A 57,671-nucleotide genomic window follows, 5' to 3' on the forward strand; every position below is an offset into this window, starting at 1 on the left:
CCTTCATCGGGTTTGGTGACGCCATAGACGATCTTCATGAGCGTGCTTTTGCCGGCGCCGTTCTCGCCCAGCAAGGCATGAATCTCGCCGGGCCGGACACTCAAGCTGATACCGTCATTGGCGACCACGCTCGGATAGCGCTTGCTGATGCCGGTCAGGACCAGGCGTGGCGGCAGGTCTGAAGAAGCTGGCAGGAGATCCATGGTAGAGCCCGTTGAAAGAGAATAAAAGAGAGCAAGTCAGAGGAAAGTGCAATTGTTGTGCCAGAGCCGAAATTACATGGGAGATCGCCAACAGAAATCGCTATCTGGTCTCACGCGAGGCAAATACGCGCCTCACCGATTTGCGGCTCGCAGCCGTTCATTTGCGGCGGAGATCGATTTGTTTTGTCGACAAAAAATAATAAATTGCGATAAATAATTTTCTCTGAAAGCCTGAATATTTCTAAAAAGCTGATCGCAATATTTCCGAAATCCGCACCAAAACTTCGCATTGCGATCCGACTTGATGCAAGCAAGCACCGATTTACGCCATTTCTGCATCAATCCAAATTGGGCGCCATGTTTTTCCCCTGGCATAACAATTGCTGACACGTGTATTCGTGATTGTTGACAATATTTTCTAAGATTTCAAAAAATAGATTGGCAAAACACCGCAAGCCGACCGTAAGCCGGAGAAACGGGTTTCTTGATTTTTGTATTCACTCTTTTGGAGAAAAGCATCATGGCAAAGCAAGTAGCAATGAAAATGACCAAGATCGCAGTTGGCGTGCTGACGGTGGCAGCCGCGCTGACTGCCGTTCAGCAGGCCGCTGCGGCGGAATGGAGCGACACCTCGATCGGCTATCGCTATGGCACTCAGTTTGCAGAGCCATACGTCGGCAAGGGCATCACCAAGAACATCTTCAACCTGACCCACGCCAGCGGCTACAAATATGGCAGCAACTATTTCAACGTCGACCTGCTGCAATCCGACAACAAGGACAGCAACGCCCAGGAAGCCTATATCGTTTATCGCAACACACTCGATCTTGGCAAGGTATCCGGGAAAGATCTGTCTTTCGGTCCGGTGCGCGGGCTCGGCGTGACCGCCGGCTTCGACTGGAACACCAAGAACGATACCGGCTATGCCTCGAAAAAACGCATGCTGGTGCTAGGGCCGACCTTGATGATGGATGTGCCTGGTTTTCTGAACATCAGCCTGCTGCTGCTGCAGGAAAGTAACCAGCCGATTGGCGTCACCAGCCGTTACACCTACGATCTGCACCCTATGCTCAATGCGGCATGGGGCATCCCTATCAGCTCCACCGGCCTGGCTTTCGAAGGCTACATGAACTACATCGCCGCCAAGGGAAAGAACGAATTCGGCGGCGGCACCGCGCCGGAATTGAATATCGACGCCCAGGTAATGTACGACCTTGGCACCCCTCTGAATCTCGGCAAGAACACGTTGCGCGTCGGCCTTGAGTATCAATACTGGCGTAACAAGTTCGGCAATCCATCCAACGTGCCCGGCTCCCTCGCCAAAACACCGATGGTCAGAGTCGAATACCACTTCTGAAGCATCGGTTTTATTGAAAAGTATCTTCACCCGGTTTCCCGCATGTCTACAGGCGGGAAATTTCTGCCCCGTATTTTTGCCACATAAAGGAGTTCTTCATGTTTCGAGTGCGATCTACAGTAGCGGCCATGGCGGCCGGCGCCAGCCTGATGCTAGGCATTCTCCCCACAACGCAGGCGGCCGAACCGCTGAAGGTGGCCTTTGTTTATCTGGGACCGATCGGCGACGGCGGCTGGACCTACCAGCACGATCAGGGCCGGCTAGCCATCGAGAAGGAATTCGGCAGCAAGATCAAAACCACTTACGTTGAAAACGTGCCGGAAACAGCTGACGCCGAACGCGTGATCCGGCAACTGGCCGCCGACGGCAACCAGTTGATTTTCACTACCTCGTTCGGCTATATGGATCCGACCATCAAGGTGGCAAAATCCTTCCCCAAAGTCCACTTCGTGCATGCGACCGGCTACAAGACTGCAGCGAATGCAGGTACCTACCAGACCCGCTTCTATGAAGGCGCCTACTTACTGGGCATCGTTGCCGGCAAAATGACCAAGACCGATACGCTGGGCTTCGTCGGTTCCTTCCCGGTGCCGGAAGTTGTGCGCAACATCAACGCTTACACGCTAGGCGCACAAAGCGTCAATCCTAAAATCAAGACCAAGGTGGTCTGGGTCAACACTTGGTACGATCCGGGCAAGGAACGCCAGGCTGCCGAAACGCTGGTAGCGCAAGGGGCTGACATGCTGGCGCAAAATACCGACTCGCCGGCGGTGGTGCAAGTCGCTCAGGAAAAAGGCGTGCACGCATTCGGCTGGGATACCGACATGGCCAAATATGGCCCCAAGGCGCATCTGACCGCCAATACTGAAAACTGGGGCGTGTACTACAGCCAGGAAGTCAAACGCGAGCTGGCCGGCACCTGGAAGCCGGAACAAACGTTATGGGGCATTAAAGAAAACCTGGTGGTTCTGTCAGCATTGAACCCGGCGGTGCCGGCTGACGTGGCCAAACTTTTCAACGAAAAGAAACAGGCCATCGTCGACGGTAAGCTGATCCCTTTTGCCGGTCCGCTCAAGGACAATACCGGCGCAACCAAGGTCGCCGCAGGCGCAGTATTGCCGATGGGAGAGCTGCTCGGGATCAACTGGCTGGTCGCCGGCGTGGAGGGCTCGCTGCCTAAATAAGCATCCGGCAGATCGGCTATCAATCGTAGCAATCGATGTCGACAGCATGTTCTTTGCCCGTACTAGGGTTAACAGGCCCTACGGGTGAAGAACATGCGCCTGACAATTGAGGACGCGCAGATGTAAATCATTTCTTATGGCGGTCGATACCTATCTGCAAATAGGCATATGATGCATTGATCAGTGAAATATTTTTCATGGAATTGTCGACAATTTTTATCGATCTTAAGATGCCGTTCGATGCCTCACAATGAATAAATCGACCAAGACCCCTCATTTGTCTCTCGCACCGCAGACTGCAGCACGCGATCACTCGGTGACGCTGGAAGACCGCATTTATCAGGACATTTACGACGCCATCATGGAGCATCGGCTGCCGCCGCGGACCAAGCTCACAGAGCAGGTCTTATGCCAGATCTACGACACTGCCCGCCATACGGTACGCAAGGTTTTGTCGCGCCTGGCGGCAGAAGGCCTGGTAGATCTGGAAGCGAATCGCGGTGCCTTCATTGCCAGCCCCTCAACTACCGAAGTCAGAGACATGTTTGAGTTGCGCAATATTCTCGAACGCGCAGTGCTTGATAAAGTCGGGCGGGTGGCCAAGTCGCGTCAGCTGGCGAGCCTGCGCAAGATGGTTGCAGAAGAACGCCAGTCCTATCTGACTGGCGACCGGCCGCGCTGGATCCGGTTGTCGGCGCAATTTCATCTCGCCTTGGCGGAGCTCGCCGGCAATCTCCTGCTGGTTGAAAGCTTGCGCAAACTGGTCTCGCGCACCACGCTCATGATCGCCAAAACCGAAACCCAGGGGCACAACATTTGTTCATTCGATGAACATGACACGGTATTAGAGGCGCTGGAAAACGGCGACATCGCGGAAGCGCAAGAGCGCATGGCGCAGCACTTGCATCAGTGCGAGGACCGCGTGCTTCCCGACGCCCCCGGCAGTTTCGATTTACGCGAGGTGCTGGGTAAAAACGGCTAGTCGAACGGATACACGGAAGCCATCGACCAGCCGTGGTTCGGCCGAACCGAGTGGCTTCAGTCAGGAACAGTCACGACGTTATTGGCGAATGTAATCCGATCGCCGCCGGCTGGCGTTGCCAGAATAGGCGGAACATTTGCGGCACTGATCGGATTGGCTATGCCGTTGGCGTCAACACCGCGCGGCGTCGTGCGTACAAGCTGGCTTGGCGGCAGCGCGCTACCGTTCTTCAGGTTGGCGTACATCATGTTCATCGCCTGTATGTAGTACACATGCAGCGGGATGAAACGAGAATCAAATCCGGCAAGAGGCAAAAAGCTGTCGAAATGCTGGCCGTTGGTGACTTCAATATACGACAACTTGCTGTTGCCGCCCTCAACCATATGATTGACGCCATAGTATGGACGCGATGAAAATCCGACCGGGATTAATGTATCCGAGCGGCCGTGCACGATCACGGCAGGTTTGCCTTGTAAATTACCGCTACGAAAAGCTTCGCGAATTCCCTGCTGCACGCGGATTGCATTGGCGCTGCCGCCCATTGCCAATTCACGCTGGCATAGTGCCCCATCAATGTTGTAATCCATGACACCGGTGCTGAGGGAAATGGATACCGCGTCAGTTACCGGACCGCCGACACTGTTATTGTTGAAAATGCTGATACCAACAGTTGGTGGAACGCCGTTACCCTTGGCAAACGAGGTGGCCAATTGCGCTGTTGTACCGGAAAAGCTAAATCCGCACAGATTGTCCAAGACGCTGAAACGGCCGTAAGCATTGCTGTAGGTCATGGCAATCGACGACGTGGCAAATGCATACATCGCCGCATGCAAATCACGGCTTTCAGGTTGCCAGCCTAGAGTGAGCAAGGCGTTCATCGCGCTCGTCGCCAATTCATCGGTGGTGTTTCCACCAACTAATCCATGTGTCTTGAGCGCGGCGCAACGGTTACTCGCTGTTGCTTTTACGATACTGGAAAGAAAGGGAGCGTTGGCCGCTGAGGGCGCCAATGCCGCGCACGGCTGCAACAAATTCGCCAAAGTAAAGTAGTCGTACAACGGTCTGCCGGCGCCGCTGGCAATGGTTGCGCCGCGGATGACGGTCAAGCTGCTGTCGGGCGCCATTTGTACGTTCGGTTCGCTCACGGCAACGCCGCTGATCAATCCTTTGGTGTCCTGCTCTGCTGCGGCCAAGGCTGCTCCAGCCCCGTTGGAGATGCTGGAGGCGATCACAATCGTGTTGGCCGGGGATAATTTGATCAGATGCGACTGGCCATCTTTCGCGACGTCGCCGTATTTTTGGTTCAATACATAATAGGCAAATTCGATGGACTGCAAGGTAAATTTACCCCAGTCCTTTTCTGGATTCTGTTGAGAATGGGCGTGCTTGACCGCAAATCGGTTAGGCGTGACCGCATTGAATGCGATGCGTTGAGCATCCGTCACATTTGCCGTGAAATTCGAATTCATACCCGCCGCGGTGGCAGAACTGCGCACGCCATTCTGCAGGTTGACCGTGTTGTTTTGCAAATCGTCGATGCCATTCCCGGTTCCCTTGTCGTTGTAGGCAACCGCACATCCGTGTTTCAAGCCCCATTCGCCTGAAGTGCCGACTGCACCGTACACGCCGCGTGAACCGCTTGATGTTCCAGTGACGATGCAAGGGCTGGCCGGATTGAAGGAATCGGGTATTTGCACCATCATCGTCACGTTTTGCCTGCCGCTACCGTCGTCCGAATAAGCGATATATTCGGTACCCGCGATCTTCCCCTCGCCTAATGTGTCTTTGCCGGAGACGCCGATATTCGGCCCATACAGAACGCCGAATCCGCCACTGGGTGTCGCATCGAGAACCGCACGGTAATTCGTGTAAATCGCGATTTTGCGTAATTCGGCGGCCGTAGGAGCCGTTGCATCAATCGGATTAGGGGCCGTGGCAGAAATCAGACCGGTTTTGCCGAGACCGCCGGTGAGTAGATCATCGGTGCTTCCATCATAGGTCATCGCGGAAATCGCACCAATATAGGCAGGCTTGCTGTTGATATTTTCAAAACCGCTGCCACCGCCGCAGGCGCTCAAGGGGCAAACAATCGCTGCCAACGCTACATAATGAAGTTTATAGAACGCGTCCTGTTTCATTTTGTCTCCTTTATTGCTGGTGATTTTGTGACCGGATAATGCTGCGCTAGCGAGTCTGAGCGCAGGGCAATCGATCGTTTCAGTCCGAAAATTAGCCTCCTTTATCTCTCTTGTGGAACATAGCGAAATTCAGGAACAGGTCACGGTTGCAGCGGCTTGAGATCACCCAATAGCGTCGGCACCAGCTCGGAGACAGTTGGATGAATGTGCATCGCGCGTTGAATCGCGGTGTATGGCGCACCGGTATACATGACGTCAAGAATAGCGTGAATCACTTCATCGCCTTCGATGCCGAGCAACATCGCGCCAAGAATTCTCTTGGTTTCCGCGTCCACCAGCACACTCATATAGCCTTGAGTTTCGCTACGCTCACGCGCGCGCCCTACTCTCGTCATCAGCATCGTGCCGACCAGCGCCTTGCGGCCGGTAGCGCGTACTTCCCGCTCAGTCATGCCGATCCGGCCCAGCGGCGGATCGATGAACAGCGCATACGCCTGAATCCGGTCGGCTACGCTGCGTGCATCATGGTCGAGCAGATTGGCTGCCACAATTTCATAGTCGTTGTAGGAGGTATGGGTAAATGCGCCGCGGCCATTGACGTCGCCCAGTGCCCAGATTCCCGCTACGTTGGTGCAAAGCTTGTTGTCCACCACGATATACCCGCGTTGATCGGTCTTGACGCCCGCCTTGTCGAGACCGAGGTCATCGGTGTTCGGGATGCGTCCGACCGCAAGCAGCAAATGTGAGCCTGAGATTTCGTGCAATGCATCGTTCTCATTCACGGCAAGCACGACCGCATCGCCGCGTTTTTCGACACGCTGAATGTTGGCGGCAAGCCTGATTTGAATGCCTTCGCGTTCCAGTATGTCCCGAATGGCGGCGGACACTTGCTCGTCTTCCCGTCCGATCAGGCGCGGCCCGCCTTCTATCACCGTGACATCGCTGCCGAAACGGCGATACATTTGTGCGAACTCCAGGCCGATGTAGCTGCCGCCGACAATCACCAGATGCCGCGGCAGGAAATCCACTTCCATCATGCTGGAGTTGGTGAAGAAACCGACATCTTTCAGTCCGGGTATGTCAGGCAGCGCGGCGCGTCCGCCAACATTGATAAAAATTTCATCTGCTTCCAACAGCGCGCCGTTGACCCGTATGGTGTGCGGACTCTCAAAGCTGGCATGCCCTTCGATAACCGTGAGATTCGGCGTGCTCTTCAGCCAATCGGCTACGCCTTCATTGGATTGTCTGACGATCAAATCCTTGCGCGCCTTGACACGCGCCATGTCGACCTTGACCGAAGCGTCGATCATGACGCCGAATTCGGCAGCGCGACGCGCCATGTGCGCCACCCGCGCACTTGCAATCAGGGTCTTGGTAGGTATGCAGCCGGTATTGACACAGGTGCCGCCGAAACGTTTGCGTTCGATGATGGCGGTCTTGCGGCCGGCGTTCGCCAGCCTTACTGCCAAGGAAGGACCGGATTGCCCTGTGCCGACGACAATGGCATCGAATCGCTGGTTCATTGTTTCCTCCGTCTGAGCGCTGATCATTGATCGTTGTCGATCGTTGCGGGATGTTCGCAATGATCGAATATCCCTCCAAGCGATTGCATAGCCGGACACGGGATTCAACATATTGGCATATTTCCGCCATGTTCTGCCAAACGCCTGTCGCGCTCGATCAACGGTGGCTGCAACGATGGCTGAAGTGAGTAACCGCGAAAAAGTCGGAAGTGGCTTGCATTACGATAGTTACGCGTGTAAAGTTACTTTCATTATGAAAGTAAGTGGTTTTACAGATAGTCCCACGTTGCACAGGTGCAATCTCATTCCGCAATATTTCGGCGGACCATAGTTACCCGGTCTGCACTGCAACGATTCTTTTCAACCGGTCCTGCCCAGTGGACATCAACAGGGAGCAATAACCATGACGAACGCGGCAAGTGAAGCGGGCGCGCCAGCCATGACGGCAAAACGAAAAAAGCTGAGCGGCAGGCTGCGGATCGTTACCGGCGTCGCCATCGCCGTCGGCATCGGCGCCGCCGCTTACGGCTGGCACTGGTGGAATAACGGGCGCTTCATGGAAAACACGGATGACGCTTATGTCGGCGGCGACATCACCGTCATCAGTCCCAAGGTACCGGGCTATATCGTCTCGGCGGCAGTGACCGACAACCAGGTCGTGCATGCGGGTGATCTGCTGGTGAAACTTGATGATCGCGATTACAAGGCGGCGCTGGAAAAAGCCGAAGGCGCAGTGGCCGCACAACAGGCTCTGCTCGCCAACCTGGATGCGACCCGTAACTTGCAACAGGCGGTGATTGCACAAACCAGGGCCGGCGTCGCCGCCAGTGCGGCCGAGACATTACGCTCCTACGAGGATGAACAGCGCTACCAGAACCTGTCGGCCAAGGCCGCAGTCTCAGTGCAGAGCGCGCAACGGGCCAATGCTGACTACAAACAGGCGCTCGCCAATGGCCAGAAAGCACAGGCCGTGCAAGTAGCGGCGGAGCGCGAACTGGAAGTGATCGCCACGCGCCGCCAGCAAGCCGTAGCCGCACTCGCACAAGCCAGCGCCGAGCGCGATATCGCCAAACTCAACCTCGGCTACACCGAATTGCGAGCGCCGATCGACGGCACCATCGGCAACCGTTATGCCCGCAATGGCGCCTACGCAGCGGCTGGCGCCCATATGATGGCTATCGTCCCGGCACGCGGCTTGTGGGTCGACGCCAATTTCAAGGAAAGCCAGCTGGCCAAGGTCCGCCCTGGCCTGCCGGCCACGGTTGAGGCTGATGTATTGCCGGGGCGCCGCTTCCACGGCCACGTCGCCGGCATGGCGCCAGCCACCGGCGCCCAGTTCAGCGTATTGCCGCCGGAGAACGCCACCGGCAATTTCACCAAGATCGTGCAGCGGGTGCCGGTGCGTATCGTGCTTGACGATGCCGACGGCGTGCTGGGCATGCTGCGCCCCGGCTTGTCGGTAGTCGCCGAAGTCGATGCCCGCAGCACCAGGAATCAACAATAATGCGTGCTGCAGCCACATTGCGGGCGCCGCTGCAGCTGATCCAGCCGGCCGACATGACGACCGCGGCCAAGGTGTTCGCCTTCGCCGCCATGTGCGTCGGCATGTTCATTGCGCTGATTGATATCCAGATTGTGTCGGCGTCCTTGCGCGAGATCGGCGGCGGTTTATCGGCCGGCGCCGACGAAACAGTCTGGGTCCAGACCAGCTACCTGATCGCCGAGATCATCGTGATCCCGCTATCCGGCTGGATGTCGCGCTTGATGTCGACCCGCTGGCTGTTCGCCGTCTCGGCCGCCGGCTTCACGCTCACCAGCCTGCTCTGCGGCATGGCATGGAATATCCAGAGCATGATCCTGTTCCGGGCGCTGCAAGGCTTCCTCGGCGGCTCGATGATTCCCTTGGTGTTCACCACCGCGTTCGCCTTCTTCGCCGGCCCGCAGCGCGTGATTGCAGCCGCCACCATCGGCGCTATCGCCTCGCTGGCGCCAACGCTCGGCCCGTCCGTCGGCGGCTGGATTACCGACCATTATTCCTGGCACTGGCTGTTCTTCATCAACCTGGCGCCGGGCATCTTCGTTACCGTCGCCGTGCCGATCCTGATCAAGATCGATCGCGCCGACTGGTCGCTGTTGCGCAACGCCGACTATCCGGGCATAGCGCTGATGGCCTTGTTTCTCGGCTGCCTGGAATACACGCTGGAAGAAGGCCCGCGCCTGGATTGGATGGGCGATCCGGTGATCGTCGCCACGGCCTGGATTTCCGGCGTCGCCAGCGTGCTGTTCGTGTGGCGCAGCCTCAGTTACAAATTCCCGGTGGTCGACCTGCGCGCGCTCAAGGATCCTAACTTCGCACTCGGCTGCTTTTTCTCTTTCATTACCGGCGTCGGCATCTTTGCCACCATCTATCTGACGCCGGTGTTCCTGGGCCGGGTGCGTGGCTACAGCGCCTTGCAGATCGGCATGGCGGTGTTTTCCACCGGCCTGTTCCAGATCCTCTCGATCCCGGTCTATTCTTTCTTCGCCAACCGGGTCGACCTGCGCTGGCTGATGATGTTCGGGCTGGCCTGCTTCGCTCTGTCGATGTGGCAATTTTCGCCAATCACCCACGACTGGAGCGGCGCCGAACTGATGCTGCCGCAGGCGCTGCGCGGCATGGGGCAGCAGTTTGCGGTGCCGCCGATCGTCACGCTGACGCTGGGCGGACTGGCCATGGAGCGGCTGCGGCTGGCGTCCGGCCTGTTCAACCTGATGCGCAATCTGGGCGGCGCCATCGGCATCGCGGTCTGCGCCACCATCCTCAACGATCGCACCAATCTGCATTTCTTTCGCCTGGCCGAGCATCTGACCCGCAGCAACGACGCCACCAACGCGCTATTGCAAGGTGCGGGCGCCAGCCTGGCGACCTCGGGTAACGGCCAGCTGCTGGGCGAGACCGGCGCGCTGCGGCAGCTCTGGAACCTGACCTACCGTGAGGCGCTGACGCTGACCTTTGCCGACACCTTCCTCGCCATCATGGCCTGCTTCGTCATCGCCACCGCGATGGTGCCGCTGATGCGCAAGGTCGCGCCGCCCAAGGCGCCGTCGGCCGATGCCCATTGATACCGCTATTACTTGCTGTCCCCACCCGTTGTCCCCACCCGTTGTCCCCACCCGTTGTCCCCACCCTCAGCCGAAACAAAGGAAACTCATCATGAAAATCAAAGACTCAGTCGCTTTCGTTACCGGCGCCAATCGCGGCCTCGGACTGGCCCTCGTGCATGAATTGCTGGCGCGCGGCGCCAGCAAGGTCTACGCCGGCGTGCGCGATCCAGCCAGCATCAAGCTGCCGGGCGTGGTTGCCGTCAAGCTGGACGTCACCAATGCCGAGCAAGTTGCCGCGGCTGCCGCGCAATGCAAGGATGTGACGCTGCTGATCAATAACGCCGGCATCGCCAAGGTCGTCAGCTACCTCGATCCGGCCGCCATCGATACCGCACGCGACATTTTGGATGCCAACTTCCTCGGGCCGATCCGTATGAGCCAGGCCTTTACCCCTATCCTGGCGCGCAACGGCGGCGGCGCCATCGTCAATGTGCTGTCGGTGGGAAGCTGGGTCAACTCGCCGGAACTATCGCTCTACGCGGCGTCGAAGTCTGCCGCCTGGGGCTTCACCAACGGCTTGCGCACTTCCCTGCGCGCACAAGGCACCCAGGTGGTCGGCCTGCACGTCGGTTTCATGGATACCGACATGACCCACGGCTTCGACCTGCCCAAAGTGAGCCCGCAGGAAGTCGCAGTGCAGACCGTGGCCGGACTCGAAGCCGGTCTCGAAGAAGTGCTGGCGGACGACATTACGCGCACCGTCAAGCAAGGCCTGTCGAGCGGCATCTACCTGGCGCCGCTGCAACGCTGAAGCCGATAGCAGGCGTCTTGCCTCAAGCGCGGCAGCAAGTCGGCGGCGCTTGAGGATTTATCCCTGGGCCGGATCATAGTTGCTATCATATTGAAAGTCTTCAGAACGTTGAAAGGATGTTCATCATGCAACGCAAGAGTTTCGGCAACATGCAGTGCCCCATCGCCCGCAGCCTGGAACGGGTCGGCGAATGGTGGAGCATCCTGATCCTGCGCGACGCTTTCTATGGCTTGAGCCGTTTCGACGAATTCCAGAAAAGCCTGGACATCGCCCCCAACATGCTGACGCGCCGGCTTAACGCGCTAGTCGAAGAAGGTCTGCTGGAGCGCCATCTTTATTGCGAAAAACCGCCGCGCTCCGAATACCGCCTGACGCAGCGCGGCCGTGATTTCCGGCCGGTGCTGCTGGCGCTGCTAGCCTGGGGCAACAAGCATTTCGCCCCTGAAGGGCCAAGCGTCGTACTGCTCGACGCCAGCACCGGAAAAAATGTCGATCCGGTGCTGGTCGACGCCGCCAGCGGCAAGCCGATCAGCGAAAAGGAACATGTCATGGGCGCCGGGCCGGCCGCTGCCGAGCCTATTCTGCAGCGCATCGCACGCAGCAGCGAGATGAGACGTGCGAGATGACGCCAATGCGCCCTACATCAATGGCCTGGGGATGAGTTCCGCATCTATCGCGGCGCCAAGGTGAAGGTCAGCGTGCCGTAGCCCAATTGATCGAAGCCGCCGCTGTTCGGACCATAGTTGCCGCCGCCTCCTTCGGGACGCACTTTTTCCGCGGACATCTTCGTATACGGCGCATCCTGTCCCTTGAGAATCGCGTAGTGGTTGTAAAACAATTCCCAGACCGGGCGGGTGTCGCCGCGGCTGGCGCTGGAAATCACTTCCTGGGTCACATCGCTGTTGCGGTACGGCGTGTAGGGTACGTCCATGCCGAGGTTGTATCTGGCGATGTATTCGATACCGCGCAGCACCAGATTATCCTTGTAGCCGAACAAGTCGTCATGCTGGTTCCACGCCATCTGGCAGAACTCGCCCAACAGGGCTACATCGAGCATGCTGTGGCCTTGGTCGCGTCCGCTCTCCTGCGTTTGTCCCAGTCCATCCGGATAGAGCTTCCACACGAAATGCTCGATAGCGCCGTTACCCGCGCCGTGTTTGAAGTAGTTGACCGCCTCGCTGTAGATGTCGCGGCGGTCGGTCAGAATGCCGATGGCGATCATGGAGTCCATGTTGGCCAAATCCCAGTTGGCCCAGTAGTGGTCTATTTTCGCGCCGTTATGCCTGACCAGGAAATCGTGGTTCATCGGGTAGAAAACGTTGAGCATCATCGTTTTGAAACGGTTGAAATTACTCTCGGGCCATTTCTTGTATGTGCGCATGATTTCGGCCGCGTTGGCAAACTGGTAGCCGTAAATCCCGGACGCCAGGAATTTGTCCGAGTTGCCGTCTATCCCGGTCAATTTCTCAGACCATGCGTCCAGGATGGCGGTGGCCTTGTCGGCGTAAGCGGCGTCGCCGCTTATCTTCCAGCGTAAGGCGAGCGCATAGGCTGCGGCGGTATCGTTAAATAAAGCAGCATAATTCTCATGATGGCCGGCGCTGTCTTTGCCCCGGTAAACCACGTCAACTGGACGAGGTGTCCAGTTCAGCGACGCATGCGGATTTTTGATAAGCACATTCCATCCATCGAGCCAAGGCTGCGCGCCCTGCTCGACTTTGGTTTTCATGCGCTCCAAATCAGCTTGGGTATGCAAGGCGCCGGGATGCTGGAAGGAATCCGCTCGTGCGGACGCCGCACCCAACGTGATTACAGCAGCTAGGCCAATAAGACTACTTATGTGTTTGAATGACAAAATCAATTTGTTAACTCCGCGACGGTTAATTCAAGTGTGCCCCGCTCCAGAAACGCATGAGCATCGCGGTAAGTTGACTGTGCTGACGGAGATTATCAAGCGGCCAGCTGTTGCGGCGCAGTCGTTAGCCGAAACTCAGTTGCACCTTCATCATCTTCGATCGGTCTCCGGCAATCTCGAAAGCTTCCACCGATTTCTCGAACGGATAGGTAGCCGAGATCAGCGGCTTCACATCAACCAGGCCTTGATTCATCAATTCCACCGCCAGCGCGAACTCTTCGTGGAAGCGGAATGCCCCGCGCCATTCCAATTCCTTGCCGACCAGCAGATTGGCGGGAAAGTTGATGTCGCCGCCGAGACCGACCTGCACGATGACCGCACCTGGACGCAAGGTGTCGAGTGCGCCGCGCAAGGCTTGCTGATTGCCGCTGACTTCGAACAAGACATCGAAACTGCCTTTGTCCTTGGTGAAAGCGGCCAGCGCATCCGGCTGTTGTTCAACGTTGATGGCTTGATCGGCGCCGATCTTAAGTGCGGTCTCCAGCGGCATCCTGGCGACATCGGTTACCACGATCTGCAAAGCGCCGGCGCGCCGTGCGGCAATCACGGTCAAGGCGCCGATCGGGCCGCAACCGGTAACCAGCACCCGCTTGCCCAACAGCGGGCCGGCCCGGCGCACGGCATGCAAGGCCACCGCCAATGGCTCGGCCATCGCCGCTTCGCCGTCGCTGACGCTGGCGGCGACAATGTGCGCCTGCGAGCGTTCGATCACGATCTCTTGACGGAAGGCGCCTTGCACATGCGGCATGCGCATCGCGCTGCCGTAAAAACGCATGTCCAGGCAGTGGTTTTGCTTGCCTTCCTGGCAGTATTTGCACAGGCCGCAAGGACGGCTGGGGCTGATGGAGATACGTGTGCCCGCTGCAATGTCGCTGACGGCCGAGCCGGTTTCGGCGACGACGCCAGCCACCTCATGTCCCAGCACCATCGGCTCCTTGATGCGCACGGCGCCGAAACCGCCGTGATGATAATAGTGCAGATCGGAGCCGCAAATGCCGCCGGCCTTGACCTTGACTCTCAGTTGATGCGGCTGCAATGCGCCGGTTTCCAGTTCTTGTATGCGCAAATCGTGCGGTGCATGAATCACAATGCCTTGTTGCATGATGGTTTCCTCTTTATAAAGTTGCCGTAACGCCGCCGTCGACGTACAAGATATGACCGTTGACAAACTTCGATGCATCGCTGGACAGGAACACTGCGGCCCCCACCAGATCCTCGACATCGCCCCAGCAGCGCGACGGCGTGCGTCCGATCAGCCATTCGGTGAATTTCTGATCGGCCACCAGCGCCGCGTTCATTTCCGTTTTGAAATAACCTGGCCCCAGGCCGTTCACCTGCAAGCCGTATTTGCCCCAGTCGATCGCCATCCCTTTGGTGAACATCTTGACGGCGCCTTTGGTGGCGGTATAAGGGGCGATGTTGGGACGCCCCAGCTCGCTTTGCACCGAACAGATATTGACGATCTTGCCGCGGCCGCGTGGAATCATGTGCTGGGCGACCGCCTTGGCGGTATAGAACACACTATTGAGATTGGTCTGGATCAGCGCGTGCCAGTCGGCATCCTTGAACTCCTCCAACGGCCCGCGCCGTTGGATGCCGGCATTGTTGAACAGAATGTCGATGGCGCCGATCTCGCTTTCTATCTTTGCTACCGCCGCCTCCACCGAGGCCGACGAGGTGACGTCGAAACTCGATTCGTGGATCGTATAGCCTTCGCTGCGTAATTGCGCAGCCACGCGCGCCAGCTTGCCGGCATCGCGGCCGTTGAGCACAATCGCGGCGCCGGCTGCTGCCAGGCCGCGCGCCAGCGCCAAGCCGATGCCGCCGCTGGAACCGGTGATCAGCGCCAGCCTGCCGGCCAGCGAAAAACTCTGCAAACCTGATGGTAATGCGGTTGTCATTTTGTCTCCTTTGCTGTGGTCGTGCTTATAGATCGATGAGAAGGATGGCCGCCATCAATGTGACGATCGCAACGATTGCAACGGCTGCGACGGCTGCACCAATGCAGACTGACGCTGGAATTCGGATAGCGCCTGGTATTCCTGCTGCAATTTGCCGGGCAAGGACATGAAGATCGGGCGCAGACGGTCGTAAATGGCGGCGTTGGCGGCAATCGGCAGATGACGGTTGGTCGATCCCACCATGTCTGAAATCACATCCAGCGACGGCGCCATGTCCAACGCGTACAAGCCCAATACCGCCGCTCCCAGGCAAGACGATTCGACGCTTTCAGGCACCACGACTTCACGCTGGAAGATATCGGCCATCATTTGCCGCCATAGCGCCGAACGGGCGAAGCCGCCGGTTGCCATCATCCGTTTGGTGGGGCCGATCAGATCCTCGATCGCCGGCAAGATGCTGTACAGATTGAAAATCACGCCTTCCAGCGCGGCGCGGATCATGTGTTGCTTGCCATGATGCAGCGCCAGGCCAAAGAAGGAACCGCGCAAATCGGCGTTCCAAAGCGGTGCGCGTTCGCCCGCCATGAAGGGATGGAACAGCAAGCCGGCCGCTCCCGGCGGCACGCGTTCGGCGATACGGGTCAGTGCGTCATAGGGATCGACGCCGGCGCACCGCGCCGCGGCCGATTCGGCGGTGGCCAGTTCATCGCGCACCCAGCGGAAAATATTGCCGCCGTTGTTGACCGGACCGCCGACCACCCAATGCCCTTCGATCAGCGCATAGCAAAAAGTACGGCCGGACGGATCGGTGAGCGGCTTGTCGATTACCGTACGCATCGCGCCGGAGGTGCCGATGGTAACCGCGACCTGCCCCGGACGAATCGCGTTGACGCCGAGGTTGGAGAGCACGCCGTCGTTGGCGCCGATCACGAACGGCGTATCGGGATTCAGCCCGAGTTGGGCGGCGATAGCGGCGTCCAGTCCTTTCATGTGGTGCGTGGCCGGCACCGGCTCGGATAATTGGGCAGCACTGATGCCCAATAAAGCCAGCGCATCTTTATCCCAGTTCAGTTCTTGCAGATTGAACAGGCCGGTGGCCGAGGCGATGGAATGATCGACCTGCCAGCTGCCGAACAAACGGAAAAAGACATATTCCTTGATGCCGGCAAAACGCGCGGCGCGGGCAAACACATCCGGTTGATCGTGACGCAGCCACATCAACTTGCACAAGGGCGACATCGGATGGATGGGTGTGCCGGTGCGCCGATAGATTTCATTGCCGTTGAATTCATCGCGGATGCGGCTGGACCATTCGCTGGCGCGATTGTCGGCCCAAGTGATGCTATTGGTCAGTAAATTATTATTGCCATCGAGCGCAATCACGCTATGCATCGCAGCGCTGAAGGACACCAAGACTACCCGCCGAGCGCCGGTGCATGTGGCGTTAGCTGCCTTGACCGCCTCTGCGATCGAAGTCAGCACTGCGCGGTAGATCAGTTGCGGATCCTGCTCCGCCATGCCGGGAGTCGAGCACAGCAAGGGATATTCGACGACATGCTGGGCAAGCACCTGCCCCTCAAGCGTGAACGCGACAGTTTTGGTGCTGGTGGTGCCGATATCGACGCCGAGCATGATGTTTGACATGGTGTGTGCCTAGTGTGTGTCATATACCGTCATCTCGCAGAAGCAGCTTGCCCTGCGCCGGAGCCGCATGTTGACGGCTGCGCGCAGTGCTTCAAGCCGGGCTCCTCAGACGACCAGGTTGAGCAACATGATGAGGATGATGGCGACAATCGAAATGATGGTCTCCATCACGGTCCAGGTCTTGAAAGTTTCGCCGACGCTCATGTTGAAATATTCCTTGACCAGCCAGAATCCAGCATCGTTCACGTGCGACAAGATCAGCGATCCGGCGCCGGTGGCCAGCACCAGCAGTTCACGATTGGTGCCGGGGATCAAGGCCGCCAGCGGCGCCACGATGCCGGCGCCGGTAATCGTCGCCACGGTCGCCGAACCGGTCGCCACACGGATCACGCCGGCCACAAACCAGGCCAGCAGCAAAGGCGAGATCTGCGCATGCACCGCCAGTTGACCGATTGCAGTACCGACACCGCTGTTGACCAGCATCTGCTTGAAGCCGCCGCCGGCGCCGATGATCAGCACAATCGCCGCAGTGGGCGCCAGGCTCTGATCGACAAACTTCAAAACCTGTTGACGCGTGAAACCGCGCGCCAGCCCAAACGTGTACAGCGACAGCAGCAGCGCTGCCAGCAAAGCCACGATCGGATTGCCGATGAAATCCATCAGGTTGCGCATGCCGCTGCCTTCAGGCAGTGCAACGTCGACAAAGGTTTTCAGCAGCATCAGGAACACTGGCAGCAGGACTGTCAGCAGCGTAATGCCGAAGCTCGGCAGGTTTTTTGTTTCCGGCTCGCGCGCCAATTGCGCCATCAATGCATCGGACGCCTTGACATCCACATACTTGGAAATGAAAGCGCCGAACATGGGGCCGGCGACAATCACCGTCGGCAAGCCGACCAGCAGGCCGTAGAAAATGGTCTTGCCGATATCCGCACCGAACACGCCGATCGCCAGCAACGGTCCCGGATGCGGCGGCACCAGGCCGTGCATCACCGACAGGCTGGCCAGCATCGGCATGCCGATCTTGAACAGCGGCATGCCAGAACGGCGGGAGACGATAAACACCAGCGGGATCAGCAGCACGAAGCCGATTTCGAAGAACAGCGGAATGCCGACCAGGAAGGCGCCTATCATCATCGCCCAGTGCACGCGCTCCCTGCCGAAGGCGCGCACCAGCGTTTGCGCGATCTGGTCGGCGCCGCCCGACTCCGCCATCATCTTGCCGAGCATGGTGCCCAGGCCCAAGACGATGCCGACAAAACCGAGCACGCCGCCGAAACCGTCCTGGAAAGATTTGACGATCTTGGGCAAAGGCATGCCCGAGATCAGGCCGAGAAAGCCGGAAGTGATGATCAGTGCAATGAAGGGGTGGATGCGAAAACGCGTGATCATGATGATCAGCGCAAAAATCGCGAGAAATGCATTCAACAGCAATGTTGCATCGTTACTCAAACCCAGCATGAGGTTGTCTCCAAAGTTGATAGGCACGCAAGCTGCTGGCCGCCAATCGCGGCGTATCCGGCACATCGCGTTCACCATCTTGTGTAGTGTTTTCAGAACATGTAATGCAACGCCTGGACCGACCTGAATTTAAATGTTAGCGTTAACATCGGCTGCGATGATAACGCTACCAAAATTTATATGTCAAATCATTTTGAGGCGGCGCGTGATAAGTGAAGTGGTTTTAGCGAGATAAATTACTTCTCAAAAAATTACACCACGCAAAATTTAATGACACTTAGAAATCCACGTCCTAAGGACATGGTCATCGCCTAATAGGCTTTGCCTGTTAGAGCGAGATACCCCCGCCGCTGTTGTGTCTCCATCACGCGCATCATCTTCTTTACATCCCGTACGCTCATATTCGTGGCTTGCTGAATCTGCCACTTGATATGCTAGCCGCCTTCTAGATTAAACGTCCATGTGAGATGCACTATTACCCTTGCACCTAGTGTGCCGTCGTGAGCGAGGCTTGCTGCGCTACCACCAAACATTCTTGCAGGCAACGGCGTTTGTAACTGTGTTCAACCGAGTGTATTTGTGTGGCATCATGTTGAACAGGCAATATTTCAAACCTATCAACAGCGCGGGGCGACATGGAAGACAAGACATATTTTTTACTTGATGGCGCAATGATAAACGGCATCAAGGAATTTTTACCCCAGCCGCCTCAACCTTTCTCCTGGATGCGTCAACTCGTAAAAGATGAAGACCCTGGCGGCCTGTATGGACCGGTTCTCATCGATGCGCAAGCTGCGGACGATCTTGGAGAACTGGAAATTGCCTATCGGCTATGCCGGGCCAATTTTACGCGGCTACACCTGTCTTACATTTTTACGCCTCTCAACATAGAGGAATTGGTCGCGCATTTCCGTCAATTTATTATGGTATGGCTGGAGGACCGGACTACGCTGATGCTGCGTTTTGCGGATTGTCGTTGTCTTCCGGCCTTTTCGAGAGTTCTTTCCCCTGGCCAATGGCGTAGTTTTATGGAGCCCATATCCAGATGGGAGTATTACACCCGGACTGGCGAACGCCAGGCACTGCCTCCAGCAGACAAAACAGTGGAACCTGTGCCTGCAGCGTGGGTGATTACCCTCGATCAAACTGAGGCATTTATGGATGAGAATGAGCCGGACATCTTGCTCAATAACTTGGGTTACTCGATGGAAGACATGCGAGGCAATCTGCAAGCCTATTGGGACACCGCAAAGCAGTGCGTCACCTATTGGCAGAAAAATGACACTGGCAATCGGAACGTACTCCAGGCTTTTGCGCGCAAAGTATTTGAGAAGCGCGGCGAAAATCTGCACGAATGGGGAACCTATTTCGCCGCCGCCCAGGCTGAATATGGCAGAACGTAATACATCAATTTATCCAGGAGCCTCTACGTATGCCAATTTTCTTTAAAAACTATCTGCGACAAGTTGCGCTGTGCGTTGTGGCAGCATTGGCCCTTGCTGGTTGCGCCGGCAACGGTGGCGACTTGTCCCCGGCCGGCAGCACCGCCACAACTGTCACTATCGTAAGCCATTATGGCAGAGGCATCGGAATTCCAGAGGCATATCTGGACGGTGGTTACGTTGGATCAGTAGGTGGCTGGGGACAAGGAGGCGGTAACTGTTGTGTTTCTTTGCGGTCAACCGGAAATCAGCCAATGATGGTGACCGTGAAATGGAAAACGTACCGGAGCAATGTCGATGAAGAACGCTGGCATGAAGAGACTGTGCCGGTACATTTTGCAGAAAACAAAGTAGGGTCTTTAGCTGTTCACTTTTTGCCTGGACATAAAGTTGAAGTTTGGTCGTCCGCAAAATACTACCCAAGCAGTACGGTATATCCAGGCCCCAAATATCCGTATAAGCCAGCGCCAGAGTATGCTCCCTTAGCCGACGAAAAACCAAATCCAACAAAGGTGAAATGATGCAGAAATTTCCAACCAGCTTTCTTGATGCACCGAAGGTATTTTGTCCACCGCAGATACCAAGTGGCCCGAGCTACGACTGCAAATTCATGTTGAATATTGGCGTCTTCTTTGACGGCACGCATAACAATGTATACGAAGACAAAAATAAAAATGGCCGTGTCGATGGCCAGAGTAACGTCGCGCGACTGAGTGAGCTATACCGCGATGAGCCAGATCAGGGTTATTTTCGACATTACATCCAAGGTGTCGGCACGCCATTCCCTGAGATTGGTGAAAAGGCAGAATCGACTTTTGGTAGCGCATTCGCTGCGGGTGGTGAGGCTCGGATTATCTGGGGTCTATTGCAGGTGTTGAATTCCATGCACTCATTTGTAAATAATGGTGCCCTGATGTTCGAGGTCGATGAAATGGCACTGCTCGCCAGCAGTCGGCCCGACTCTATTCGGGATTTTGCTACCAAGGATAATGAACTGTTCGATCAAATACGGCAAAAAACCGGTACACGACTGCGCTTTGGATTGAATGGCAACTGGCAAAACACACGGCATACCTTCCTGATGCACTGCTACGGCAAACTCAGCATGCAACTGAACGACAAGAGGACCGTGCCAGGTATTACTGGGGTCTACCTTGATGTGTTCGGATTTTCTCGCGGCGCGGCACAGGCACGCGTGTTTTGTAACTGGCTGCATCAATCGCTGCTGCTCGACGGTAAGCTTTGCGGCGTGCCAGCCTATGTCCGATTTTTGGGCCTCTTCGACACCGTCTCTTCTGTTGGCTGGAACCAGACAGGACACGTATCGTGGGCCAGTGCGGCAGACTTGCGCATTCATCCAGACATTAAAAACTGCCTGCATTACGTTGCGCTCCATGAATTCCGAAACAATTTCCCGCTGGATAGCGTATGCGTCAATGGTGATCTGCCGGATAACTGCTGTGAACAGATTGCGCCTGGCGCGCATAGCGATGTCGGCGGCGGTTATGAGCCGGGAGAACAAGGCAAAGGCGTGTGCTTGGTCACGCCGGACCCCTACTATCCAGACGATAAGCGGGCGCAGAAGGACAATAGCTATAAATTGTCGCAATTGACGCTCAATCGGATGTTGGAGGCGGCCAAGAAAGCGAGAGAGAATCACCCCGCCGACAATGGCGCACCATGGCTGGACCTGAATACCAAAAATCCCAGAAAATTGCAGGATTTAACGGACAGACAGTTAATATCGCAATTTGCCTGTCATCCCTCTGTACTCAATATGGTCGATGGCTATTTTAAAAAATGTGACATCGCACCTTGCGCCGTTGAATTGGCTTTGCAGAAACACGTCAAGCTGTATCTTGGCTGGCGGTATCTCGTCAACCAAAGTAAAGAAGGATTTAATGATCTTGACAGCTTGCGCTGGGCGCAAAGGACTGACACCAAAGTCCGCGTTGGCTATTATCTGGATGGCCAGAAAATATTTGCGGCGCAAATCAAAACCCGGGGTGTTGGTGGCGGGTATCACAGCAAAGCCCAAGAGATTTACGAGGAAATCAAGTCCACAGAGCCATCCTGGTTCATGAACAAGTTCTTCGATGGATATGTTCACGATTCCTACGCAGGGTTTATCTCGCAATTCAAGGATGGACTCGTTGGACAACTCACTGGGGCAGCCGCTCACATCATCGCGGAGCCAAGAAGATATTTGAGCTACCGCTATATGTATTCGGGAGATGAGACGCGTCTAAATACGATGGCTGACCAAAATCAACGATTAGCTTGAGGCTCTGATTGATCGCCGCAATTCCCACAATTGCGGTGATTCACTGTCTATATTATTGCTCGCTAGACGTCGGTTCTGGTTGAGGCGTTGACCGCATTCGTTTTCTGGGTTGCCCACGTTTTCTAAAGACATGATATGCCCAACTAATTCACATGCTACGGTAGCGAATGGTGTACTCAAGTGTCCTTATATATAAAAACAGCTAGCTTCAATTTCTGTAACTCTTTTACTAAATTTCCCAATTGGTGGAGCCCTTTCCCGCAACGTCCCCATTGTTTATCTCAGAAATCACACTTCATTCATCTCATTCCCCCTCATCATTTCCATGAATATCGTGCGATCTATAATTTCAAATTAACAACAAATTGGAAGAGATGACGCGGCGCTGGCCGCCGCCACTGCAGCCACTGCAACGAATCGGCTAAGCGTCGCTATGTGAGAGTATGATGATGGCAAAATTGATATCCTCAGCCAATCATGAGCAAGCCAGTCGTCGAAAAAAGAACAGTCGAATCAACTCCAGCCAAAGGCAGCCGCACCACAGGCCGCGCTACCATCATCGACGTCGCCAAGCAGGCCAAGGTCAGTGCAATGACCGTCTCGCGGGCGCTGAAAACACCGGAACTGGTACAGCAGGAAGCGCGCGACCGTATCGCCGCTGCCATCAGCCTGCTTGGCTACGTGCCCAGCCAGGCCGCCAGCACGCTGGCGTCGGCGCGCTCCAAGGTGATCGGCGTGCTGGTGCCGTCGCTGACCAATGCCGTCTTCATCGAAACCTTGAGCGGGATCCGCGATTATCTGTCGCAGGCCGGCTATCAGTTCCTGATCGGCGAGACCGGTTATTCGAAAACCAAGGAAAGCCAGCTGATCTCCACCTACATGACGCATGCGCCAGACGGTTTCCTGCTATCCAGCGTGGGCCAGCACGAAATCCTGAAGCAGCAGCCGGCCACCAGCCGCATCCCCGCCGTACGCATGTTCGACCTGGGCAAGAGCAATAGCGAAATGACTGTCGGCTTTTCGCAGACCAAAGCCGGTTATGCGGTAGCGCGGCACTTGATCGAACGCGGCTATCGGCGCCCCGCTTTCCTGGCGGCGCAACTCGATCCGCGCATGATGAAACGCCGCGAAGGATTCCGCAAAGGCTTGCTGGAAGCGGGACTGGTCCCGAATGTGGAAGCGCTGCTGTCGACCCCGACCACGGTCAACATGGGTGCGCAATTGCTGAGCCGCATCCTGGAATCGAATCCGGATTGCGACGCCGTTTTTTGCTGTAACGACGATCTGGCGCTGGGTGCGCTGTTCGAATGCCAGCGGCGCGGCATCAAGGTGCCCCAGCAGATGGCGATAGCCGGCTTCAACGATCTGTCGTGGGCCGCCTGCGCGACACCCTCGATCACCACCATCGTCACACCGCGCTATGACATCGGCTACAAGGCGGCGGAATTGCTGATACGCCGGCTCAAAGGCGAAACCATAGAAAAAACCCGGCTCGATCTCGGCTTCCAGCTGGCGGTGCGCGAAAGCACTTAGCGTTTGTATGGACCTTGCCGGCTTTGATGATTCTAGGATAGGCTTGCCGCTTCCCTGCCATTCTTAAAAACAAAGAGAAAGCCCGCTAGCTATGGATATGCCATCTCACCAACTCACAATGACCGTCCTGATGTCGCCTGACATGGCCAATTTTTCCGGCAATGTCCATGGCGGCGCCATTCTCAAGTTGCTCGATCAGGTGGCGTATGCCTGCGCCAGCCGCTATGCAGCGCAATACGTGGTGACTCTAAGCGTAGATCAGGTGACTTTTCGACAACCCATCCATGTAGGTGAACTGGTCAGCTTTCTCGCCAGCGTCAATCATACCGGCACCTCATCGATGGAAGTCGGCATCAAGGTTATCGCCGAGGACATCCGGACTCAAGTGGTGCGTCACGTGAACAGCTGCTTTTTCACGATGGTAGCCGTGGACGACGAACGCCGCCCGATAGCTGTGCCGCCGCTACGCCCGTTCAGCGCCGATGAAAAGCGACGTTTTGAAGGCGCTATCCTGCGCAAGCAGTTGCGCCAGGAACTGGCGCGCCGCTTTGAACTGGGCAAGCCGACTTGATTGCGATTACCCGCGCGCCGAATCAGGCAAGAGTGCGGCAAGTTCGGTCGAGAAGGCATCGTCGCCTTTAGGCGCAGCCGTAGTTGCCTCCGCTCGCAGAGTGGCCATCGAATCTGATTCATCAGCGATTCCAAGAGGTGGCAATGTTAAGCTCGGAAAACGTTCGCGCCCTGCCCGCATCAAACATGCGGCGAAGTACGCCGCCGCAGGAGTTAGCGGTATATCGGCGCGGCGCACCAGGCTGAATTCAGTCTCCAATGCAGGCGTATCTATCGATACTGCGGTGATCCCCCTGCATTCCGGCAAGGCCAGCAGCGGTTCCGGAAACAGGCTGAGCAGGTCGGTATTGCGTACCAACGCCGCCGCCGCGCTGTAAGACTCGCACAGCAAAATGCGTTCCGGCGGGGCGACGCCGGTGCCGAAAAAAAGCTGCTGTATCAGGCCGCCATGCCCCTCTTGCAAACGGCTGCTGAGCACCCATTCCAGTGCAGCCAGCGCCGCCGGAGTGGGATCGGCCAGCAGCGGGTGCCCTACCCGCGCCGCCACCGCATGCGCCGCACGGAAACAACGTTCGATCACAAAATCGTTACCCAGCGACACGCCGCATTGCACAGTCATGGCGAAATCCAGCGTGCCGTTGCGCACTCCCGGCAACACAATCGGCGCGATTCCTTCTACCAGACGCAACGACACTTGCCGGTAACGCTGGCGGAAAGTGTTCAGCGCAACCGGCAAGACGGTGAGCGCCACCGCCGGGGTCAGGCCGATGGCAATGCTACCGCTATCGATACTCTGGGACTGACGCAATTCTTCACGCGCTTGCTGCATTTGCCGGACGATCAGGCGGGCGCGCACCAATAATCGCTGGCCGTCTTCGGTTAGCTGGACGCCACGCGCCGTGCGAACGACCAAGGCGGCGCCGACATCGTCCTCCAATTCGCGCAACGCTTTAGTCACTGCAGCCTGCGACAAAAACAGCGCCCGCGCTGCGGCGCGGATACTGCCGTGTTCGGCGGCGCTGACGAAAGCGCGTAACTGGTGATATTTCACACGATCTCCTCACGGCGGGATTTCGACTGCCGGCCAAGCTGGCAATGGCAGATGACAACCGCTAGTGTTCACTGTCTGAAAATGTTGTCTTTCGATTATCCTCAGGTCATTCTACTATTGTCTGGACATAACAGAAAATCCAACAGCCAAAGGAGGCATCCGTGGACTTGCAGCAACCCTCCGCCATACACGCCATCACGGCCTTTGCCGATGAAATCATGGCGCTGCGCCATCACATTCATCAGCATCCGGAACTCGGCTTTGAGGAATATCAGACCAGCGATCTGGTCGCGGCAAAGCTCCAGTCCTGGGGCTATGCAGTCAATCGCGGCATCGGCGGCACCGGGCTGGTTGCCGTGCTGCAGGCAGGCCACGGGCCGCGCCGCTTGGGATTGCGCGCCGATATGGACGCACTGCCGATCCAGGAGCAGACCGGTTTGCCATACAGCAGCGTGTACCAAGGCAAGATGCACGCCTGCGGGCATGACGGCCATACGGCGATGCTGCTCGGCGCTGCGCGTTATCTGGCGGCTACGCGCCAATTCTCCGGCACATTGCAGCTGATTTTCCAGCCGGCCGAAGAAGGCCTTGCAGGCGCCAGGCGCATGCTCGACGACGGTTTGTTCGAGCGCTTCCCGTGCGACGCCATCTTTGCCATGCACAACATGCCTGGCTTTCCCGAACGCAAACTGGTGTTTCATAGCGGAGCGTTCATGGCGTCGTCCGATCGCGCCAGCATTACCCTGACCGGCAAGGGCGGTCACGGCGCCGAGCCGCACAAAGCCATCGATCCGGTGGTAGCCGCCGCCAGCATCGTACTGGGCCTGCAAACCATCGTCGCGCGCAACGTCGATGCCCAACATCCGGCGGTGATCACTGTCGGTTCGATCAAGTCTGGCGAAGCGCCCAACGTGATTCCGCAGAGCGCGCACATGGAGCTGAGCATCCGTGCGCTGGATGCCGGCGTGCGCGATTTGCTGCAACGCCGCATCCGGCAACTGGTGGCGGCGCAGGCGCAAAGTTTTGACTTGTCTGCCGCAATCGATTACTGCGAAGGTTATCCGGTGCTGGTCAACAGCGCTGCCGAAACCGCGTTCGCGCAACGCATCGGCGAAGAACTAGTAGGAGCCGACAACATTATTTGCGATACCCGGCCACTGATGGGCAGCGAGGATTTTGCCTATCTGCTGCAGCATTGCCCCGGCAGCTATTTACTGATCGGCAATGGCGCCGGCGAGCAGGTTTGCACGGTGCACAACTCCGGTTATGACTTCAACGACCGATGCATTGTCACCGGCGCGGCGTACTGGGCGCATCTGACGGAGCGCTTTCTGTCCTGAACGCTTGATCCGCTGACATCTTGCATAAGGCCGCCTCAAGAGCGGTCCGCACAATATCTACAAAATACCTGGAGACACCATGGCTATCCCGATTACGCAAACGGCAATCACGCTTCCCCGTGAAATGTCGCGAAAAAAAATGATCTTTGCCGTCATGCTTGGCAACGGCATGGAGTTTTTTGATTTCACCGTGTACAGCTTTTTCGCGGTGCTGATAGGCAAACTGTTTTTCCCGGTGGATGATCCGCTCGGACAATTGTTGCTGTCGGCAGGTACCTTCGGCGCGGGTTTCATCACCCGCCCACTTGGCGGCGTGATACTTGGCGCGTATGCCGACCGGGTTGGCCGCAAAGCCGCCCTGACACTGACGATTTTTCTGATGGCGTTCAGCACCGGCTGCATCGGCCTGGCTCCGACCTATGCCCAGATCGGTTTTGCGGCGCCTGCGCTGATTGTACTGGCGCGCCTGTTGCAGGGATTTGCCGCCGGCGGCGAAGTCGGCGCCTCCACCACGCTATTGATCGAATACGCGACGCCGCGCACACGCGGCTTTTATGGCAGTTGGCAACTGGCAAGCCAGGGCGCAGCGACATTGGTCGGCGCGCTGATGGCGACGCTGTTGTCGGCTGCTTTGCCCATCGAGTCGCTGGAAAGCTGGGGCTGGCGCGTGCCGTTCCTGCTGGGCGCCTTGATAGCCCCGCTGGGAGTGTTCATGCGCCGCCGCCTGAGGGAAACCCATGAACCGCGCACCGTCCAGACGCCATACGGCTCGGTGCGCGAGGTGCTGGGCCGCTATCGCAGGATTACGCTGCTTGGCATTCTGCTGACGATCGGCGGCACCGTGTCCAACTATATCGTGCTGTTCTATATCCCGACCTACGCGATTCTGGTGCTGGGCATGTCGATGAAAGTGGCCATGCTGGCTGGCGTAGTTGCCGGCTTGATCACCTTCGCCTGCTCGCCGTTGTTCGGCTTGTGGTCCGATCGCTGGGGCCGCAAGCCCTTGATTTTCTGGTCACGGCTGGCCATCATCGTGCTGATCTACCCGGCCTTCCGGCTGCTGCATTCATGGCCGGACATCGGCGTGCTGCTGGCCGTGGTTGGCGTGATGTCACTGCTGAATGCGATGAGTGGAGTGCCGGCCATCGTCACATTACCGGAAATGTTTCCCAAGGCCGTGCGCGCTACCGGTATGGCTATCGTCTACAGCGTAGGGGTGGCGTTGTTCGGCGGCTTTGCTCAATTCATCGTGACTTGGTTGCTGAAAGTCTCGGGTGATCCGCTTTCGCCATCCTGGTATGTGATCGGCTGCGGCATCGTGTCGCTACTCGCACTACGGGCGATTCCTGAATACGCCGGCCGCGACCTGGATTGAGCTCGCAGATTTACCTCAGTGCAGAATCGCCCCCCGTTTGCCGATCATGATCATTTCCACGAATTTCGATCCGTCATGATTGCTTGGGGTGTACGACACTTTCACCCCGCCCAGGTCGAAATTGCGCAGGGTCTCCAGCGCTGCTATCAATTTTGGCCGGGTCGGATTGGGACCTGCTCTGCGCAGTCCCTCCGTCAGCAGCTTGGCGGCGACGAAGCCTTCGAAGCTCGAATAAGAAAACGGCGGAGGCTTAGGCATTGCTTTCAGGACGCTCTGGAACTCCCGTGTCGCGCTGGCATTGAAGTCCTTCGGGTACGGCATCACTTGCATCACGCTCACGCCGCGTCCGTCTTCACCGAGCGATTCGAAGAAAGTGTCGGAGCTGACATTGGAGAGCATCATGAAAGTCGGATGGAATCCCTTCTTGTGGACTTGCTTGACAAAATCGGAGCAGACTGACGGCGTGCAAGCCATCAGCACCGCCTGCGGGTTACTGGCGACTATGGCGTTGACAGCCTTGTCGATTTTCAAATCCTTGCGGTCATAGCTGGCGGTAACCAGGGCGCTCAATTTATGCTTCGCCAGATTGCGCTCGAAGCCGGCCAATCCATCCTTGCCGAAGCTGTCCTCCTGATACAGAATCGCCACCTTGCGGATCCCCAGGGAACCGAACAATTCCACCATTTTCGCCGTCTCGTCCTGGTAGCTGGCGCGTAAATTGAACAGATAGGGATTGAATGGCTGATGCAAGCTTTGGCCGCCGGAGAACGGCGCGATCATCGGCACTTTTTCCGTCAACAACAGCGGCAGCACGGCTTCTACCGTCGGTGTGCTGCGATAGCCGAACAAAGCCAGGGCGTTGTCTTCCTTTAACAGCTTCTAGGTATTGAGCCTGGTGGTTTCCGGCTTGCGTTTGTCGTCGTAGGATTTAAGCTCGATCTTGCGCCCATACACGCCGCCCTGCGCATTGACCCAGTCGAAATAAGCCAGTGCGCCCTCCATGTTTTCCTTGCCGGTGGCTTCGCCGGACAGCTCGACGGATTGTCCGATGACGATCTTTTCCTGGGCGTTGGAGGTTGCTGAAAATACCAAGAAAAAAAGCGCAAAAAAAGACGCAAAAAGCGTTCTCATGATTGATGTCTCCCTGATTGTAATTATTTTCTGTCGACAATACGCTTCCAAAGCTTACAAATAGCTTTCAATTTCCCGGCTATTTGATCCTCGAACGATGAAATAAAGACATCGGCATGCTATTGGCTGCTGCTCCACCAGCCGCCCCCCAGCGCCTGGAACAAGGCAGCCGTATCCGTGTAGCGTGCCGCTTCGGCCTGGATCCGTGCAATCCTGGTCTGCTGATAAGCTTGCTGCGCGTTGAGCAAGACCAAGGCATTAACGAAGCCCAGTTCGAGCTGCCGCTGTGTCAGGCTCATGGTTTTGCTTGCGGCCGCTTCGGCCGCCGCCGCCGCCGAGAGTGCCTTGGCGTCGGCGTCAAGCGCGTACAAGGTATCGGCCACATTCTGGAATGCAGTCAGCACCACGCTACGGTACTGTGCCGCGGCCTGCTCCAATGCGGCGTCGGCCGCGCGTTTGCGGTGCAACAGCGTGCCGAAGTCGAAAACGGTCTGGGCGATATTTCCGGTGACTCCCCAGAACTTGTTATCGTCGGCGAACATCCGACTAAACTGCGTGGAGCTGCCGCCATACAACGCTGAGATTGAAATCTGCGGCAGACGATTCGCGACCGCTACGCCGACTTGCGCGCTGGCCGCGTGCACCTGGGCCTCGGCGGCACGTACATCGGGCCGTTGTTCGACCAGCTTCGAGGGCAGACTCAGCGGCAGCACTTGCGGCAATTGCAATGCATCCAGTTCGACATTTTCCATTCCGCCCTGCGCCGGGAAGCTCCCGGTCAGCACGGCCAATAGATTCCGCGTTTGTTCCAATTGCTTCATCAGCGGCGGCAAGGTCTGCCGTGCCTGGGCCAGCGCCGTCTCCTGGGCGGCCACATCCAGTCCCGATGCAAAGCCCAACTCTGCTTGGCGGCGCAAGGAGTCGAGCGACTTTTCCGCGCCATGAATAATCTCTTCGCTGGCTTGAATTTGAGCGCGCAGCGCGGCTTGCTGGATCGCCGCCGCAACCACATTCGACGCCAGCGTCAGATATGCCGCCTCCAATTGGTACTGCTGGGTTTCCGCCTGCGCCGCCAGCGATTCGACTGTGCGCCGGTTCAAGCCGAAAACGTCCGGTGCGTAGCTGATGCTGAGCTGTGCCGTATGCAAGGTGTAAAGCGGATCGCCCGAGGTCAGTGTCGGAGAAATCGTGCCGACAGCGTTTTTCTGGCGGCTGGGCGAGTAGCTTGCTTGCAGCGTCGGAAAATATATGCCGCGTTGCGCCGCCGTGCTTTCCTGTGCCTGGCGCAATGCCGCCTGCGCACTTTCGATGCTCGGATTGTGCTTGAACGCGCGCTCAACCAGATCGTTCAGCGTTGGCGAGGCAAACACGGTCCACCACTGGCGTTCGATCTCCGCTCCGGCATCAAAATGCTGCGCTGCGCCGCCTGTTCCCGGCGCTTCGGCCGTGACCGATAGCGGTTCGCGCGTATAGTGCTCAACTGCCGGCGCCGCCGGGCGATGAAAATCCGGTCCCACGGCGCAACCGCCGCAAGCGACAGTGGTCAACGCCGATGCAATAACGCCCGCGCATAGAGAATTCAGGGGCTTCGCTGATTTCTGCCTGCTCATATCAGATTTCCTTGTCGTTGGGCTGTGCCAAGGCCCTGTCGGGCTGCTTGCGCGACCATCCCAGCACCATCACTTGCAGCGCCGGCGCCACAATCAATAACATGATCGGGCCTAGCAGCATGCCGCCCACCACCACGATTGCCAACGGCCGCTGCACCTGGCTGCCGATGCCGGTCGATAGCGCCGCCGGCAACAAGCCGATGCAGGCCGAAAACGCCGTCATCAACATCGGCCGCATGCGTTGCTCGGCCGCTTCGCGCATCGCGTCCAGCGGTGTTTTTCCCTCGACGATGAGATGATTGAAATAAGTGATGACCAAAATGCCGTTCATCACCGACACCCCGAACAAGGATACAAAGCCGATTGCCGCCGACACGCTCAGAGGCAGCCCGGAAAAATACAGGGCGATGATGCCGCCGGCGATCGAGAACGGAATGGCGACCAAGGTCAAGACGCTATCGCGGAACGAATTGAACAAGGTATATAGAAGCACCAGGATCGTCAGGAGCGCAACCGGCAATACGATTGCCAGCCGCTTCTTGGCCTGTTGCAGTTCCTCGAACTCTCCGGCCCAAGCGATGCGATAGCCGCTCGGCAGCGCAACTTTGCGGGCAACCCGTGCTTGGGCTTCGGCGACGGTACTGCCCAGGTCGCGGCCGCGCACGCTGAATTTCACCGGAATAAACCGCTCGTTGCGTTCATGGAAGATATACGACGCGCCGGTGTCGAGCGAAATCGTTGCCAACTCGCGCAGCGGGATATACGCGGTGCCGCCGCCCGCCGTGGCGTAGCCAACCTTGATGTTGCGGATCGACTCCAGATCGGAACGGTATTGGGGCGCCAGGCGTACCGTCAACGCAAACTGGCGCTCGCCTTCCTGCACCATGGTGGCCTGAGAGCCGCCCGCGGCAGCCTGGACCACGGCGTTGATATCGCCGGTATTCAAACCGTAGCGCGCCGCCTTGGCGCGATCGATGGCGATATTGAAGTTCGGTTGACCCAGTACATGAAAGGCGCCGAGATCCTCGATCCCCTTGACTTGATTCATTTCATGCAGGACCTGGTCGGCCAGTTTTTCCAGCGTCGGCAAATCCGGACCGATGATTTTCACTGAATTCGCCCCCTTGACGCCGGACAAACCCTCTTCGATATTGTCCTGGATGTACTGAGAAAAATTGAATTCCACCCCGGGAAATTCGGCAGAAAACTGTTTCTGCACATCGTCCACCAGCATTTCCTTGGTATATCCGCTGCGCCATTCGTCAAACGGTTTGAGCGGCACGAACAATTCGACGTTGTAGAAGCCTGACGCATCGCTGCCGTCGTCCGGGCGTCCATGCTGGGAGACGGCCGTGACCACCTCGGGATGGGTCCTGAGTATTTGCCGCATGCGATTGACCTTGTCCATCCCCGCTTCCAGCGAAATAGTGGCTGGCATGGTGGCGCGTATCCACAAATTGCCCTCCTCCAGCGCCGGCAGGAATTCGGTGCCGATGCGCGGCAGCAGCAAGCCGGCAATCAGCAGGAATCCAAGCCCGATCGCCACGGTGGTTCTGCGCTTGCCGAGCGCCCAGCGCAGTACCGGCGAATAGACCCGGCGTATCGCGCGCACCAGGATGGTCTCGGTTTCCTCGATATGTTTCGGCAGGAGGAAAGAAGCCAGTACCGGCGTGACTGTAAACGTCGCGAACAACGCACCGATCAGCGCGTAGGCATAGGTACGCGCCATTGGATTGAAGATCTGCCCTTCGACGCCTTGCATGGTGAACAACGGGATAAAGGCCGCGACCGTAATCGCCGACGAAAACAGCACTGCGCGGTCCACCTGCACCGCGCTCAAGAACAGCAGACGCAGCCGCATGGACCAGCCTTGCTTCGCCTGGCTGCGCATGTGGTTGACCAATACCTCTTCGTCCTGCGCTTCGAGCAGGTCTTGCTGTTCTCTCTGCGACTTTTGAAAATTGCGGAATACGTTTTCCACGAGGATCACTGCCGAATCGACAATGATGCCGAAATCGACCGCTCCGACCGACAGCAGGTTGGCGGAATCCCCCAGCAACACCAGGATGATGATGCTGAAGAACAAGGCAATCGGGATGTTGGCGCTGACGATGATGGCGCTGCGCAGATCGCCAAGGAATATCCACTGGATCAGGAACACCAGCAGGCAACCGAACAGCAGATTGTGCAGCACCGTATGGGTGGTGATGTTGACCAGCGTCGAGCGGTCGTAGAACGGCACCATTTTCACGCCAGCAGGCAAGCTGCCGTCCGTGTTAATTTTCTCCACTTCCGCCTTGATGCGCTCCACTACTTCATTGGTTTGCAGCGTGCGGTTCATCACCACGATACCGGTCACCACGTCGTCCTGCTCATCGCGGCCTGCCTTGCCCAGGCGCGGCACCGCCCCGATCGAGATCTTGGCCACGTCCTTGACCAGCACCGGAACGCCATTCGACTGCGACAGCACGATATTGCCGATGTCGGCGCCGTCCTTGATCAAACCGACGCCACGGATGTTGACCGATTGCTGGCCCAGGTTAACCGTGCGCCCGCCAACGTTGGTATTGGCATTGCCGATGGCGGCAACAAGCTGCGGCAGCGTGACGTTGTAGCCTTCGAGTTTGTGCAGATCGGCCTCCACCTCGTACTCTTTGGTGGTGCCGCCCCAGGTCACGACTTGCATGATGCCCGGCACGGTCAGAAGCCGGCGCGTAACCACCCAATCCTGCAAAGTGCGTAGATTCGTCAGCCCGGTATGCGGCGGCCCGGTCAATTGATAACGGAAAATCTCACCGACCAGGCTGGATGCCTGGATTTGCGGTTGCACGCTATTCGGCAGACTGACATTCTGCTGCAGGTTCAACGCCGCCTGGGTGGAGGCGAAATAGTAGTCGATTCCATATTTGAAAGTGACTCGCACAAAGGACAGACCGTAAAACGAGGTTGAGCGGATGTTCTCTACGCCCGGCGTGGTGGCCAGCCCCACTTCCATCGGCCGCGTATAGGAGCGCTCCATCTCCTCGGCGGAGAGGCCAGGCGCTTGTGCGGTAATTTCCAGAATGACGGGCGCCGGATTGGGATAGGCTTCAATATTCAGCTTCGAGTATGCCGCGAAGCCGGCGACAATGAATACCAGCAAGGCCAGCAGCACGATGGGCCTGCGCGACAGCGCAAACGTGAGGAGACTTCTAAGCACGATGTGCCTTTCTTTCTGCGAAAATCAGTCGGAGTAGTCAGCCTGGCCAGCGGCTACCGCGATTGCAGGGCCAGCATATTGCTTAGGAACAGCGCGCCATCGCCGGCGATCTTTTCGCCGGCGGACAAACCATCAAGAATCTGGGTCAATCCGTCCTGCTGGAGTCCGAGCCTGACCGGACGGCGGACGAAACGACGGCTGTCTTGGGTGACGAAAACCGTCATCGTGCCATCGCCTTCGCGCACCACGCCGTTGACCGGAATGGCGACCGAGCGGGTCGGTTCGCCGGTGCGTATGACATAGGTGGCGAGCATCTGTGGACGTAATTGATGCTGCAGATCCTTGATCTCGGAACGCACTGCGGCTCTATGCGTATTGGGGTCGACCGCAGCGCCTATGTTAGTGATTTCCCCTTGGAATTTTTGCCCGGGGTACGCCATGACGGCGACCGCGACATGCTGCCCCAGCCGGAGTTGCGGCAAATCGTATTCGGATACGTTAGCCACCATCCACATCGTGGATAGATCGGCGACGGTGAACGGCGCCGGCGCATTGCCGGGCTGGAGCAGCGAACCTGGCGCCGCATTGCGTGCAGTCACGCGGCCGCGCTGCGGACTGGCCACCAGCAACTCGCCATCGACCTTGCGGGTTGCAGCAATTTTGTCTATCTCGCTCTCGGACTTGCCAAAAATACGCACCGCGTTACGCGCAGCCTGGTAGTTGCCCTCCGCGGTTTGCTGGTCGGAAATCGCCTGCTCCACATCCTTTTGCGCGCTTGCCTGCGTCTCAAACATTTTCCTCGCGCGCTCCAGCACCTTGCTATTCAAAGCAACCACACCCGCAGTGGAAATCAGGGTCGATTCCGCTTGCACCAAGTCCGGACTATCGATCGAGAACAGCGGCTGGCCCTTCCTGACATCGTCGCCGGCCTTGGCAAACACCTGGCGCACCCGCCCCTGATACGGGGAAAACACCGGCACCGTGAAATCTTGATTGAAGTCGATATAGCCAACTGCTTCCCGCTGGGAAGCAAAGTCAAGCATTTGCGCGGCCTCGATCTTGACCTGCTTCGATTGCAATTCCGTGATCGTCACGCTATCTTGCGCAGGCGCAGAAACACGTTGCGGCGGCGGCGACGCATTATCGGCTCTGCTCTGATACACGACAATGGCGGCCACCAGCAGGCAGCCGGTCAGCGCGCCGATTCCCAAGTTTATTTTATTTTTTTGCATGGCCTACCCTGATTGATAAAGCGAACTGCCATTGAAGAATGGCGCGGCAGTTGCCATGCATATTTTAGCGTTGCGGGTCTATCCGCAACCTGTGCAAAACATTACCATTTGGTTAGGGAAGCGCTGATCAATTGACCTATTCGGCGTGTTGACGATTTCTGGCGCATCCAACTTCGGCGATCACCGAGATTCCGGTATAACGCGTCGAATAGCCAGGTTTTTGCAGCAAAATTGCCGTTAATTTTCCACTTTCCTACACTCTGGACGCAGCTCGGGTGCCGGGCAATGTAAAACGCCGTCCAGCCAGCACCAGGTTGGCAAACGCGAACAGGGAGAACAATTGAGCAGTGTTCTTGTCCAGGCCCCGATACCGGGTTTTGCGATGACGGAACAAGTTCTTGATAACATGAAACGTTCAGATCAATTCCGACGAAGCCGCGGATCGCCTGGCTGTCGTAGATCGCGTCTTCAATGCCTTCGTCGGACAAACCAAAGCACTGCCGGGCAACGTACATGCGCAGCATGCGCGCCAAGCCGATCGGCGGGCGGCCCGCACCTGCAACCTTCGGGTAGAACGGTTCAATCAGCGCGTGCAGCTTGCCCCAAGGCGTGACCTGGTCGATCTCGGCAAGAAATCGGTCGCGCCGCGTAAGCTTCTTCTTGGCTGCATATTCAAGATCGGAAAAACTCTTCTGCATGATCGATGGCTCGGTGATGGACGTGCCGTTATTGTCTCGGCTCTTGCAGTCAACCGAAACAGAACGTCGATGAATTGATCAGCGCTTCCTTAGGTGGCGCTGCCGGCGCTGGGAAACACCATGCGTACCGACAGGCCCGGCGCGGCATCTTCCAGAGCGAGTGTGCCGCCATGAAGATTGATGATGGCGGCGACGATGGACAGGCCGATCCCGTTGCCTTGCTGGTTATGGTCCAGGCGATAGAAGCGTTGCAGCACGTTCGAGCGCTCCTGTTCCGGAATGCCGGGGCCATTGTCATGCAGCAGCAGGGTAACGCTGTTGCCTCGTTGAGCCACATGCATGCCTATCGCGGCCGGACGCCCGGCGTATTTCAGCGCATTGTCGAGCAGATTGGCCAGCGCGCTTGCCAGCAACTGCTTGTCGCCGCGAATTGTCGGATTGCCCTCTATTTTCGTGACCAGCGTTACCCCCATCTCTTCGGCGGCGGCGTCATAGAGTTCGGCCAGGTTCGTTATTACCTCAGACAGCGCAACGGCTTCGAAGGTCTGCCGCCGCATTCCGGATTCCGCCTCGGCAACCTGAAGCAGCTTGTCAAGCAGGGCAATCAATCCATCGATTTCTTCGATGGCAAAACTGCCCGCAGCAACCAGCCGCCCGCCGCCAGATTTGGCGCGCAACGCTTCGTCGAGATGGCCGCGGATCCGCCCCAGGGGGGTACGCAGGTTATGTGCAATGGTATTGGAGACATGCCGCACGCCGTCCATCAGATGTTCGATTCTGTCTAGCATGCGATTCAGGTCATGACTCAACCTGGCGAATTCGTCGCTCTCGCCGGATACAGGAATGCGCCTGCTAAGATTGCCAGAAGCAATATCCAGGGCGGCGTGACGGATTGCCCAGATTTTGCGCTCAATCCGGGAGCGGAAGAAGACTGTTCCCGCCACGGAGAGCATCAAGGCCAGCAAGCCGCCAATGCCGATGGCGCGCCAGATGAGCGTATTGATCTGATTCAAGTCGCTCATGTCGCGGCCAACCGCCAGCAGCGAGCCATCCGGCAAGCGGCGCAACAGTATCCGGCCAAGCGACGGACGACCGTTGCGCACGACTTCCCGGTCGGTCACCTGATCGAGCGGAGCCACGACATCCAACATGGCGATATTGCCGGCGACGCTCTTGCCCTCTGCGTTCGCAAGCAAATAGATCTCGGTATCCGAATCCACGCCATCGCTCAGGGCTTGTTCGATTTTTTTTGCCACCTGCGCCGCGCCGCCAGACTCGGCGTATTGCGTGAGCCGCTTCGCGATAGTGGTGATTTTGTCGTCTGCGCCGCGCGCCAGCACACCGACGGTGCCGAAATAAAAGGCGGTGGAAAGCAGAATGACGGATGCAATAACCAAGCCGCCGCAAATCAGCGACAAGCGAAACGCCGCCGAATTCCAGAATTTATCCATGAATGCCTATCATATAGCCGACGCCGCGTACGGTATGCAGCAGCGGCGGTGAAAAATTCTTGTCGATCTTGTTGCGCAAGCGGCTGATCTGCACATCGATGACATTGGTCTGCGGGTCGAAGTGATAATCCCACACGGCTTCCAGCAGCATGGTGCGCGTGACAACTTGTCCTTGATGCCGCACCAGGTATTCGAGCAGACGGAATTCCCTGGGTTGCAGCGCAATCGGCTGGCCTGCGCGATCGGCGCGCCGCGTTCTCAAATCGAGCTTCAGGTCCGCCACCCGAAGTTCCTGCACCTCATCCCGCGCGCCTGCACGGCGCAGCAATGCTTCGCAGCGTGCAAGTAACTCAGAGAAAGCAAACGGCTTGGTGAGATAGTCGTCGCCGCCGTCACGCAGCCCCTGCACGCGCTCGTCCAGGCTTGCCAGGGCGCTCAGAATCAGGACCGGCGTCATCTTGCCGATTTCCCGCAGGGCTTTGATGATAGCCATCCCGTCCGCCTTTTGAGGCAGCATCCGGTCGAGAATGATCAGGTCCCATTGTTCATTCTTGGCGCTGTTCAGACCATCGATGGCGTCGCTGCGCCAGGCAACCGCATGCCCGCGTTCCTCCAGCCCGTTGCAGATGTAGAGGGCCGTGTCGCTATCGTCTTCGATTACCAGAAAGCGCATGAAATAACCATTTTTGAAATGTTGGTGATGCCATTTTGTATATTTCAGCCAGTTTGATCCGCGATCGCTTAACAAGCGCTACGGTCTTGCTGCGTCTGCCGCTGCCAAATGACCAAGACCGGCCAAGACCAGATGATATCTTGTTAAAGCCCTTTGGCGGGCGCTGGCTGTATCGGGTGAGCGTAGACTATTGTCGATCACCCCCGCATTTTCTGCACAACAACTCAGTTTTAGGGAGAGACGCATGAAGCTCAAGGGATCCTGTCATTGCGGAGCAGTCCGCTTCAGTCTGGATAGCAACACGCCCTATCCCTACCAGCGCTGCTATTGTTCGATTTGCCGCAAGACGCAGGGCGGCGGCGGATATGCCGTCAATATCGGCGGCGACGCCAGGACCCTGAAGGTGCAGGGCCAGGATGACGTCAGCGTCTACCACGCCAGGCTCAAACGAAAAGGTGAAACGCGCTTCCATACCAGCACGGCGCAACGGCATTTCTGCCGCCGTTGCGGCAGCGCGCTTTGGCTTTACAGTCCGGAATGGCCTGAACTGGTCCACCCCTTCGCCTCGGCCATAGATACGCCGCTGCCGGTAGCGCCCGAGCATACCCACCTGCTGTTAGCCTATAAAGCGCCGTGGGTAGAAGTCAAGGCAGGCCGCAAAGACAAGCAGTTCGCCGAATTTCCGCATGAGTCTTTGTTTGAATGGCATCAGCGGCTGGGCCTGCTCAGGTGACCTGCAAAGCTGGCGCGCTGGATTGCCGGACCGACGGCGCCGGTCGCAGCGCCATCGCCCATGCCGGAGCACAGAAGATCAGTCGTACAGTACGGCGGAAATCTTCGGATCGCTGATGTTGCTCTTGTCGTACCAATAGAAACCGGTGTCGATCACCTTGGGCAGTTTCTCGCCCTTGAGCGCCTTGACCGCAGCTTCCACTGTCTTGTAGCCGATGCCGACCGGGTTCTGCGTGATGGCGCCGGCCATGCTGCCGTCGCGGATCGCATCTTTCTGCTGCTTGCCGGAATCGTAGCCGACCACCACCAGTTTGCGCTTCATTTCCTTGACGCCGTTGAGGACGCCGATGGCCGAACCTTCATTGGTGCCGAAGGCGCCTTTCAGATGCGGATAGGCTTGCAAAATGGACTTGGTGATCTCGGTCGATTTCAGCTGGTCGCCGGCGCCGTACTGGATGCTGACGATCTTGACCTTGGGATAGGCCGCCTTCATGCGCTCGACGAAACCGTCGCGGCGGTCGATGCCGGTGCGGCTGGTCTGGTCGTGCGCCACCACCGCCACTTCGCCTTCCTTGCCGATCAGTTCGGCCATCTTGTCGGCCGCCAGCGCTGCCGCCGCCTTGTTATCGGTGGTGGCGGTAGTCACCGGGATGTCGCTATCCACGCCCGAGTCAAAGGCAACGATCGGGATATGCGCTGCCTGCGCCTTTTTCAGCAATGGCAAGGCCGCCTTGCTGTCCAGCGCGGCGAAACCGATGGCCTTGGGTTTCTTGGCCAGCGCCGCCGACAGCATGTCGATCTGCTTGTCGACCATGGCTTCGGTTTCAGGGCCTTCGAACGACACCTTGACATTAAAATCCTTGGCAGCCTGCTCCGAACCTGACTTCACCGCTTGCCAGAACTGGTGCTGGAAACCCTTCGAAATCAGGGGAATGTAAGTCTCTTCGGCTACCGCCGCTGCGCTGAATCCAAGCGCAAGCGCCAGGCCGACGGCAATGCTGACTGCTCTTCTCTTTATCATTTCAAGTCTCCTTCATGGTTATAAAATGGATGCGATGCTGTCTGCATCGAAACGATGGGCGTTGATACTGATGCCCGGAACATCATGTGCACGTACAAAACCTGTCTTGTTTGCCGGCGGCGGCGCTCCTCACTGGCGCCGGCGGCGCAGGATATCCATGTAGACCGCCAGGATGATGATGATGCCGGTCACCACGGTTTGCCATTCCTGCGCCACCGACATCATGCGCAAGCCGTTGATCAGCACGCTCATGATGAAAGCGCCGATGATGGTGCCGAGAATGGTGCCGCTGCCGCCTGATAATGAAGTGCCGCCGATCACCACGGCAGCAATCGCGTCCAGCTCGTAGCCCTGGCCCAGCGCCGGTTGCGCCGAGTTCAGCCGCGATGCGATCAGCAGGCCGGCAATGCCGCAGATGGCGCCGCCGAGCGTATACACCGCGACTTTCCAGAAATCGACATTGACGCCAGACAGACGCAGCGCTTCTTCGTTGCTGCCCAGCGCAAAGGTATAGCGGCCGAAGATGGTTTTGTTGAGCACGACGCCGGCCGCAATCGCCACCAGGAACAGGATCAGCACCGCATTCGGGATCGGCAAGACCGGAATCAGGTTGCCGATCAGCGATTCCTGCGAGATGCTTGAAAAGCCCGGCGTGTCGTTGAAATAAATCGGTTTGGTGCCGGAGATCACCAGCGACAAACCCTTAAGCAGCATCATCATGCCCAGCGTTGCGATAAAGGGAGGAATCTTGAGTTTGGCGACCAATACCCCCGAAACCCAGCCGCACATGGCGCCGAACAAGATCGCGGCGGCAATTCCAAGATAGATAGGCAGGCCCCAGTAAGTAAGGAACACCCCGGCCATGACCGCGCAGAAAGTCATCAAGGTGCCCACCGATAGATCGATGCCGGCAGTGATGATGACGAAGGTGCAGGCAATTGCCAGCACGCCGTTGACGGCGGTCGATTGCAAGATGCTGACCAGGTTATCGATCTCCAGGAAATTCGGCGAAGCGAAACTGAAAAACACCAGCAACACCAGCAGGCTGGCAAAGGCCAGCAGCTTCTGCCGGGTGGCAGGATGGAATATCTTGGCCTTGAGACTGGCGAGCGCGCCCTGCCCGCTGATGGGCGGCTTTGGCTTTGCTTGCGACAGGGGATTCTGGGTATTTGCCATGGTGGTCTTCATTGAATGTGAGTGATTTCGGTGTCAGGCCAATAGTCAGGCTAATGCGGGTTCGCGCTGGGTGGCCAGTTGCATGATTTTTTCTTGCGACGCTTCTTCAGCCGAAAGTTCGCCCGTAATCCGGCCCTCGCACATCACCAGGATGCGATGGCTCATGCGCAGCACTTCCGGCAGCTCCGAGGAAATCATCACAATCGCCTTTCCTTGTTCTGCCAGGGTATTGAGCAGCTTGTAGATTTCGCTTTTTGCGCCGATGTCGATGCCGCGCGTGGGCTCGTCGAAGAACAGGATGTCGCAATCGCGCAGCAGCCATTTGGCAATCACGATCTTTTGCTGGTTTCCGCCCGACAGCAGCCGCACCGGCTGCTCGACCGAGGGCGTCTTGATGCTCAGCTGGCGCACGAAACCCTGTGCGGTATCCCGCATCGCGGCTTGATCCAGGAACAAGCCCTGGGTCAGGAAGCGGTTCATGCTGGACATGGCGACGTTGGTCTTGACGTCCAACCCGGTAGCCAGGCCGAAGTGTTTGCGGTCTTCCGACAGATAACCGATGCCATGCGCCACCGCATCCTTGGGCGATTTGATCGACACCTTGGCGCCGTGCACCAGGATTTCTCCGGCGTCGATGCGGTCAGCGCCGAAGACCGCCCGCGCAACTTCGGTGCGGCCGGCGCCCATCAAGCCGGCAAAGCCCAGAATCTCGCCTTTGCGCAAGGCGAAACTCACATCCTTGATCAACGCGCCGCGCTGCAGCCCCTTGACCTGCAACACGATGTCGTTGGCGGAAGTATCGGCAATGGCCGGCCCGCTGTTGTCGAGCTGGCGCCCTACCATCATGCCGATGATGGTCTCCATCGAGGTGGCGGCGGTCGGCACCGTAGCGATGTACTGGCCGTCGCGCATGACCGTGACGCGGTTGGAGATTTGCCGCAATTCATCCATCTTGTGCGAGATGTAAATAACGCCAACGCCATGCGACTGCAGTTGGCGGATGATGCGGAACAAATCTTCGATCTCGGCGTTGTTCAGCGCCGCCGTAGGTTCATCCATGATCAGCACGCGTGAATCGAACGACAAGGCCTTGGCGATTTCCACCATCTGCTGTTTGGCCACCGTCAGCTCGCTCACCAGCGTGCGCGGATCGAGATCGAGCCGCATGCGTTCGAAGATCAGCCTGGTTTGCCGGTTCAAGGCGTCTTCGTCCAGAAACAGGCCGTAACGGCCACGCGGCTCGCGGCCGATGAAGATATTTTGCGCGGCGCTCAAATGGTTCATCAGATTGAGTTCCTGATGAATGATGCCGATGCCCAGCATTTGCGCGGCGCGCGGGGTGGGAATCTCGACCAGCTGGCCGTCGATGCGGATCTCGCCGCTATCCTTTGGATACACCCCTGCCAGCACTTTCATCAGCGTCGATTTGCCGGCGCCGTTTTCGCCCATCAGCGCGTGTACCTCGCCAGGCCGAAGATCGAAGCGGCAGTTATCGAGCGCCAGCACGCCGGGGAAACGCTTGGTCACATTTTCCAGGGAAATAATGTATTCCGATGCCGACGGCGCCGCCTGGGCCGGCATATGTGCTCCGGGAATTTCTGCATGCTGCATATCTGCGGCCTCTTTTGCGTTGTGTCAGCTCAAGATCAGGTTAAATTCAGGTCAAGGCACGATCCAGATGGCTGTAGCCGCCATCCACAAACAGCCACTGTCCGGTAGTATGGGCGGCGCGCTGCGACAACAGAAACACTGCCGTATCGGCAATCTCCTCAGCCGTAGTAAGGCGTTTTCCTAGCGGTATCTTGCTGGTGATGGCGGCCAGCTTTTCTTCCGGATTATCGAAGCTGGCAATCCAGTGCCGGTACAGCGGCGTCATCACTTCGGCTGGAATCACGGCGTTGACCCGCACGCCGTCAGCAGCCAGCGCGGCGGCCCATTCACGCGTCAACGCCAGTTGCCCGCCCTTGGATGCGCAGTAGCCGCTGGTGTTGCCCTGGCCGGTCAAGGCGGTTTTTGACGAGATATTGACGATGGCGCCACGGCTGGCTTTCAGATGCGGAACGCAGTAATGCGCCATCGTGTAGTAGTGGATCAGGTTTTTTTCGAGCGATTCGACAAAGGCAGCCCGGCCGGCGTCGAGCCCGACGTTGTCGTTGATTCCGGCGTTGTTCACCAGACCGTCGATTTTCCCGAATTCGCCCACGGTCTGGGCCACGGCCTCGCGGCACTTATCGTCATCCATCAGGTCCAGCTGGATAATCCGCGACTTGTCTTGCAGCGCCAGCAAGGAGGCCGTGAATTCGGGCGCCGGCCGGCTTTTGCCCAAGATCACGGGAATCGCCCCTTCGGCCGCCAGTTGCAGCGAGATCGCGCCGCCGATCCCTGCGCCGCCGCCGGTAACGATCACCACTTTTCCGGTTAAATGTAGGTCCACCTTGCTGTCTCCATTTTTATTTATTTTTTTGCACCTGCTTTGCCACTTATTCTTTATAGATCAACTGCCGCCGATATCCAACAACTTGCCATCCCCGGCTAGCCGCGGAACTGGTATTGCTGCAACGATTCCGCTTTCATCGTAATCGAGAATCCGGGCGCGCTTGGCGGCATGTAGGCGGCGTTGCGGATCGCGCAGGGATCGACGAAGTGCTCATGCAGATGATCGACGTACTCCGTAACGCGCCCGGCCTTGCTGCCCGAGATGCAGACATAGTCGATCATCGACAGATGCTGTACATATTCGCACAAACCAACGCCGCCGGCATGTGGACATACAGGCAATTTGTACTTGGCCGCCATCAGCAGCACCGCGAGTATTTCGTTCACCCCGCCGAGACGGCAGGAATCGATCTGCACCACGTCGATCGCGCCGCGCATGATGAATTGCTTGAAGATGATCCGGTTCTGGCACATTTCGCCGGTTGCCACCTTGACCGCGCCGATGCCCTCGCGAATTTTGCGGTGCCCTTCGACGTCATCCGGGCTGGTCGGCTCTTCGATAAACCAGGGCTTGGCAAACGCCAGCTGCTTGACCCATTCGATCGCCTGATTCACTTCCCACACCTGGTTGGCGTCGATCATCAATTGCCGCTCCTGGCCGATCACTTCGCGTGCAATGGTGACGCGGCGGATATCGTCGGCCAGATCGCGGCCGACCTTGAGCTTGATATGGTTGAAGCCGCTGTCCACCGCTTCCTGGCACAGGCGGCGCAACTTGGCGTCGTCATAACCCAGCCAGCCGGCGGAGGTGGTGTAGCACGGATAGCCGTCCTGCTGCAGCGAACGGATGCGTTCGGCCTTGCCGCCGGCCTGCTCGCGCAGCATGGCCAGCGCCTCCTCCGGCGTGATGCAGTCAGTGATGTAGCGAAAATCGATGGCCCGCACCAGCTCCTCGGGCGACATGTCGGTCACCAGCCGCCACAAAGGCTTGCCTTCGGCCTTGGCCCATAAATCCCAGACCGCGTTGACGACTGCGCCGGTAGCCAGATGGATCGCGCCCTTGTCCGGGCCGATCCAGCGCAATTGGCTGTCGGAGGTGATGTGACGCCAGAAACGTCCCATGTCTGCGCTGATCCAGTCCAGCTTCAAGCCGATCACCAGATGTTCCATCGCTTGGATCGCGGCACAGCATATTTCATTGCCGCGGCCGATGGTGAAGGTCAGGCCGTGGCCTTCCAGGCCGGGCTGGTCGGTTTCCAGAATCACGTAGGCGGCGGAATAGTCGGGGTCCGGATTCATCGCATCCGATCCGTCCAGCATTTGCGAAGTCGGGAAGCGCACATCCAGCACGCGTATTGATCGAATGGTTGTCATCGTCGGTCTCTCTGATTTTCTTTGATTTTCTCTGGGTTTCTCTGGCTCAAAATGAGATGGTGCGTTGGCGCTGCTGTCCCAGGCCGTCGATGCCGAGCCGCATTACCTGGCCCGCACGCAGATAGACCGGCGGCTTTTGTCCGAGGCCGACGCCTGGCGGGGTGCCGGTGGAAATCACGTCGCCTGGCTGCAAGCTCATGAAGCGGCTGAGATAACTGACCAGCGCTGGAACCCGGAACACCATGGTTGAGGTATTGCCGTTTTGGTAGCGATGGCCATCCACTTCCAGCCACAGATTCAGAGAATGCGGATCTGCCACTTCATCGGCAGTCACCAGCCACGGTCCGAGCGGACCGAAGGTGTCGCAGCCCTTGCCCTTGTCCCAGGTGCCGCCCAGTTCCAGCTGGTATTTGCGCTCGGATACATCGTTGATCACACAGTAACCGGCGACGTGCTTGAGGGCGTCGGCTTCACTTATATAACGGCCGCCCATGCCGATCACCACGCCTAACTCTACTTCCCAATCCGTCTTTAAAGAGTCGCGAGGAATTTCAACGTCGTCGTCCGGCCCGCAGATGGCGCTGGTCCATTTATTGAACACCACCGGCTCCGCCGGTACTTCCATGCCCGATTCGGCGGCATGATCGGAGTAATTCAAACCGATGCAAATGAACTTGCCGACCGCGCCCACGCATGGCCCCAAGCGCAGATCCTGCTGCGGCGTGCCGCCTACCAGCGGCAGGCTATCCAGATTCAAGGCCCGCAATTTGTCCAGTGCCTGGGGCGTCAGACAATGGCCGGCGATATCCGCCACCACGCCGGACAGGTCGCGCACACGCCCCTGTGCATCCAGTATTCCCGGCTTTTCCTGGCCTTTCTGGCCGTATCTCAACAATTTCATGGGTTTGCTTTCATGGTTAACAGGCCCGCGTTCAGCATTCAGCCCGGATTAATTGGACCAGCCGCCATCGATCACATGGATGGCGCCGGTGGTAAACGATGATTCGTCGGACGCCAGGTACAGCGCCAAGGCAGCGATTTCTTCAGCCTTGCCGACCCGGCCCATCGGCTGGCGGGCGACAAAAGCGGCCTGGATTTCAGCGATCTCAACGCCTTGCTGCTGCGCCTGTTCCTTGATCCGCGCCACCAGCGACGGTGATTCCACCGTGCCCGGACAGATAGCGTTGCAGCGAATCCCCTTGGCAACGAAATCCGCGGCTAGCGCCTTGGTCAAACCGATCACCGCCGCTTTGGTCGTGCCGTACACGAAACGATTCGGCACCCCTTTAACGCTGGAAGCGGCAGACGCCATGTTGATGATGGAACCGCCGCCTTGCGCCAGCATCCCTGGCAACAGCGCTTGGATCAGGCGGTACATGGAGGAGACGTTGATATCCCACGAAAAATGCCAGTCTTGTTCGCTGCAATCCAGGATGCTGCCGTGGTGGACATAGCCGGCGCAATTGAATAGCACGTCGAAACGGGAATCTGATTGCGCCAATGCGGCCACCGCCTTGGCGTCGGTGACGTCAAGATGCTGCGTGACAAGCGCGACGCCGTCGGCACGAGCAATCGCGGCAGTCTCGTCCAAGGCGTTCCGGTTAATGTCGGTAGCCAGCACCTGCCCTCCTTCGCGGGCAAACAGCAAGGCGCTGGCGCGCCCTATGCCTTGTCCAGCCGCAGTCACCAGGATGCGCTTTCCTTGTAGCCTCATTGAAACTGTCTCCATGGTTTTTATATTTTGACCAGGACTTGCTTGCCGTTCGATGGAGATCGGCCCATAGGTCCATTGGCTGGACCAATAATAGTGCTTATATTTGGGCTTTGCAATGAATAAATGCAAGTCAAGATTGACCCTGCCCTGGTAAGCAGCGCCAATCTTGAGGACAGGGTCAACCTGCCTGCAGCCTAGGGCCTGTTGACATTTGATTTGGGAGGTGCGTTTGTTGCAAGAGGCAATTCGGCTGTTGTTTTACAAACAGGTCCAAGCTCAAGTGGCGGCGTTGCTGGATAAGCCTTGGGCAATATCCGTACTGGCGAAGTAATCACAAAGCCGTCTGCAAATTGCGCTTCGACAAAAGAGGCTCGCCACCCTTCATTTGGTGCTGCCATTGCGACTGTCACGGTCTGCGCAGCTGCAATCGGCCTCGCTTCGTAACGAATCCCGCAGGCATAACGAAAATCGCGTGCAACCGGATTGGAAGCAACCCATTGCACTACCTTCACCGGCATTTCAGAAAAGCTAAGCTGCAGCACATCGCTGGCATTGCCTCCCTCTCCTCCGCTCTTTGCCAATTGCATCTCGATTGCCGGCAGCGCTGTCGCATGTTGCACACGGTTGATCAGTGTGATCAATGAAGTCTCTACATACTTGAGAATCCCGTAATGATTAGAATTAGGCGCCACACGCAACGCTTTTACGCCAGGCAATCCATCGAAATAATAACTTGCGTTATCGGGCGCAAAAAAGTCGTCGCCGCTGGCATTGACTATATATTTGGGAATCGCGAGCCGCTGCGCATATGCACTGTCCAGATAACGCAATGGGTCTTCGATTTGCAACAATTTGTCAAAACTTTCTGTTTTGCGTTGTGCGGTAACGCCTTCTCGCTGGTAATCGCCAAACGCCAATGGCCAGTTTCCACCATAAACCTGCTTGGTATGCTCCAACACCTTATCCATATTCAAGATGTCGATCACGAACGGCGCAATCGCCTCGATTCGCGAATCGGCAATTGCCGCCAGCCAGACACCCCAGGCACGCTTCGATGCGCCAGCCGCAATGAATGCCTGTATTTTCCATGGCTGCAGTTCTTTTTCCGCCAGATCCATGGTCTTAACGATAGCCTCCATCATCGGCACATGCAGCGACATGAAAGGACGCGCTTCCGGCGCTTGCATAAATAATTTCCAGCTATGGGCAACGCTGCTGTCTTCTCGGCGTCCGATGCCGTCATCCATGTAAGTCAAAAACTGATTGGGAACATTGCTGACCGAAACAACGATGGTTTTTGTTTGCTGAGCGATCGCAATAGCCGTCGCTTCAGTAAAATCGGAGGCTGATTTGACGCTCGCATCGGCTGTCGCGGTATTTATACCGTTATTTGCCACTAGTAAAACCCGGCCGGTCAAGGCGCCGGTTGGAATATAAATATCGACATCATGCTTCCATGCTACGGGCTGCGCCATCTTATCCGGCGACCAGTTTTGCGAGGTCAGTTCAAACCGACGCTTCTGAACACCTGGCAATTGCTCCGTCTCCTTGCTTGCATATACCAGGGGTTGCGATGCTTCTGCCGTACGATAACAGGCCAGCACTTGGTTAAAACGATTCCCGCTATTTTCAAAACATCTCTGCGCAGCATCTGAAGATCGCACCGGCCCCGAGCCACATCCAGCCAGGCAGAAGAGACCAGATATAACAACGAGCTTACTCAACCTATTCAATCGACTCATAACACCCTTTGTAAAATTTCAGCAATTTTCCCTGGCAATACTCAGCAGCCTGACGGATGCTTGCATCCACTTCTTTGCGCATCTCTGCGACCTGACTTTCCTCAAAGTCTGAAAATTCGACTCTTTCCTATCCGGTTATTTAGGGAAGTTTACGACTCTATCTCGTCCGATAGGGATTTTCTTATAGAAGATCAGGATGCGCCGACATTTTCCATACGGAAAAATTGTTATGCTGACTGAACTCAGCTAAAACGATATTTCTCAAGGGCCGTGCTTATGCAATTAGCAGAATGCGATTGTAGTGAAGGCAAGGTCCGATCTCAACGCATGGCCTTGAGCATGAGGTCGCGTGTTCTTATCTTCTTCCATCCTTTGTTGTAAAGCGTTGGTTGTACAGCAGCAAATAATCCTAGTTTAACAATCTCACTTTGAGGAATACCATTCATGCGCGTCAATCATGTCGGTTCTCTATCCGCTTTAGGTCTCGGCTCCGCCATTCTTCTGCATATCGCTTCTGCCGGAGCGCAGACTTTGGCGACAGGCGACAGCCGGAGCGTCAGCGAACCTGTCTATCCTGCTGTCTGCACTACGCCACTCGTTGCCCAATTCAGCAGCACGCAACGCGCCTCGCCACCACAATCGGACGATACCGGCCGCTTGCAGGCTGCGCTGAATCAGTGCGCCGGCACCGGCAAGAGCGTGGTGCTCACTGCATCTGGTCCAAATGACGCCTTCTACACCGATAGCTTGAAAGTCAGCGGAGAGGGCTTGGTCATTGGTCCGGGCGTCACCTTGTATGGCAACGACAGTTACGCAGGCAATGCTAACCTGATCCAGATTACCGGCGCCAACTCTTCGCTGATGGGGCCGGGCACGGTTGACGGCCGCGGTGATCTCATCAGCGGCCACGCGCGTCTGGTCCAGGCCAACAAAATCAACAATTTGATTGTCTACAACGTCACGCTCGCACAGGCGCGTCACCCGAACCTGTACGTCGAAGGCGGCAACGGCTTCACTGCTTGGGGCGTCACCATTCGTACCCCCGCCAACCGCAACCAGGCCGATGGCATCGACATCGACAGTCTCACGAATGCCACGGTCATCAATTCCTCCATCGACGCTGGCGACGACGGCGTGGCTGTCAAGACCAACTCCGGCAATCTGTCCAACGTCACGGTGGCCAACACCAGGGTCTACGGCACCCATGGACTCACCGTCGGCAGCGTCTACAAGAATACCGTCTCGAACGTTCTCTTCAAAGACAACTATGTGTACGGTGTCGATCACAACGGGATTGCCGCCACGACTGCCAACGCGATCAACGTCAAGACCGGCAGCTGTGGCCTGACAGTGAAGCAAGTCAGCTATGTCAACACCTGCATCAAGCAAGCCAAGCGACTGATCATCATGGATACCAATTACGGCGCTTGCACCGGGAGCGGTAGCCCATCGTTATCGGACATCGTGGTCAATGGCGTCTATGCGACTGAATCCAAGTCGGGCGCCTATACCATGATCGATGGACGCAATTCCAGCTATCCAGTCGGCGCTTACCTGGCGCATGTCAGCCTGGACGCCACCGCACAAAGCGGCGACCAGTATGCGACAGTAGGCTTGGATGCTTCGAACGACACACCGTCGGGAACTGGAGTGACCACCTCCAGTTTCTCGATGAGCGGCAACGTACCAAGCTGCACGTTTTGACAAAGGCCGTATTTTTGTGCACGAGGACCGGCGGCGCGAGCTGCCGGTCCTCATGATTACGCGGCATGAAGCCGCGGCGAATCGATCCACCTGCCATCACCGAAGCCATGCCTGCAATATGTTCGCCAAGCGTCGCCATGATCGCCGCCGCCATTACCGGATCGGCGCTGATCGCCCTATACGCTTGGCAAGACCAGCCTGCGCAAAATTCCGCCGCGCCAGCACTGGTGCGCGCGGCGTCCCCCGTGTTTGGTCCAGGAGCCCTACCCGCCCCGGGTATCAGCGATGCGATTTCCACATTCCCGAACAACAACGGTCTGTCCCCGCCCGGCGGGCTGGCAGTGACAGAAAACGGGGAACTGGTAGTCAACATTGCATTACTCGACGTAATCGATTTCTTTTTACTCGAGCAATCGGACGGTGATCGCGCAAGCACGCTGAAACTTTATTTGAAAAGCAAACTGCCGGACCCGGCTTATCATGAGGCGGAACAAATCGTCGATCACTATCAAACTTACATGAAAGAATATGATAGCTTGCTCGCGGTGCAGAATTTTGGAGCGCAACGCACGGCGACCATACGATCGGATATCAGCCGTATTGCAACGTGGTCCGAGCAACGCAATCGCCTGCGGCAAAGCATCCTTGGCGAAAATCTTGTGCAAGCCTGGTATCAGAACGACGACGCACAGTTGCAGCAAGTATTGGGGGAGCTGCAGCAGCACAATGACGCCGCCGTCTCGTTGCAAGGGCAAGCGCCGTCGTCGATAAATGCGACGCCCTTACCGACAATTGTTCCGCGCTGGAGCAACGCCGGCGATGAAGCGCATCACAATGCATACATGCAAGACGTGCTTGCCAAGGCAACCCGCAGTTTCAGTGCATCAGCGGAGGAGCGCCGGCAATGGTCGATCCCATATACAGCATTTGTGGATGCTGCGAATCGCGTTGATCGGGAAGCACAGGTCGATCGATCCAAGCGGAATTTTCAAATTCAAAAACTGCTGAACCAATACTTTCATACAGAGGCGGAAAAAGAACTCGCGCACGACCGATGGGAAGGCATGCACGGCTCGATCAATTAGCTGGCGAAGCACTCGATTAGACCCGGCGTCTTGCGCTGGAGCGCGATGCAAGCTGCCGCCTGATTACCGTCAAGATGAGTTAAAGTGCAAAAAAAGACAATTATCGATGTTTTCGATGACTGCGTGACGACATTGCGCAAAAGCACTTTTTTTTTTGCACCAGCTCCTGCTTAGCTCAACTGGCATTTCCCCCATATTTTTCATATCCTTTAATCAGGATAAGGTCACAACGCGCCAGGAAACGACGTAAAAAGCGGGATTCAAAACAGACCTGTCCAGACAGTGTTGTTGTGTCGGGAAGTCAAACTCAAGGAGACAAAAATGTTCAAGCATTTGCTATTGCCGACCGATGGTTCAGCAGCCTCCGAGGCGGCGATTCGACAAAGCATTCTGTTCGCCAAGGAAACCGGCGCCACGGTCACCGGCGTCCATGTAATCCCGGAATATCATGTGTTCAGCCGCAACCTGCTGACGCTGACCGAGACCAAAGAGCAATTCGACAAGGAAGGCATAGCGCAAGCCGACAAATTCCTGGAAGCAATAACACAGGCCGCACAAGAAGCCGGGGTTCCATGCGACACGGAGTATGTGGTCAACGACCATCCTTATGAAGCCATCATCAAAATGGCTGAGGACAAAGGATGCGACATGATCACCATGGCTTCGCATGGCAGGAAAGGCGTGCGAGGAATCTTTGCCGGCAGCGAAACCCAGAAAGTGCTAACCCATAGCAACAAGCCGGTTCTGGTATTCCGCTAAGCGCCGCGCGAGTTGCATGCATTGCGTGAATTGAGTGAATTGAGTGAATTGTGCGGCCTGGCCCTTTCTTTTCAACGGACAAGAAAATGGATAGGCCGCATGTCTTTGCAAATCGAACGGAAGCAGCGGAACTGCTGGCTTTTCACTTGCTTGAATACAAGGGACGCCGGCCATTGATACTTGCCATTCCGCGTGGCGCCGTACCCATGGGAAAAGTGATAGCCGATCTGCTGCTTGGCGAGTTGGATATTGTGCTGGTGCATAAGCTCAGCGCGCCCTTCAATCCGGAACGCGCGATCGGCGCCATCGACGAGACAGGCTGGACCTATATCGATCCTTTTTCCGCAGAGTTTGGCGAGACGGAAATTTATCTGGAAGAAGAAAAGGCGCGCCAACTCCAGGCGCTAAGGCAGCGCCGCGAGCAATACACGCCGTTCAAGCAGCCGATCGACCCCCGCGGCCGCATTGCAATCATCGTTGACGACGGGGTGGCAACCGGCGCGACCATGATTGCCGCATTGCATGCCGTCCGCGAAAAACAGCCAGCCGAGCTGGTCTGCGCGGTGCCGGTGGCAGCGGCAGAGAGTCTCGAACAAATCAGGCCGTTGGCCGACATGGTTTTTTGCCTCAATGCCTCTACCAATTTTTTCGCAGTTCAGCAATTCTACCGAAACTATCCTCAAGTCGAAGATGATGAGGTGATCAGGCTGCTTTCCCGTAGTGCTAACGGTGAAGAGTCCGGAGACTAGCTCCGGACCGGGAATTCAGATCACAGACTTGGAAGTTGCCGGCTGCGGGTAAGACGGAATTTTGCCCAGTTGCCCCGCCGACTTCCCCATTTTCATGCGCGAAGAAACGATCACCGACAGCAAGCAACCGCCCGCCAGATAGGCCGCCACGGCATGCCACGAACCGTCGACGCCGAGCAAGGCGGTAGCGATAAACGGGGTAAAGCCGCCGCAGATCACGCTGGCGAACTGATAGCCGACGCCGGCGCCGCTGTAACGGTATTGCGCGCCGAAAAACTCGGTGAAGAGCGGTTGCTGCACGCTGACCACCATGTCATGCGCAATATTCGCCAGCAGCACGGAAAAGATCACGATCCAGGCTACCGAGCGGGCTTCCATGGCGAGGAAAAACGGCACCGCCGAAAGCAGGCCGATCATCGCACCGGTTACGTACACCCGCTTCATGCCGATCCGGTCGGCCAGCATGGCGAAAGCCGGAATCGTGACGCAGCTCACGGCGCCCACCAACAGGCTGATGTTCAGGAACAGATCGCGCGACATGCCAAGGTTTTTAGTCGAATAGGCCAAGGCAAAGGCGGTGACGATATACATCGTGAACATTTCCGCCATGCGCAGTGCGATGATCAGCAAGAAACTCTCGGGATGATTGCGCAAGGCCGCCAGCACCGGGATTTTCACCTTATGCTCGCCATGCATGCCGACTTTCTCGACAAACTCCTGCGATTCTTCCATGGTCGAGCGAATCCACGCCGCCACCAGCACCAGCACGATGCTGATCAGGAAAGGAACCCGCCAGCCCCACGCCATGAAAGCGTCGTTGCCCAGCGTATGAGTGAGAATCGAGACAATCCCGGTCGCCAGCACCAGCCCGACGCCATAACCGACTTGCACGCCGCTGCTGTAGAACGCCTTCTTCCCCTCCGGCGCGCTTTCAACCGCCATCAGCGCCGCCCCGCCCCACTCGCCGCCGACCGCAAAACCTTGCAAGGCGCGCAGCAGGACCAGCGCCAGCGGCGCATACCAGCCGATGCTGGCGTAAGTCGGCAGCAGGCCGATCAATGCAGTGGAAACGCCCATCAGCATCACGGTGATCACCAGCATGCGCTTTCTGCCGAGCCGGTCGCCGAAATGGCCGAACACGATGCCGCCCAGCGGCCGGAACAGAAAGCCGACGCCGAAGGTGGCGAAGGCGGCCAGCGTGCCTATGGTCGGGCTGACACTGGGAAAGAACTGGCTGTTGAATACCAGTGCGGCGGTGATGCCGTACAGCAGAAAATCATACCAGTCGACGACCGCGCCGACGAAGCTGCCAAAGGCCGCCTTGCGGGCGCGGCGGCCGGCAATGTCTTTTTCCGTTGCAAGATTTTTTGATTTCATTGTTGTCTCCAGATGATGCGTTCGCACTGCCCGCCAGCTACCTACTGTTTTCCCAATTCCTGCATCGGCGTGCGATAGGTTTCGCGCGCCGTGGCAGCAGAAATGGCGGCGATGATAGCAGTAACGCTGACGAATACCGCTACCGGCATCCAGCCATCCGCACCCGGTTTCAATATCGCCGCGCTGATGGTCGGCGCGAAACCGCCCAGCGCAAAGCCGATCTGGGTGCCGATGGCCATGCCGGACAGGCGCACCCGGGTATCGAACATTTCGCCATACAAGGATGGCCAGATGCCGTTTGTGGCGCTATACACAACGCCGGACAACAGCAGGCCCAAGACAAAGATCAGCGGGATATTGGCTTGGCTGATGCTCCACAGATAAGGCCAGATCAGGCAGGCGCAGGCCAGCGCGCCAAAGATGAATACCGGTTTGCGGCCGATGCGATCCGATAATGCGGCGAAAGCCGGAATCGCCGCCAGCGCCACCAGATTTGCCAGAATCAATACCGTCAGCATGGTGGCCCGTGGAATGTGCACGGTGTTGACTGCGTATGACAGCGTAAACACGCTGAAAATGGTGCTCACCACCGAGATCTGGGCGCAAAAAATGACACGCGCCAGATTCTTCTTATGGTCACGCAGCAGCACCACCAGCGGCAGCTTGGTTTGCTGATGTGATTTTTCCTGTTCGAAGGCGGGCGTCTCAGGCAAGGTGCGGCGCACCCAGATGCCGACCAGCACCACAATCGCACTCAGGAAAAACGGAATCCGCCAGCCCCATGACAACAGCTGCTCTTCAGGCAGTGCGGAAATCGGCAGGAAAACCAGGGTGGCGAGAATCAGGCCGGCCTGGGTTCCGCTCAGGGTGAAGCTGGTAAAAAAGGCGCGCCGATGCGGCGGCGCATGCTCCAGCGTCATCGAATTGGCGCCGGCCTGCTCGCCTGCCGCCGACACGCCTTGCAGCATGCGCAGTATCACCAGCATGATCGGGGCGCTGATGCCGACCTGGCCATAGGTTGGCAGCAAACCGACCGTAAAGGTAGATACCCCCATCAACAATAAAGTGAAGGTGAGCACTTTTTTGCGGCCATACCTATCGCCGATATGGCCCAGCAGCACCGCGCCGATCGGCCGCGTGACATAGCCGACGCCGAAAGTGGCGAAAGCCGCCACGGTAGCCGCTACCGGGTCAAACGAAGGGAAAAATATCTTGCCGAACACCAACGCCGCCGCGGTGCCGTAAATGAAAAAATCGTAATACTCGACCGCGCTACCGATCCAGCTGGCCAGCGCTGCTTTGCGCGGCGATCGGGTGGCGGGTTGCGATGCGGCGTTGGCCGCACTGCCGACGCTCGACGCCGGAATTTGTTTCGATACTGTAGATGTAGACATGACGTCCTCGATGATCTATAGGTTTAATTTTTTGCACGAAGAGAACGGATTCTCCACATGATAGCGTTCAAATAGCTGGCTCAGACAGCGCGCTTAAAACCGATGCAGGATGCCTGCTTGCAAACCGATCAGGCTTTTGCCGTTGATGTCTGCCCCGGCCAGGTTGGCAGTGGGGCCGGCAGAACCGCTGAAACGGAAGCCGGCGTTGGCGTCGTTCTTCATATAGTTGGCGAAACCGTAGAGCGTGGTGCGCTTGGATAAATCGTAGTAAGTCCCAAGGTTGCCGCCTTGCGCTCCTGAATCACGATGCGATCTATCCTTCATGACGCCATACAAGGCGCCGATCCGCCATTGCGGAGTGAGACGATAGTCGGCCGATATCTGGTAGATGTTGTACATGCGCAGCACATCCGGATTGCTTCCCGCAAAGGCATTGCCGGGGATGCTGACGTTGCTGAGAATGGCGGTGGCGTTGTTGCCGCTGGCATTCGCCGTCACGTTGTTGCTGCGCACGTAAGCCAGATAAAGCTTGCCCTGGCCGTAGTCGTAATCCGCATACAGATTGTGATAAACCACCCGTTCTGAATAGAGCGCCTTCGCCGCCGGTTTCGCCCACAACCCGGCATAGCCGGCGCGATACGGTCCGTTGCTGTAATCCAGCCCGAGTTGATAGACGCCGCGCGCGCCCAGGCCCTCCCCCGCGGTTTCAGTCAACGCATAATGCGCATCAAGCTGAAAGCCCGCCAGGCGCGGCGACTTGTAGGAGAGATCATTGTCATAGCGCGACGGCACGCCAAAGGTATTGATGACCGAACCGTAAGTGGTGCGTTCGGTGTAGTCGATAGCGCCGCCGATGAAGAACGGGATGCTGTTCTGGCGGCCGATACGGAACTCGCCCGCCGGCGTGTTCATGCCGACCCAGGCCTGGCGGTCGAACAGGCGGCTGGAATCCGCCGCGCCGCCGGTGTTGGCGTTCAAGCCTTGCTCCAGCGTGAACTTGGTCTGGTAACCGCCACCCAATTCTTCGACGCCGCGCAAGCCGAGGCGGCTGCGCAAGATGGCGCCGTCGTTGAGGCCGGTGACGCTGGTGCCGCTGCTACTGTGGATGTAGCCGAGGTACTGGTCTATGTCACCGTACAAGGTGACGCCGGGCTCGGCATGTGCCGAAGCGGAATAAGCGGAACAAGCGGCGAGGCTGCAGGCAGCGACGAATTTCATCTTCATGACATCTCCATTTGGTTTGTTTTTTTGTGATTAATTGGTTGTGATCAATGCAGCGCCGACGGTCTTCAGCGCCGCGGTTTTTCCTACTGCGTTGCAATTGCGGTAATCGCCAGCGCATAACCCTTGACGCCGAACCCGGCGATCACTCCCTGCGCCACCGGCGACAGCCACGAGTGATGGCGAAACGGTTCGCGCGCATGGACGTTCGAGATGTGCAGTTCGATCAGGTGGACGGCAGCGCCTTTGATGGCGTCATGCAGGGCAATCGAGGTATGGGTATAGGCGCCGGCGTTGAACACCACCCCGGCCAGGGCGCCGGCGGCCTGCTTCGCTCCCGCCTCATGAATCCAGTCGATCAACAGACCTTCGTGATTCGACTGGCGGAAATCCAGGGTGAAATTGTGCGCCAGGCAGGCGTCGCGGCAGATCGTTTCAACTCCGGCCAGAGTCTGCTCGCCATACACAGCCGGTTCGCGGCTGCCTAGCAGATTCAGGTTGGGGCCGTTCAACACCAGAACGGATTTTGGGTGTGGGGTCATGCTGTCTCCTCGGTAACCTCAATAAAGCTGCGTGATTTTTGTTATTTGCAGCTATTGTTTTTTTACTGTTTTATGCGGAGGGCTAAGCCATGGTCGGGTGCCCCGCGCTGGGTTGGCGCACCTGCAGGCTGCGCCGCAGCACCTGGTCGGTGACCCACTTGGCGGCGCGATGCGCGCGGCGGGCCACGATCTCGGGCGACAGCTGCAAATAATCGTCATTGAAAACTTCAAAACTGTAGTCGCCGCGATAACCGCCCCGATCCAGCCGCCGCAACAGCTCCGACAACTCTTTCGAATGCGCGCCCTCGCCCGGAAATACGCGCAGATGCCGCGCCGTTTCCAGCCGCTCTTCGGCACTGCGGATATCGCGCCACATGAAATCGGAGAGCTGCACCATGGCGATCTTGTCGCTCGGAATATCCTGCAAGCCATCCAGATCGGCCTGATTCGCCAGCATGTGGAAGGAATCGAGCACCACGCCCAGGTTGGCGTGATCGGCCAGTTCTACCGCTTCCCACGACTGCTGGTATTGATTGACATGACGCCCCCAGGACAGTGCTTCGTAACCGACGCGCACCCCAAGCGGCACCGCCAGCGTCGCCAGTTTGGCCAGATGGCGCGCAATCAAGGGCAGTTCGCCGCTGGCGTGGCTGGAGGTGCTGGAACAAACCATCAGCAACGGCGCGCCTACCGCCTGGCACACTTGCAGCAGGTTCTTGGCGATATCCAGTTTGTATTCATGCAAAGCGCCGGACAGCCCCTCGAAATCGCGCATGACCTGGATTCCGGTCACCCGGATTCCGCTAGCCTTGACCAGGCGCACCGCCTGCTCCAGGCCGCCGGGATGGCCGGCCAG

General features: G+C 57.5%; 46 protein-coding genes and 3 pseudogenes (1 of these 49 running past the window's edge). 19 read left to right on the forward strand and 30 right to left on the reverse strand.

Annotation, left to right across the window (positions count from 1 at the left end; genetic code table 11):
• Positions 1-203, reverse strand: a 203-nt coding sequence (locus tag KHU33_RS04575) for an ATP-binding cassette domain-containing protein (protein WP_211461329.1), incomplete at its 3' end; no start/stop codon positions are given.
• Between the two features lie 544 nt (positions 204-747).
• Here KHU33_RS04575 and KHU33_RS04580 point away from each other — a divergent pair.
• The 3 genes from KHU33_RS04580 (at position 748) to KHU33_RS04590 (ending at position 3,726) form a co-directional block, all read left to right on the forward strand.
• A complete protein-coding gene (locus KHU33_RS04580; protein WP_407928243.1) occupies positions 748-1,560 on the forward strand; it encodes an outer envelope protein in 813 nt (270 codons plus the stop codon).
• A gap of 128 nt (positions 1,561-1,688) precedes the next feature.
• On the forward strand, positions 1,689-2,744 hold the full coding sequence (locus tag KHU33_RS04585; RefSeq protein WP_407928244.1) for a BMP family ABC transporter substrate-binding protein: 1,056 nt from the start codon (positions 1,689-1,691) through the stop codon (positions 2,742-2,744).
• 250 nt (positions 2,745-2,994) lie between these two features.
• The gene (locus KHU33_RS04590; protein WP_211461331.1) at positions 2,995-3,726 is read left to right on the forward strand and encodes a GntR family transcriptional regulator; all 732 of its coding nucleotides are present in this window, start codon (positions 2,995-2,997) and stop codon (positions 3,724-3,726) included.
• A 56-nt stretch (positions 3,727-3,782) separates the two neighbouring features.
• Here the strand turns inward: KHU33_RS04590 and KHU33_RS04595 are convergent, their stop codons facing one another.
• The gene (locus tag KHU33_RS04595) at positions 3,783-5,864 is read right to left on the reverse strand and encodes a D-(-)-3-hydroxybutyrate oligomer hydrolase (protein ID WP_211461332.1); all 2,082 of its coding nucleotides are present in this window, start codon (positions 5,862-5,864) and stop codon (positions 3,783-3,785) included.
• A gap of 140 nt (positions 5,865-6,004) precedes the next feature.
• Positions 6,005-7,387, reverse strand: coding sequence for an FAD-containing oxidoreductase (locus tag KHU33_RS04600; RefSeq protein ID WP_211461333.1), 1,383 nt, complete (start codon positions 7,385-7,387; stop codon positions 6,005-6,007).
• Positions 7,388-7,790: 403 nt separating this feature from the next.
• Between KHU33_RS04600 and KHU33_RS04605 the strand changes: the two genes are divergently transcribed.
• From KHU33_RS04605 to KHU33_RS04620, 4 genes are all read left to right on the forward strand, one after another.
• The gene (locus KHU33_RS04605) at positions 7,791-8,891 is read left to right on the forward strand and encodes an HlyD family secretion protein (RefSeq protein ID WP_211461334.1); all 1,101 of its coding nucleotides are present in this window, start codon (positions 7,791-7,793) and stop codon (positions 8,889-8,891) included.
• Entirely contained in the window at positions 8,891-10,489 is a 1,599-nt protein-coding gene (locus tag KHU33_RS04610; RefSeq protein WP_211461335.1) for a DHA2 family efflux MFS transporter permease subunit, read from the forward strand. The genes KHU33_RS04605 and KHU33_RS04610 overlap by 1 nt, the downstream gene beginning before the upstream one ends.
• 91 nt (positions 10,490-10,580) lie before the next feature.
• Positions 10,581-11,282: an SDR family oxidoreductase gene (locus KHU33_RS04615; RefSeq protein WP_211461336.1), complete on the forward strand. Its 702-nt coding sequence runs from the start codon at positions 10,581-10,583 to the stop codon at positions 11,280-11,282.
• Between the two features lie 125 nt (positions 11,283-11,407).
• A complete protein-coding gene (locus KHU33_RS04620) occupies positions 11,408-11,908 on the forward strand; it encodes a winged helix-turn-helix transcriptional regulator (protein ID WP_211461337.1) in 501 nt (166 codons plus the stop codon).
• A gap of 44 nt (positions 11,909-11,952) precedes the next feature.
• Here KHU33_RS04620 and KHU33_RS04625 read toward each other — a convergent pair whose 3' ends face one another.
• From KHU33_RS04625 to KHU33_RS04645, 5 genes are all read right to left on the reverse strand, one after another.
• Positions 11,953-13,011 carry an alginate lyase family protein gene (locus KHU33_RS04625; RefSeq protein ID WP_230414054.1) on the reverse strand — a complete coding sequence of 353 codons (1,059 nt, stop codon included), beginning with the start codon at positions 13,009-13,011 and terminating at the stop codon, positions 11,953-11,955.
• Between the two features lie 250 nt (positions 13,012-13,261).
• The gene (locus KHU33_RS04630) at positions 13,262-14,299 is read right to left on the reverse strand and encodes an L-idonate 5-dehydrogenase (protein ID WP_211461339.1); all 1,038 of its coding nucleotides are present in this window, start codon (positions 14,297-14,299) and stop codon (positions 13,262-13,264) included.
• A gap of 13 nt (positions 14,300-14,312) precedes the next feature.
• A complete protein-coding gene (locus tag KHU33_RS04635) occupies positions 14,313-15,098 on the reverse strand; it encodes an SDR family NAD(P)-dependent oxidoreductase (protein WP_211461340.1) in 786 nt (261 codons plus the stop codon).
• Positions 15,099-15,152: 54 nt separating this feature from the next.
• Complete coding sequence (gntK, locus tag KHU33_RS04640) at positions 15,153-16,742, reverse strand: gluconokinase (RefSeq protein ID WP_211461341.1); 1,590 nt, start codon at positions 16,740-16,742, stop codon at positions 15,153-15,155.
• A gap of 105 nt (positions 16,743-16,847) precedes the next feature.
• On the reverse strand, positions 16,848-18,200 hold the full coding sequence (locus tag KHU33_RS04645) for a GntP family permease (protein WP_211461342.1): 1,353 nt from the start codon (positions 18,198-18,200) through the stop codon (positions 16,848-16,850).
• A gap of 635 nt (positions 18,201-18,835) precedes the next feature.
• On the opposite strand from KHU33_RS04645, the gene KHU33_RS04650 reads away from it, so the two are divergent.
• From KHU33_RS04650 to KHU33_RS04670, 5 genes are all read left to right on the forward strand, one after another.
• Positions 18,836-19,603, forward strand: a complete 768-nt coding sequence (locus KHU33_RS04650) for a DUF4123 domain-containing protein (RefSeq protein ID WP_211461343.1) — start codon at positions 18,836-18,838, stop codon at positions 19,601-19,603.
• A 29-nt stretch (positions 19,604-19,632) separates the two neighbouring features.
• Positions 19,633-20,163 (forward strand): DUF3304 domain-containing protein, encoded by a 531-nt coding sequence (locus KHU33_RS04655; RefSeq protein WP_211461344.1) that lies wholly within the window; start codon positions 19,633-19,635, stop codon positions 20,161-20,163.
• Positions 20,160-21,926: a T6SS phospholipase effector Tle1-like catalytic domain-containing protein gene (locus tag KHU33_RS04660; RefSeq protein WP_211461345.1), complete on the forward strand. Its 1,767-nt coding sequence runs from the start codon at positions 20,160-20,162 to the stop codon at positions 21,924-21,926. Before KHU33_RS04655 ends, KHU33_RS04660 begins: the two co-directional genes overlap by 4 nt.
• 477 nt (positions 21,927-22,403) lie before the next feature.
• Positions 22,404-23,459, forward strand: coding sequence for an HTH-type transcriptional regulator GntR (gntR, locus tag KHU33_RS04665; RefSeq protein WP_211461346.1), 1,056 nt, complete (start codon positions 22,404-22,406; stop codon positions 23,457-23,459).
• Positions 23,460-23,550: 91 nt separating this feature from the next.
• Positions 23,551-24,030: an acyl-CoA thioesterase gene (locus KHU33_RS04670; RefSeq protein ID WP_211461347.1), complete on the forward strand. Its 480-nt coding sequence runs from the start codon at positions 23,551-23,553 to the stop codon at positions 24,028-24,030.
• A gap of 6 nt (positions 24,031-24,036) precedes the next feature.
• On the opposite strand, the gene KHU33_RS04675 is transcribed toward KHU33_RS04670, so the two are convergent.
• Entirely contained in the window at positions 24,037-25,080 is a 1,044-nt protein-coding gene (locus KHU33_RS04675) for a LysR substrate-binding domain-containing protein (protein WP_211461348.1), read from the reverse strand.
• Between the two features lie 218 nt (positions 25,081-25,298).
• Between KHU33_RS04675 and KHU33_RS04680 the strand changes: the two genes are divergently transcribed.
• Together KHU33_RS04680 and KHU33_RS04685 are read left to right on the forward strand one after the other, a co-directional pair.
• On the forward strand, positions 25,299-26,420 hold the full coding sequence (locus KHU33_RS04680; protein WP_211461393.1) for a M20 aminoacylase family protein: 1,122 nt from the start codon (positions 25,299-25,301) through the stop codon (positions 26,418-26,420).
• 79 nt (positions 26,421-26,499) lie between these two features.
• Positions 26,500-27,795: an MFS transporter gene (locus KHU33_RS04685; protein WP_211461349.1), complete on the forward strand. Its 1,296-nt coding sequence runs from the start codon at positions 26,500-26,502 to the stop codon at positions 27,793-27,795.
• Between the two features lie 15 nt (positions 27,796-27,810).
• Here the strand turns inward: KHU33_RS04685 and KHU33_RS04690 are convergent.
• The 8 genes and pseudogenes from KHU33_RS04690 to KHU33_RS04725 form a co-directional block, all read right to left on the reverse strand.
• Positions 27,811-28,926, reverse strand: a pseudogene (locus KHU33_RS04690) (ABC transporter substrate-binding protein).
• 119 nt (positions 28,927-29,045) lie between these two features.
• Positions 29,046-30,536, reverse strand: a complete 1,491-nt coding sequence (locus tag KHU33_RS04700; RefSeq protein WP_211461352.1) for an efflux transporter outer membrane subunit — start codon at positions 30,534-30,536, stop codon at positions 29,046-29,048.
• Between the two features lies 1 nt (position 30,537).
• A complete protein-coding gene (locus KHU33_RS04705; RefSeq protein ID WP_211461353.1) occupies positions 30,538-33,735 on the reverse strand; it encodes an efflux RND transporter permease subunit in 3,198 nt (1,065 codons plus the stop codon).
• A gap of 53 nt (positions 33,736-33,788) precedes the next feature.
• The gene (locus tag KHU33_RS04710) at positions 33,789-34,967 is read right to left on the reverse strand and encodes an efflux RND transporter periplasmic adaptor subunit (RefSeq protein ID WP_211461354.1); all 1,179 of its coding nucleotides are present in this window, start codon (positions 34,965-34,967) and stop codon (positions 33,789-33,791) included.
• A 253-nt stretch (positions 34,968-35,220) separates the two neighbouring features.
• Positions 35,221-35,379 (reverse strand): annotated as a pseudogene (locus KHU33_RS26820) (IS5/IS1182 family transposase); the annotation flags it as partial.
• A gap of 4 nt (positions 35,380-35,383) precedes the next feature.
• Positions 35,384-35,665 (reverse strand): annotated as a pseudogene (locus KHU33_RS26305) (transposase); the annotation flags it as partial.
• Positions 35,666-35,754: 89 nt separating this feature from the next.
• Positions 35,755-37,116, reverse strand: coding sequence for a sensor histidine kinase (locus tag KHU33_RS04720; protein ID WP_211461355.1), 1,362 nt, complete (start codon positions 37,114-37,116; stop codon positions 35,755-35,757).
• A complete protein-coding gene (locus KHU33_RS04725; RefSeq protein WP_211461356.1) occupies positions 37,109-37,789 on the reverse strand; it encodes a response regulator transcription factor in 681 nt (226 codons plus the stop codon). The genes KHU33_RS04720 and KHU33_RS04725 overlap by 8 nt, the downstream gene beginning before the upstream one ends.
• 244 nt (positions 37,790-38,033) lie before the next feature.
• Here KHU33_RS04725 and KHU33_RS04730 point away from each other — a divergent pair, with 244 nt between their 5' ends.
• Entirely contained in the window at positions 38,034-38,522 is a 489-nt protein-coding gene (locus tag KHU33_RS04730) for a GFA family protein (protein WP_211461357.1), read from the forward strand.
• A 78-nt stretch (positions 38,523-38,600) separates the two neighbouring features.
• Here the strand turns inward: KHU33_RS04730 and KHU33_RS04735 are convergent, their stop codons facing one another.
• From KHU33_RS04735 to KHU33_RS04770, 8 genes are all read right to left on the reverse strand, one after another.
• A complete protein-coding gene (locus KHU33_RS04735; protein ID WP_211461358.1) occupies positions 38,601-39,542 on the reverse strand; it encodes an ABC transporter substrate-binding protein in 942 nt (313 codons plus the stop codon).
• 129 nt (positions 39,543-39,671) lie between these two features.
• Positions 39,672-40,718: an ABC transporter permease gene (locus tag KHU33_RS04740; RefSeq protein WP_211461359.1), complete on the reverse strand. Its 1,047-nt coding sequence runs from the start codon at positions 40,716-40,718 to the stop codon at positions 39,672-39,674.
• A gap of 45 nt (positions 40,719-40,763) precedes the next feature.
• Positions 40,764-42,299, reverse strand: a complete 1,536-nt coding sequence (locus tag KHU33_RS04745) for a sugar ABC transporter ATP-binding protein (protein WP_211461394.1) — start codon at positions 42,297-42,299, stop codon at positions 40,764-40,766.
• Positions 42,300-42,375: 76 nt separating this feature from the next.
• Complete coding sequence (locus KHU33_RS04750) at positions 42,376-43,152, reverse strand: SDR family oxidoreductase (protein ID WP_211461360.1); 777 nt, start codon at positions 43,150-43,152, stop codon at positions 42,376-42,378.
• Between the two features lie 98 nt (positions 43,153-43,250).
• Positions 43,251-44,528 carry an L-fuconate dehydratase gene (locus KHU33_RS04755; protein WP_211461361.1) on the reverse strand — a complete coding sequence of 426 codons (1,278 nt, stop codon included), beginning with the start codon at positions 44,526-44,528 and terminating at the stop codon, positions 43,251-43,253.
• A 46-nt stretch (positions 44,529-44,574) separates the two neighbouring features.
• Entirely contained in the window at positions 44,575-45,429 is an 855-nt protein-coding gene (locus KHU33_RS04760; protein WP_211461362.1) for a fumarylacetoacetate hydrolase family protein, read from the reverse strand.
• A gap of 48 nt (positions 45,430-45,477) precedes the next feature.
• Positions 45,478-46,242 carry an SDR family oxidoreductase gene (locus tag KHU33_RS04765; protein ID WP_211461363.1) on the reverse strand — a complete coding sequence of 255 codons (765 nt, stop codon included), beginning with the start codon at positions 46,240-46,242 and terminating at the stop codon, positions 45,478-45,480.
• 194 nt (positions 46,243-46,436) lie between these two features.
• The gene (locus tag KHU33_RS04770) at positions 46,437-47,966 is read right to left on the reverse strand and encodes a PhoPQ-activated pathogenicity-related family protein (protein WP_211461364.1); all 1,530 of its coding nucleotides are present in this window, start codon (positions 47,964-47,966) and stop codon (positions 46,437-46,439) included.
• Between the two features lie 462 nt (positions 47,967-48,428).
• Between KHU33_RS04770 and KHU33_RS04775 the strand changes: the two genes are divergently transcribed.
• The 4 genes from KHU33_RS04775 (at position 48,429) to KHU33_RS04790 (ending at position 52,281) form a co-directional block, all read left to right on the forward strand.
• The gene (locus KHU33_RS04775) at positions 48,429-49,688 is read left to right on the forward strand and encodes a glycosyl hydrolase family 28 protein (protein WP_211461365.1); all 1,260 of its coding nucleotides are present in this window, start codon (positions 48,429-48,431) and stop codon (positions 49,686-49,688) included.
• A 65-nt stretch (positions 49,689-49,753) separates the two neighbouring features.
• On the forward strand, positions 49,754-50,773 hold the full coding sequence (locus KHU33_RS04780) for a hypothetical protein (RefSeq protein WP_211461366.1): 1,020 nt from the start codon (positions 49,754-49,756) through the stop codon (positions 50,771-50,773).
• Between the two features lie 321 nt (positions 50,774-51,094).
• Positions 51,095-51,532, forward strand: a complete 438-nt coding sequence (locus tag KHU33_RS04785; RefSeq protein ID WP_211461367.1) for a universal stress protein — start codon at positions 51,095-51,097, stop codon at positions 51,530-51,532.
• Positions 51,533-51,618: 86 nt separating this feature from the next.
• Positions 51,619-52,281 (forward strand): phosphoribosyltransferase, encoded by a 663-nt coding sequence (locus KHU33_RS04790; protein ID WP_211461368.1) that lies wholly within the window; start codon positions 51,619-51,621, stop codon positions 52,279-52,281.
• A gap of 15 nt (positions 52,282-52,296) precedes the next feature.
• Here the strand turns inward: KHU33_RS04790 and shiA are convergent, their stop codons facing one another.
• The 5 genes from shiA to KHU33_RS04815 form a co-directional block, all read right to left on the reverse strand.
• Entirely contained in the window at positions 52,297-53,658 is a 1,362-nt protein-coding gene (gene shiA / locus KHU33_RS04795; RefSeq protein ID WP_211461369.1) for a shikimate transporter, read from the reverse strand.
• Between the two features lie 41 nt (positions 53,659-53,699).
• Positions 53,700-55,052, reverse strand: coding sequence for an MFS transporter (locus KHU33_RS04800; RefSeq protein WP_211461370.1), 1,353 nt, complete (start codon positions 55,050-55,052; stop codon positions 53,700-53,702).
• A gap of 93 nt (positions 55,053-55,145) precedes the next feature.
• Positions 55,146-56,276 carry a porin gene (locus KHU33_RS04805; RefSeq protein WP_211461371.1) on the reverse strand — a complete coding sequence of 377 codons (1,131 nt, stop codon included), beginning with the start codon at positions 56,274-56,276 and terminating at the stop codon, positions 55,146-55,148.
• A gap of 83 nt (positions 56,277-56,359) precedes the next feature.
• Positions 56,360-56,815 (reverse strand): type II 3-dehydroquinate dehydratase, encoded by a 456-nt coding sequence (gene aroQ / locus KHU33_RS04810; protein ID WP_211461372.1) that lies wholly within the window; start codon positions 56,813-56,815, stop codon positions 56,360-56,362.
• Positions 56,816-56,897: 82 nt separating this feature from the next.
• On the reverse strand, positions 56,898-57,671 hold the 3' portion of the coding sequence (locus KHU33_RS04815) for a sugar phosphate isomerase/epimerase family protein (protein ID WP_211461373.1). The gene runs 114 nt beyond the window's last position; only the last 774 of its 888 coding nucleotides appear in the window; the start codon falls outside the window, past its right edge — the gene reads right to left on this strand; it ends in the stop codon at positions 56,898-56,900.

Origin of the sequence: Collimonas silvisoli, assembly GCF_018305005.1 — a bacterium.
In the GTDB taxonomy this organism is placed as follows: Bacteria; Pseudomonadota; Gammaproteobacteria; order Burkholderiales; family Burkholderiaceae_D; genus Collimonas; species Collimonas silvisoli.

What these genes read in the sequence shown, in the direction of transcription:
- KHU33_RS04580 (WP_407928243.1), top strand. Translation starts at nt 748, where the DNA reads ATGACCAAGATCGCAGTTGGCGTGCTGACGGTGGCAGCCGCGCTGACT.
- KHU33_RS04585 (WP_407928244.1), top strand. Translation starts at nt 1,689, where the DNA reads ATGGCGGCCGGCGCCAGCCTGATGCTAGGCATTCTCCCCACAACGCAG.
- KHU33_RS04590 (WP_211461331.1), top strand. Translation starts at nt 2,995, where the DNA reads ATGAATAAATCGACCAAGACCCCTCATTTGTCTCTCGCACCGCAGACT.
- KHU33_RS04595 (WP_211461332.1), bottom strand. Translation starts at nt 5,864, where the DNA reads ATGAAACAGGACGCGTTCTATAAACTTCATTATGTAGCGTTGGCAGCG.
- KHU33_RS04600 (WP_211461333.1), bottom strand. Translation starts at nt 7,387, where the DNA reads ATGAACCAGCGATTCGATGCCATTGTCGTCGGCACAGGGCAATCCGGT.
- KHU33_RS04605 (WP_211461334.1), top strand. Translation starts at nt 7,791, where the DNA reads ATGACGAACGCGGCAAGTGAAGCGGGCGCGCCAGCCATGACGGCAAAA.
- KHU33_RS04610 (WP_211461335.1), top strand. Translation starts at nt 8,891, where the DNA reads ATGCGTGCTGCAGCCACATTGCGGGCGCCGCTGCAGCTGATCCAGCCG.
- KHU33_RS04615 (WP_211461336.1), top strand. Translation starts at nt 10,581, where the DNA reads ATGAAAATCAAAGACTCAGTCGCTTTCGTTACCGGCGCCAATCGCGGC.
- KHU33_RS04620 (WP_211461337.1), top strand. Translation starts at nt 11,408, where the DNA reads ATGCAACGCAAGAGTTTCGGCAACATGCAGTGCCCCATCGCCCGCAGC.
- KHU33_RS04625 (WP_230414054.1), bottom strand. Translation starts at nt 13,011, where the DNA reads ATGAAAACCAAAGTCGAGCAGGGCGCGCAGCCTTGGCTCGATGGATGG.
- KHU33_RS04630 (WP_211461339.1), bottom strand. Translation starts at nt 14,299, where the DNA reads ATGCAACAAGGCATTGTGATTCATGCACCGCACGATTTGCGCATACAA.
- KHU33_RS04635 (WP_211461340.1), bottom strand. Translation starts at nt 15,098, where the DNA reads ATGACAACCGCATTACCATCAGGTTTGCAGAGTTTTTCGCTGGCCGGC.
- gntK (WP_211461341.1), bottom strand. Translation starts at nt 16,742, where the DNA reads ATGTCAAACATCATGCTCGGCGTCGATATCGGCACCACCAGCACCAAA.
- KHU33_RS04645 (WP_211461342.1), bottom strand. Translation starts at nt 18,200, where the DNA reads ATGCTGGGTTTGAGTAACGATGCAACATTGCTGTTGAATGCATTTCTC.
- KHU33_RS04650 (WP_211461343.1), top strand. Translation starts at nt 18,836, where the DNA reads ATGGAAGACAAGACATATTTTTTACTTGATGGCGCAATGATAAACGGC.
- KHU33_RS04655 (WP_211461344.1), top strand. Translation starts at nt 19,633, where the DNA reads ATGCCAATTTTCTTTAAAAACTATCTGCGACAAGTTGCGCTGTGCGTT.
- KHU33_RS04660 (WP_211461345.1), top strand. Translation starts at nt 20,160, where the DNA reads ATGATGCAGAAATTTCCAACCAGCTTTCTTGATGCACCGAAGGTATTT.
- gntR (WP_211461346.1), top strand. Translation starts at nt 22,404, where the DNA reads ATGAGCAAGCCAGTCGTCGAAAAAAGAACAGTCGAATCAACTCCAGCC.
- KHU33_RS04670 (WP_211461347.1), top strand. Translation starts at nt 23,551, where the DNA reads ATGGATATGCCATCTCACCAACTCACAATGACCGTCCTGATGTCGCCT.
- KHU33_RS04680 (WP_211461393.1), top strand. Translation starts at nt 25,299, where the DNA reads ATGGCGCTGCGCCATCACATTCATCAGCATCCGGAACTCGGCTTTGAG.
- KHU33_RS04685 (WP_211461349.1), top strand. Translation starts at nt 26,500, where the DNA reads ATGGCTATCCCGATTACGCAAACGGCAATCACGCTTCCCCGTGAAATG.
- KHU33_RS04700 (WP_211461352.1), bottom strand. Translation starts at nt 30,536, where the DNA reads ATGAGCAGGCAGAAATCAGCGAAGCCCCTGAATTCTCTATGCGCGGGC.
- KHU33_RS04710 (WP_211461354.1), bottom strand. Translation starts at nt 34,967, where the DNA reads ATGCAAAAAAATAAAATAAACTTGGGAATCGGCGCGCTGACCGGCTGC.
- KHU33_RS04720 (WP_211461355.1), bottom strand. Translation starts at nt 37,116, where the DNA reads ATGGATAAATTCTGGAATTCGGCGGCGTTTCGCTTGTCGCTGATTTGC.
- KHU33_RS04725 (WP_211461356.1), bottom strand. Translation starts at nt 37,789, where the DNA reads ATGCGCTTTCTGGTAATCGAAGACGATAGCGACACGGCCCTCTACATC.
- KHU33_RS04730 (WP_211461357.1), top strand. Translation starts at nt 38,034, where the DNA reads ATGAAGCTCAAGGGATCCTGTCATTGCGGAGCAGTCCGCTTCAGTCTG.
- KHU33_RS04735 (WP_211461358.1), bottom strand. Translation starts at nt 39,542, where the DNA reads ATGATAAAGAGAAGAGCAGTCAGCATTGCCGTCGGCCTGGCGCTTGCG.
- KHU33_RS04740 (WP_211461359.1), bottom strand. Translation starts at nt 40,718, where the DNA reads ATGGCAAATACCCAGAATCCCCTGTCGCAAGCAAAGCCAAAGCCGCCC.
- KHU33_RS04745 (WP_211461394.1), bottom strand. Translation starts at nt 42,299, where the DNA reads ATGCCGGCCCAGGCGGCGCCGTCGGCATCGGAATACATTATTTCCCTG.
- KHU33_RS04755 (WP_211461361.1), bottom strand. Translation starts at nt 44,528, where the DNA reads ATGACAACCATTCGATCAATACGCGTGCTGGATGTGCGCTTCCCGACT.
- KHU33_RS04760 (WP_211461362.1), bottom strand. Translation starts at nt 45,429, where the DNA reads ATGAAATTGTTGAGATACGGCCAGAAAGGCCAGGAAAAGCCGGGAATA.
- KHU33_RS04765 (WP_211461363.1), bottom strand. Translation starts at nt 46,242, where the DNA reads ATGAGGCTACAAGGAAAGCGCATCCTGGTGACTGCGGCTGGACAAGGC.
- KHU33_RS04775 (WP_211461365.1), top strand. Translation starts at nt 48,429, where the DNA reads ATGCGCGTCAATCATGTCGGTTCTCTATCCGCTTTAGGTCTCGGCTCC.
- KHU33_RS04780 (WP_211461366.1), top strand. Translation starts at nt 49,754, where the DNA reads ATGAAGCCGCGGCGAATCGATCCACCTGCCATCACCGAAGCCATGCCT.
- KHU33_RS04785 (WP_211461367.1), top strand. Translation starts at nt 51,095, where the DNA reads ATGTTCAAGCATTTGCTATTGCCGACCGATGGTTCAGCAGCCTCCGAG.
- KHU33_RS04790 (WP_211461368.1), top strand. Translation starts at nt 51,619, where the DNA reads ATGGATAGGCCGCATGTCTTTGCAAATCGAACGGAAGCAGCGGAACTG.
- shiA (WP_211461369.1), bottom strand. Translation starts at nt 53,658, where the DNA reads ATGAAATCAAAAAATCTTGCAACGGAAAAAGACATTGCCGGCCGCCGC.
- KHU33_RS04800 (WP_211461370.1), bottom strand. Translation starts at nt 55,052, where the DNA reads ATGTCTACATCTACAGTATCGAAACAAATTCCGGCGTCGAGCGTCGGC.
- KHU33_RS04805 (WP_211461371.1), bottom strand. Translation starts at nt 56,276, where the DNA reads ATGAAGATGAAATTCGTCGCTGCCTGCAGCCTCGCCGCTTGTTCCGCT.
- aroQ (WP_211461372.1), bottom strand. Translation starts at nt 56,815, where the DNA reads ATGACCCCACACCCAAAATCCGTTCTGGTGTTGAACGGCCCCAACCTG.